The organism is Vibrio sp. L3-7, assembly GCF_963898195.1.
Lineage (GTDB): Bacteria > Pseudomonadota > Gammaproteobacteria > Enterobacterales > Vibrionaceae > Vibrio > Vibrio echinoideorum.
Genome location: NZ_CAWQUW010000025.1, coordinates 1 through 42,829, shown reverse-complemented (window position 1 = coordinate 42,829; position 42,829 = coordinate 1). Strand labels below are relative to the sequence as shown.

At 45.5% G+C, this 42,829-nt stretch carries 38 protein-coding genes and 2 pseudogenes; 12 read left to right on the top strand and 28 right to left on the bottom strand.

The window, feature by feature from the left end:
- Nucleotides 1–427: 427 nt before the first annotated feature.
- The 3 genes and pseudogenes from AACW75_RS16950 to AACW75_RS16940 form a co-directional block, all read left to right on the top strand.
- Nucleotides 428–1,078: a SatD family protein gene (locus AACW75_RS16950; protein ID WP_237297870.1), complete on the top strand. Its 651-nt coding sequence runs from the start codon at nt 428–430 to the stop codon at nt 1,076–1,078.
- Complete coding sequence (locus AACW75_RS16945) at nt 1,071–1,838, top strand: DUF3307 domain-containing protein (protein ID WP_237297869.1); 768 nt, start codon at nt 1,071–1,073, stop codon at nt 1,836–1,838. The genes AACW75_RS16950 and AACW75_RS16945 overlap by 8 nt, the downstream gene beginning before the upstream one ends.
- Before the next feature lie 244 nt (nt 1,839–2,082).
- Nucleotides 2,083–2,925, top strand: a pseudogene (locus AACW75_RS16940) (Rpn family recombination-promoting nuclease/putative transposase); the annotation flags it as partial.
- 90 nt (nt 2,926–3,015) lie between these two features.
- Here AACW75_RS16940 and AACW75_RS16935 read toward each other — a convergent pair.
- Nucleotides 3,016–3,439 (bottom strand): annotated as a pseudogene (locus AACW75_RS16935) (hypothetical protein); the annotation flags it as partial.
- 473 nt (nt 3,440–3,912) lie between these two features.
- Between AACW75_RS16935 and AACW75_RS16930 the strand changes: the two are divergent.
- The 5 genes from AACW75_RS16930 (at nt 3,913) to AACW75_RS16910 (ending at nt 6,522) form a co-directional block, all read left to right on the top strand.
- Complete coding sequence (locus AACW75_RS16930) at nt 3,913–4,269, top strand: hypothetical protein (protein WP_237297868.1); 357 nt, start codon at nt 3,913–3,915, stop codon at nt 4,267–4,269.
- Nucleotides 4,270–4,306: 37 nt separating this feature from the next.
- Nucleotides 4,307–4,693, top strand: a complete 387-nt coding sequence (locus AACW75_RS16925) for a DUF7659 family protein (protein ID WP_237297867.1) — start codon at nt 4,307–4,309, stop codon at nt 4,691–4,693.
- 78 nt (nt 4,694–4,771) lie between these two features.
- Nucleotides 4,772–5,107 (top strand): type I restriction endonuclease subunit M, encoded by a 336-nt coding sequence (locus AACW75_RS16920; protein ID WP_237297866.1) that lies wholly within the window; start codon nt 4,772–4,774, stop codon nt 5,105–5,107.
- A gap of 54 nt (nt 5,108–5,161) precedes the next feature.
- Entirely contained in the window at nt 5,162–5,605 is a 444-nt protein-coding gene (locus AACW75_RS16915) for a lytic transglycosylase domain-containing protein (protein ID WP_237297865.1), read from the top strand.
- A 557-nt stretch (nt 5,606–6,162) separates the two neighbouring features.
- On the top strand, nt 6,163–6,522 hold the full coding sequence (locus AACW75_RS16910; RefSeq protein WP_029224421.1) for a hypothetical protein: 360 nt from the start codon (nt 6,163–6,165) through the stop codon (nt 6,520–6,522).
- Between the two features lie 20 nt (nt 6,523–6,542).
- On the opposite strand, the gene traI is transcribed toward AACW75_RS16910, so the two are convergent.
- On the bottom strand, nt 6,543–12,323 hold the full coding sequence (gene traI, locus AACW75_RS16905; RefSeq protein ID WP_237297864.1) for a conjugative transfer relaxase/helicase TraI: 5,781 nt from the start codon (nt 12,321–12,323) through the stop codon (nt 6,543–6,545).
- Nucleotides 12,324–12,510: 187 nt separating this feature from the next.
- A complete protein-coding gene (gene traD / locus AACW75_RS16900) occupies nt 12,511–14,550 on the bottom strand; it encodes a type IV conjugative transfer system coupling protein TraD (RefSeq protein WP_016800260.1) in 2,040 nt (679 codons plus the stop codon).
- Nucleotides 14,551–15,083: 533 nt separating this feature from the next.
- Here traD and AACW75_RS16895 point away from each other — a divergent pair.
- Together AACW75_RS16895 and AACW75_RS16890 are read left to right on the top strand one after the other, a co-directional pair.
- The gene (locus tag AACW75_RS16895; RefSeq protein WP_237297863.1) at nt 15,084–15,326 is read left to right on the top strand and encodes a hypothetical protein; all 243 of its coding nucleotides are present in this window, start codon (nt 15,084–15,086) and stop codon (nt 15,324–15,326) included.
- Between the two features lie 5 nt (nt 15,327–15,331).
- The gene (locus AACW75_RS16890; RefSeq protein ID WP_017091125.1) at nt 15,332–17,647 is read left to right on the top strand and encodes an AAA family ATPase; all 2,316 of its coding nucleotides are present in this window, start codon (nt 15,332–15,334) and stop codon (nt 17,645–17,647) included.
- Between the two features lie 330 nt (nt 17,648–17,977).
- Here AACW75_RS16890 and AACW75_RS16885 read toward each other — a convergent pair whose 3' ends face one another.
- The 3 genes from AACW75_RS16885 to AACW75_RS16875 all read right to left on the bottom strand — a co-directional run bounded on the left by AACW75_RS16885 (nt 17,978) and on the right by AACW75_RS16875 (nt 21,057).
- Nucleotides 17,978–18,460 (bottom strand): MepB family protein, encoded by a 483-nt coding sequence (locus AACW75_RS16885; RefSeq protein ID WP_017091126.1) that lies wholly within the window; start codon nt 18,458–18,460, stop codon nt 17,978–17,980.
- Between the two features lie 270 nt (nt 18,461–18,730).
- A complete protein-coding gene (locus AACW75_RS16880; protein WP_102546226.1) occupies nt 18,731–19,552 on the bottom strand; it encodes an NAD-dependent epimerase/dehydratase family protein in 822 nt (273 codons plus the stop codon).
- Nucleotides 19,553–20,055: 503 nt separating this feature from the next.
- Nucleotides 20,056–21,057 (bottom strand): GGDEF domain-containing protein, encoded by a 1,002-nt coding sequence (locus tag AACW75_RS16875; RefSeq protein ID WP_017093451.1) that lies wholly within the window; start codon nt 21,055–21,057, stop codon nt 20,056–20,058.
- A gap of 19 nt (nt 21,058–21,076) precedes the next feature.
- On the opposite strand from AACW75_RS16875, the gene AACW75_RS16870 reads away from it, so the two are divergent.
- On the top strand, nt 21,077–22,189 hold the full coding sequence (locus tag AACW75_RS16870; protein ID WP_032554952.1) for a linear amide C-N hydrolase: 1,113 nt from the start codon (nt 21,077–21,079) through the stop codon (nt 22,187–22,189).
- Nucleotides 22,190–22,554: 365 nt separating this feature from the next.
- Here AACW75_RS16870 and AACW75_RS16865 read toward each other — a convergent pair whose 3' ends face one another.
- The 3 genes from AACW75_RS16865 to AACW75_RS16855 all read right to left on the bottom strand — a co-directional run bounded on the left by AACW75_RS16865 (nt 22,555) and on the right by AACW75_RS16855 (nt 24,684).
- Nucleotides 22,555–23,016, bottom strand: a complete 462-nt coding sequence (locus AACW75_RS16865; protein ID WP_016800264.1) for an RES family NAD+ phosphorylase — start codon at nt 23,014–23,016, stop codon at nt 22,555–22,557.
- The gene (gene parS, locus AACW75_RS16860; RefSeq protein WP_016800265.1) at nt 23,013–23,456 is read right to left on the bottom strand and encodes a type II RES/Xre toxin-antitoxin system antitoxin; all 444 of its coding nucleotides are present in this window, start codon (nt 23,454–23,456) and stop codon (nt 23,013–23,015) included. The genes AACW75_RS16865 and parS overlap by 4 nt, the downstream gene beginning before the upstream one ends.
- A 406-nt stretch (nt 23,457–23,862) precedes the next feature.
- Complete coding sequence (locus tag AACW75_RS16855) at nt 23,863–24,684, bottom strand: restriction endonuclease (protein WP_237297861.1); 822 nt, start codon at nt 24,682–24,684, stop codon at nt 23,863–23,865.
- Nucleotides 24,685–25,015: 331 nt separating this feature from the next.
- On the opposite strand from AACW75_RS16855, the gene AACW75_RS16850 reads away from it, so the two are divergent.
- Entirely contained in the window at nt 25,016–25,288 is a 273-nt protein-coding gene (locus AACW75_RS16850; protein ID WP_102429245.1) for a helix-turn-helix domain-containing protein, read from the top strand.
- 166 nt (nt 25,289–25,454) lie between these two features.
- Here AACW75_RS16850 and AACW75_RS16845 read toward each other — a convergent pair whose 3' ends face one another.
- From AACW75_RS16845 to AACW75_RS16755, 19 genes are all read right to left on the bottom strand, one after another.
- Complete coding sequence (locus AACW75_RS16845; RefSeq protein WP_145568546.1) at nt 25,455–25,901, bottom strand: hypothetical protein; 447 nt, start codon at nt 25,899–25,901, stop codon at nt 25,455–25,457.
- 106 nt (nt 25,902–26,007) lie between these two features.
- Nucleotides 26,008–28,692 (bottom strand): conjugal transfer protein TraG N-terminal domain-containing protein, encoded by a 2,685-nt coding sequence (locus tag AACW75_RS16840; protein WP_237297860.1) that lies wholly within the window; start codon nt 28,690–28,692, stop codon nt 26,008–26,010.
- Between the two features lie 12 nt (nt 28,693–28,704).
- The gene (locus AACW75_RS16835; protein WP_017061846.1) at nt 28,705–30,066 is read right to left on the bottom strand and encodes a conjugal transfer protein TraH; all 1,362 of its coding nucleotides are present in this window, start codon (nt 30,064–30,066) and stop codon (nt 28,705–28,707) included.
- On the bottom strand, nt 30,063–30,500 hold the full coding sequence (gene traF, locus AACW75_RS16830) for a conjugal transfer protein TraF (protein ID WP_016799993.1): 438 nt from the start codon (nt 30,498–30,500) through the stop codon (nt 30,063–30,065). Before traF (AACW75_RS16830) ends, AACW75_RS16835 begins: the two co-directional genes overlap by 4 nt.
- Before the next feature lie 15 nt (nt 30,501–30,515).
- The gene (gene traF, locus AACW75_RS16825) at nt 30,516–31,256 is read right to left on the bottom strand and encodes a type-F conjugative transfer system pilin assembly protein TraF (protein ID WP_080582247.1); all 741 of its coding nucleotides are present in this window, start codon (nt 31,254–31,256) and stop codon (nt 30,516–30,518) included.
- Between the two features lie 81 nt (nt 31,257–31,337).
- Nucleotides 31,338–31,541, bottom strand: coding sequence for a hypothetical protein (locus AACW75_RS16820; RefSeq protein ID WP_016799995.1), 204 nt, complete (start codon nt 31,539–31,541; stop codon nt 31,338–31,340).
- Nucleotides 31,542–31,565: 24 nt separating this feature from the next.
- Nucleotides 31,566–33,326, bottom strand: a complete 1,761-nt coding sequence (gene traN / locus AACW75_RS16815; RefSeq protein WP_237297859.1) for a type-F conjugative transfer system mating-pair stabilization protein TraN — start codon at nt 33,324–33,326, stop codon at nt 31,566–31,568.
- Nucleotides 33,323–34,009, bottom strand: a complete 687-nt coding sequence (gene trbC, locus AACW75_RS16810) for a type-F conjugative transfer system pilin assembly protein TrbC (protein WP_016800267.1) — start codon at nt 34,007–34,009, stop codon at nt 33,323–33,325. The genes traN and trbC overlap by 4 nt, the downstream gene beginning before the upstream one ends.
- 12 nt (nt 34,010–34,021) lie before the next feature.
- Entirely contained in the window at nt 34,022–35,023 is a 1,002-nt protein-coding gene (traU, locus tag AACW75_RS16805; protein ID WP_220503519.1) for a conjugal transfer pilus assembly protein TraU, read from the bottom strand.
- Nucleotides 35,024–35,034: 11 nt separating this feature from the next.
- On the bottom strand, nt 35,035–35,757 hold the full coding sequence (gene traW, locus AACW75_RS16800; RefSeq protein ID WP_237297858.1) for a type-F conjugative transfer system protein TraW: 723 nt from the start codon (nt 35,755–35,757) through the stop codon (nt 35,035–35,037).
- Between the two features lie 4 nt (nt 35,758–35,761).
- Nucleotides 35,762–36,109, bottom strand: a complete 348-nt coding sequence (locus tag AACW75_RS16795; protein ID WP_016800271.1) for a TrbI F-type domain-containing protein — start codon at nt 36,107–36,109, stop codon at nt 35,762–35,764.
- Complete coding sequence (gene traC / locus AACW75_RS16790) at nt 36,106–38,649, bottom strand: type IV secretion system protein TraC (protein ID WP_016800272.1); 2,544 nt, start codon at nt 38,647–38,649, stop codon at nt 36,106–36,108. The genes AACW75_RS16795 and traC overlap by 4 nt, the downstream gene beginning before the upstream one ends.
- Before the next feature lie 4 nt (nt 38,650–38,653).
- On the bottom strand, nt 38,654–39,034 hold the full coding sequence (gene traV, locus AACW75_RS16785; protein ID WP_016800273.1) for a type IV conjugative transfer system lipoprotein TraV: 381 nt from the start codon (nt 39,032–39,034) through the stop codon (nt 38,654–38,656).
- A gap of 11 nt (nt 39,035–39,045) precedes the next feature.
- A complete protein-coding gene (locus AACW75_RS16780) occupies nt 39,046–40,458 on the bottom strand; it encodes a TraB/VirB10 family protein (protein WP_017061841.1) in 1,413 nt (470 codons plus the stop codon).
- On the bottom strand, nt 40,455–41,180 hold the full coding sequence (gene traK, locus AACW75_RS16775; RefSeq protein ID WP_016800276.1) for a type-F conjugative transfer system secretin TraK: 726 nt from the start codon (nt 41,178–41,180) through the stop codon (nt 40,455–40,457). Before traK ends, AACW75_RS16780 begins: the two co-directional genes overlap by 4 nt.
- Nucleotides 41,177–41,737, bottom strand: coding sequence for a type IV conjugative transfer system protein TraE (traE, locus tag AACW75_RS16770; RefSeq protein ID WP_016800277.1), 561 nt, complete (start codon nt 41,735–41,737; stop codon nt 41,177–41,179). The genes traK and traE overlap by 4 nt, the downstream gene beginning before the upstream one ends.
- Nucleotides 41,737–42,042 (bottom strand): type IV conjugative transfer system protein TraL, encoded by a 306-nt coding sequence (gene traL / locus AACW75_RS16765; protein WP_016800278.1) that lies wholly within the window; start codon nt 42,040–42,042, stop codon nt 41,737–41,739. The genes traE and traL overlap by 1 nt, the downstream gene beginning before the upstream one ends.
- Nucleotides 42,043–42,083: 41 nt before the next feature.
- Entirely contained in the window at nt 42,084–42,386 is a 303-nt protein-coding gene (locus AACW75_RS16760) for a type IV conjugative transfer system pilin TraA (RefSeq protein WP_016800279.1), read from the bottom strand.
- 174 nt (nt 42,387–42,560) lie between these two features.
- On the bottom strand, nt 42,561–42,829 hold a 269-nt coding region (locus AACW75_RS16755), incomplete at its 5' end, for a hypothetical protein (protein ID WP_237297857.1).

The window sequence follows — 42,829 nt, the reverse complement described above, 5'->3', positions numbered from 1 at the left end:
AGTTACTTGACTTCGTTACATTGTCTGGCTCGCTACTTTATTCAGAGCCATAGGGTCATCTGGTGATACAGATGGTTCACGCTTTCGTGGTGAACAACGCTTCATACGACTTCACGTCGCACGGGCAGATCTGAGCTAGCTGGCACTTTTTGAGAAAAGTGCCACAAGTAAAACTTCAGATCGATGAAGCCTCTGGACAAAAGTGAGTCAGTATCCATTATTGATGGTGCAGATCATATTGGATCACTACCACAGTAGTCGAACGGCACTCGTAAAAGTGATGACAGTCAAACTAAGGTAATGACAAGCTTCATGAATCGTTTAGCCCTAAACGGCTAATTTCCACCTATTAGCCATAAACGGCTAAATTTGCATTATTAGCCATAAACGGCTAAATTGGCATCTACATGAAAGAAGGAGTTTTAATGTGGAGTCTACCTCTAAACCTATCGCAGTGATCAGCGGCGATATTGTCAACTCAACCAAGCTAACATCTGAACAGTTTGAACAACTTCTTAAACGAATCAAAGACATTCAGAGACTGATCACCGCAGGAAATTCATCAAATGCGCACAGTATTGAGCGTGGCGATGAATTTCAGACCGTGGTGCATGATATTGAAAGCGCTCTGAGATACACCATCATTTATCGTATTGGCATTAAAGCGCTTGGCAAAGAGTTTGATAGTCGCATTAGCCTTGCTATTGCCTCTAATGCCGATTTGCGTGAGTCTGTCTCTGAATCGATGGGTGAAGCATTTGTTCTTTCTGGGCGTGGACTAAAAGCCTTAAAAAGCGACAGGTTGTTATTTAACTCTGACCGTTTCGAACTCACTGAGCACTTTGACTTACTCTTTAAGTACCTCGATAGACAACTAACGGAATTAACCTCGCGCCAATGTGAAGTTATGCTTCCGATGCTTCGAACCAATGAAGGTTTGTCTATTAGTGAGTTAGCAGAAAAGCTCGATGTTGCTACTGCCACTGCCAGTAAGTCTCTTAAAGCTTCAGGTTGGCCGCTAATCAGTGAGCTAAATTGGCGATTCATAAACCAAGTGACGGGACTCAAGTATGTTTAATTTTTTTGATGTTCTAATACCGTTCTTGATGATTCACATCATCTGTGATTTTTACCTCCAGCCGAACCAATGGGTAGAAGCAAAGAAAAAATACACTTACCGTTCAACTGAACTGTACTTTCACTCACTATTACACGGTGTCGCGTTGTTAGTTCCTGCTATAGCGTTAGGTATTGACTGGCGCTCAACTACTTGCTTGGTCGTTATCATAGCGGTAAGTCATTTTATTATCGATTTGTGGAAAGTAAGAGCACGAAATGGTGGTAAGTTTTCCTATTTTATTATCGACCAGACTTTGCATGTATCAGTGCTAGTAGCCATTGCCTTTCACATGGCAGATGGTGTAATGATCGATGCCGTACTACAAGATGAGAAGTTCTCAGATGGTGTTATGGTGGTGTTTGCTTACTTACTAATTCTCAAGCCAACTTCGATTGTGATTGGCAGCGTCTTAAGGAAGTTTCCAATATCAGATCAAGATCAAGATACAGATACTACTAGTATTAGTGGTCTTATCGCAGGTGGTGAGTTGATCGGTTACTTAGAGCGAGTGTTAATACTGACCTTTACGCTTGTGGGGAGCTATGCAGCTGTGGGTTTTGTATTGGCGGCTAAGTCAATATTTAGGTTTGGTGAGTTGAATAAATCAGACGACCGAAGCATGACTGAGTATGTGCTGATTGGTTCATTGATATCGGTGGTGATCACAACACTGGTAGGTACCTTAATATCACTTGGTTTGGATGTAAAAATTAAATGACCAAAAAGGTATTCGGCAATTTATTACTAGATAAGCTCGAATTTTACGGGATAACGATCAATTACAGGGAAGAGAGTTGCCCTTCTAATGTAGTGGATTAGCAGATTTGGTCACATAGTTAGAGCTCTAGACATAAGAACAAGTAGGTCAAAATTGGCGGCTGCATTCTGTGATAGCTAGCTGCCGAAACGCAGAATGGGTCAAAAATTAATTAGAGTAAATGAACTAAATTGATGTGTAGAAAGAAACCAACATGGTGCATAATTTTTATCATGGTACTGATTTGACGACCCTAAAGCTCGAATCAGGCAGCTTTATAGAAGAAAACTTACGGCCTTACTATTCGGATGTCCTTTATTCTCTTAAAACGTCTCAGGGGGAAGGGTACGTCTATGCGTTAATCGAGCACCAGAGTCGGCCAGATAAACACATGGCGTTCAGACTGATGCGTTACGCTATCGCTGCCATGCAAAAGCATATTGAAGCGGGTCATGAGCATTTACCCTTGGTGATCCCTTTGCAGTTTTACCATGGCCAAGTCTCGCCCTACCCATATGAGATGAATTGGTTAAAAGGTTTTGCTAACCCTAAGATGGCTAAGGCTCTCTAGACTCAAGATTTTCCATTGGTCGATGTCACTGTTATCTCCGATGATGAGATAATGCAACATCGCCGTATCGCGTTACTTGAACTTGTACAAAAGCACGCGAGGCATCGCGATATCATGGATTTCCTTGAGCCTCTGGTCACATTGCTCTTAACCGATTACACAACAGATAAGCAAGTACAGTCATTGATGAGCTACCTACTCCAAGTGGGTGAAACGAGTAACCTAGAAGCGTTAATTACGTCACTAGTCTCATCAGTACCGAAACACGAGGAAACACTTATGACTATTGCAGAACAATTGCGCCAACAAGGCGAGCAACGTGGCCGCCAAGAAGGTATACAATTAGGTGAGGAAAAAGGTCGCCAAGAAGCACTCAAGGAGATGGCGCGTAAGATGCTGCTTAATGGTCTAGATCAACAAACCATTATGGATGTCACGGGATTGAATACAGACGAACTAGCACAACTTTCTCATTAGCCGCTCAAGCATAAAGGGTTGTGTGGCAAAGTGGTTGTGTTGATAAAATCTGCCTGGAGATAAAGCTACATCGTCTATGGCTAACCGTTGGCTTCTAACTGGCATAGCTAGAGCTATAATTTTTGTTTGTAGTTTTGACATTTACTATCATTTCACCTATTTGAGCGTTGTAGTATTTCAAACTCGCTTTACCGCTCGTTAGCGCCTTTTCCGCTTCATTTATTGATCCACTCTCTTCCCAAAGCATTACCTTCTTTCGAGGTGAGTTTCAGTGAGTGACAACCTTTCTTTTTCAGAGGCTCATGGCACAACAAAACTGACTTCCGCACTCATGGTTTCGGGTGTGTCGAAATGAAAGCTAAGTGCAGTTTTTGCCATGCTCTGCGTTTCTTTGCATCAAGCATTTTCACTTTCCGCTCTCCCTGACCAAAAAGGTGGAGGCCAGTTGAGTTAATGGCTATATGGCGAATAACCCTTTAGATTTATTGCGATATTTGACTTGAACCGCCTTCGACGCATATCCCTGAATATTGACTATGACGGTTCTGTTTCCAACGCCAATCAACCTGTAAAGTACGTATTAAACTTAAATATTGGGCGTTCTCCCTTCGGACGGCTCATTCAGTCGCTTCACTCCTCTCGCGATAACTTATGGCACTGTTATCGAGCAAGCTCGATGTGACATTCAGTTACTGCGAACAATCACCCAGCGCCTCCGCTACTGCGTAGCTGCGCATCGTCGTGCCTCCTTATTACCTTTCACTGGCTTCAATTAAGTTCGAGTAAGGGCTTGTTTTCTTATGTGCCGATTTTCCTTTCGACTCGCATCACTTGATGGCGCTCGCAGGCTGTTCACCATCCTCAATCAGAACCTTCTCTGCAAGGGTAAATAAACGCTTCGCGCCCCTGCAGAGAAGAACCCTGTTTGAGGTCTGGACAGCCAAGCGGCTCCATAAAAGTGATACTCAAACAAAAAGGAAACTCCTCATGGCACAACAAAACTCAACCCCAACTCTCTCTAAATCGAATTTCAGCGACCAGCGTTTCGCCGCTGGGCACGAAAGCTCACCAAAAAATGATATCTCTTTATTGCGTATTCCTCAGCGTACAGAGGAAGAAGAGCACGGCTTTTCTCTTACGCCGTGTAGCGCCATTACCTTAGCTGAACTCAAAATTGCAGGATTTACTTTGCGTGATTCTAAGTTCTACCCATCCACTCAGGCTGAGGTTGAGAAGAGTATCTTGCACCACTTTAAAATAGGGGACTTAACTGACAATTTTATTGTGAAGGATGTATCAACCCCTTCGAGATCCCTCCTTTCGTTTCACCGTTGCCCGTTTTAATTCTTGGGATATTTTTTAATAACGTAAGGAGTAAGTGATGAAATATCTCTCTCACTATATTCAAGCCAAACAAACGCAAGCATTTAATGAGGCGGGGGCGTTCTTTGCTTTTTCTAATAAGCAGCTCGATGGAGAAAAAAAAGAGGGCGTGAAATATGCGTCATTAGGTATGGGTTTAATTTGCCCTGTTGATAATGCGAAGCAATTAATGACCCGTTTAGATTCTATTGCTCAAGAAGGGATCGCCGAAGACATCGAAGAGAATGGTAAAAAAGCGATCATTCGCCGTGAGCTATTCAATCACGAGTGTTTCTATACCAATGACATTTGTGATTGTGTCGAAAAGCTCGAAGGGTATGGCATTTCTTACGATGAAGTGTATGAGGTTTTTAATCACATTCGTAAAACGGAAGACGTTTATTAAACGCTAAAAGTAAAGCGCCTTGATATTTGCTGTATCAAATATCAAGGCAAATTCAATTTAAATACAGGGGTAAATAAAATGAACATTAAAAATGTTACATCAGGTAACGAAGAAACAAAAGAAAAAAATTATGTTTGTACGGCTGTGCCGTTTGATCTTGGCAAAGTCGTTTGTACACAAGGCATTGCTGAACTGCTAAATAACAATATTGGTGTGAATTTACCGATTTACTTACATCGTCACCAAAATGGTGATTGGGGAAATATCTGTGTTGAAGGTAAACTTACCAATGACGAAGCCACCAAGACAGGCGAGCGGGTTTTATCCAGTTACACCATTTGTAATGAACAAGTCTGGATAATTACCGAGCGTGATCGTAGTTGCACTACGATTTTACTCCCTAATGAATATTGATGACGTCAATTCACGCGATATAATGGAGTTCCTTTGGACTCCATTTTTTAGCTTATGAAAAAACTAATCTTATTTTTGTCGGTCTTTCCAAGTGTCGGGTATTCGTTTTGTTTTGATGAAGCAGGACAACATTATAATGTTGATCCAGGTTTGCTGCGATCGATAGCACAAGTTGAAAGCAGTCTTGATCCTAATGCTTATAACGAAAACAAAAATAAAAAAGGTCAAGTAACCAGTCGTGATTTTGGACTCATGCAAATTAACTCTAGTTGGTTTCCTCGACTGGCTGAATTTAATGTCAATGAAACCAATGTCTACGAACCTTGTTTTAATGTTTCATTAGGTGCGTGGGTATTAAGCTCTAACTTTGCCAGCCATGGCTATAACTGGAATAGCGTAGGCGCTTATAATGCAGGATTTCTTAAACGTACCGAAAGCGCCAGAAAAATATACATCAAAAAAGTTCAGAAAGTATATTATCAGTCGCCATTAAAATAACCTTTCTTGCACCATAACGGTGCGGCGCTAGTTGTGTCACGATCTTCTTTTTCCGTTTGACATTCCTTCCCTAATGGTCTCAATCACCCTAGATTCAATCGCCAACGGTTCGGCTTTTGAGCTCGACGTTCCTAAAACACACCCCAAGAAAACAAACTAGATGCAGATTCATTGGAGGTCATTGTTACCGCTTTAGAATCATCCACACCCTACGGCGCATTGAAATCAATGCAAATGGTTGTCTGTAAAAAAATAAAAAGACAAGAAAAACAAAAGCTTTTAAAGATAAAAGTCGTCTAAATTAACGTAAGAAAAATTTTAAAAATCCACACTAATTAGCCGTTTAAATTTCAATGGATAAATATGTTTTTTCAATGATTATTAATTGATCCCTTATAGATAAAGCGATGAGAGCATTTTCAATACTATTTAAATTGGAAATCATTGAATGTTGATTGAGCTCTTTATTGACAAGGTTCAATGGGTGTTTTATAAAATTAATTGATTGAAATTTCATTGGAATAACAATGCTTTTAATTGGGATTGAGGAGGGCAATATGACACGTTCTTATCCGCTACAAAGCTCATTACGTGGAAAGTTAGCGCAAGATTTTAAGACGTTTAGGGATAAGGAAGCGTTAAGTGATGCAGAGGCCACGCGGCAACTTTTGATGTTGGCACTGCGCATTAAACTCAATGACAGTGAGGATGATAGTCCATCGAATCGTGCGTTGATGGAAGAGATTTATCGTGTCGTTCGTGGTTCATCTGCGATCACTGATGTGGTTCATGGACAAACCTTTGATGGTGAAAAATTATTCCGAGAACAAAAAGAATCCAAACCCTTTAGGCAACAGGTGAAGTCTGATATCGATAATAAAGTCGATGAGTTTCTGGCAGGCAAAAAAAAAGGGTAGTCCATTGGACACCCCTTTTTCTACCGCTCTAACTCTCTATCTAGCTTATTATATTGGTCATTGTTGTTGTCACGCTCCTGATTAAAATCAAACGTTTTTTGAGGGGAGGGTTCTTTGCTGTCGAAGTGTTCAAGCTCTTTATCTTTGATTTCTTTTGTGTGTTGATTAATATCAGTGTCCGGCTTGTTGGTTAATGAATCATGGTCTTGAGTGGGGGTGTCGAATTCCTCTTTTTGTTGATGCGTTTGTTGATGGTATTGTTCAATACCCTGTTTAATTTCCTCAAGCATATCGTCAGGTGAAACAAACTGAATATTTCTCCCTGAAAATTTGGCCATGATTTTTTCAACGTTGTTGGGATTTAAATCAGTATTGCCTTGACTCAGTACAATCACAATGTTCTGTCTGAGTTCATCGGTGGAGATATTCTGAATGTCATTCTTATGATTGACATTGATAATGTCGTATTGGCCTTGATGCGCTTGATTAATAATAAAAGCATTCTCGATTGAGGTACTGATGATGGTGGTGTGCAAATCACTGCCTTGATGAAATCGCGTTATTTGTTTGGATTTCGTGCCTAATATCCGTGGGTTGATGTCGAGTGCCGGATCTTTATTTCCTTGCCCGTCTAAATAAGTCACTTCAATCGCTTTTGTTTCTCCTTTTTTATCGTGAATGTTAGTTATCATTGCCGAGTGAAATGTCTGGTCCTCCGAGGAGTACACTGCTTGATGAAAATGAACATGGTCATTCTTAGGGTGTTCAATACCTAATTTATTGAGGTAAGTTTCGGCTAATGTGCCTGTGAGTGGCTGACTGGTTTGTATATATTCTTTCGCTCTCTCTTCAAATTGTGCCATGTGTTTTGGCGTAGTAGTCAGTAATTGTTCATGTTTAGGGTTGGCGGTGAGTTGGTATTTATCAGGATCATTAAGGATGTTGTGGGCTTCTTTCATTGCCTCCTTATAATTTATTTCCTTATGACTCATCATCAAATTGATTAATGAGCCTTTTTCACCGGTGGTATAGTCTTTAAAATACCCTCGATATTCCCCCGTTAATGACACTTTTAGAGCCGATTTACCGATACCAAAGGTTAAATAGTCACGGTCTGATTTAGATGGGTTCGGTTGTCCCAATAGGTTGATGGCTAAGCTTTCGGTGTATTTAGGGAGCGCTTGGTTGATGTGTTCTTTAAATTGGTTGTAGTCAAAATCTCCGTTTCTATTTTGATAACGTACGTCTTCATGAGGCAGAGCTTTGTCATTAAAGTAAGGGGTACTGTGTGGTGCAATGTTCTCGATGGTTTCAATGGCACTGTGTTTATTGACCTCTTTTGATAACCAGCTCTTCATCATCTGTTTTGGGTTATCGGTAAAAAGTTTGACATGAGTGCTCGCTCGGCTCAAATCGATGTAAGCGCGTCTTAAGTTCGTCAGTGCGCCTTTGCCTTTGAGAGTGGTAATGACGTACTGATACGTCGCTCCTTGCGCCATGTCCGCAGTTCTGGTGTAAGCGTAATCCCAATGCCCATCTTTGAGTTGGTTTGGATTGAGGTTTAACGTTTGCCCTTCTTTCGAAAGCGCGGTGATTTCTTCCTTGGTGGCACGGCTGATGGTGTATTCCACATTGGCTTTAATGCCTCGCGCTTTGTCGGTAAAGCGGGTCATGATTTTATCACCGGTTGAAAGCGGTTTTTCTGATTGAGCGAAGAGTGACGTGTATTTGTGGTCTTTGTTGCGTGGCAAAAACGGTTTTGTCTTACCTGTATTCACGTCTTGAAGTGTCACCACTCCGTGCTCCGAATCAATGTGGGTAATGATGTCGTACTCTCCTGGCTTGGTGCTTAAAATGAGCCCTTTCTGATAAGGCATCATGGTGGCTAACTCTTCTTTGCTATCACCTGTAGAGCGCAATCGGGTGGTGATGATGTTCTCTTGGCCTATCTCTTGTGTTTTCATCAGTCCGACACGAATGTGCTCAGTGATGTGGTCACGCTCATTATTCGTGTAAGCAATGATAAGCGTGTTTTCTCGCGTTTCGGGCGTACGGGCAAGGTAGTCCTGTGCTACAGCGTAAGGCAGCTTTTCGGTGGCAATAAGCTGTGCTTTGCTTTGGTCTTTCGCACTCTCATCGAGGGTGGAGATAATATGTTGCGTGCTACCGAGTGTATCAGGGCTTTGCTGAGAGAGTTTATCGAGGGCGCTGTGTGGCTGCTTATCCACAATGTTGTGTACGGCACCAAGCAGTATTTCATTCTTCTGACGAATGATGTCGGTCATAAAAGCCGTATCGATGAGTCCTTGTCTCATGCTCAATTCAAACGGTTTACCGGCATTAAGAGAAAGCAGCTGCTCTTTATCCCCAAGCAAGGTGGCTTTGGAGCCGCTTTGTAATACAAGGTCGGTGAGCTCTTTGGCTTGTTGGTTGCTGACCATGGAGCTTTCATCGAGGAAGAACAGCGTGTTTTTGTAGTCCTCTGGTAAGGTGATGCCACGTCTTAGGTCGGTCAGTAAGCTTTCCAGCGTTTGCGCTTGTATCCCTTTGCTTTCCAGTTCGCTGACGGCGGCGTGAGTTGGCGCCAGACCGATCACTTGCGAAGGTGAGTATGTACTGGCTTGGCCGGTGTGTTGAATCAATTCAATGTTGGATTCGAGCAGGGTGGATTTACCGGTGCCTGCCAAACCTTGCACGGCCACAAAACTGTCTTTAGTCGTTGAGATAAGGGTGATGCCGTCCTTTTGCCCTTGGGTAAGGCGAGGCTGTGCATCGAGATAATCTCTGACTTGTCTGTGGGTGGCAAACGGCTTGTGTTGATTTTTCCCTTGCTCAATGTTCCGCAAAATGTGCTTTTCGGTATCGAGCGCCGCTTGGGTGGTCCAGCGTGTGCCGTCGCTGTATTCGGCAGAGAGGGTGTCACTGCGCTTGGCGAGCTCTGTTTCAATTTGATCTTTGATTATCGGTTGATTGGCCTCTTCAAAAGCGTAACGGATCGCTTCGACGACTAACTCTTTTTGTGTAAACGCCGCTTCTTTTTCAGAAAGATGACTCAGGGCAAAGTTCAACGCTTTCTCTTGCAGTGGTGAATTTTGCTCTTTGTTTAAGAGGGTGAGGGCTTGCTGGATGTCGCTTTTGACGGTGATGGCGGTGGTGTCAGTCAGGTAGCGGTCGTTGACGCTTTGAGTGTGCATCACTCGCTCGATGGCAGAAAGCTTCACTTCGCTTTTCTCAAGCGCGGCCTGGGCTTTATCGGGGTTGTCGGTAAACACATCGATGCGCGCGCTTTTCTCGGTCAGATCATGGAAGAGCGCTTTGGAGAGCGTAAAGGCTTTGCCTGAAATGAGAGTGTGCGGCCTTGGTTCGATATGACTGGCGGAATGCACATAGTCGTATTTTAGTGGTGCGTCTTTCAGGGCTTCTGCGGGGATGGTTTTCGATTCGCCTTGCGTGTCCGTTAACGTCAGGGTTTCTTTAGATAATCCTGTGACCACGTAACGTTCATTGGCGTTCAACCCAGATGGAAAGTGCTTACTGGTGGTTATGAGGCGTTCACCTTGGTTAACTTGCAACGATTCAGGTTTAAAGACCTGCATGTTGATGGCTTTGAATCCGGTGGAAGCGGGATCGAGGGTGTATTCTTGTCCATCGGTTTTGCTGAGTACATGGACTCGATTGTTTGTCTTATCCGATGTGGAAACCACTAACTCTTGAGGTTTTCCGTCTTCCCAATGGCGAAGGGTCATGCCCGGCTTGTAGTGTTGCGCTAACTCCTGTTGGGGTTTAGACAAATAATGAGGTTGCTGAGTCAACAAGGTGATGCCGCTGCGGGCAAGTTGACCCTGGTTCTGTAGAGAGGTCCGGATCGCGTCCGTCAATCGTCGTTGTTCAACGTGAGAAGTCGCCAGCACTTGTGTGTCTTCTTTGTTTGATAAGTAGGTATAAGCTCTGGCGAGGGTGCGCGTATCACTGTCGTGCAAGGCAACCTTACTGTCTATCTGTTTGCTGTCTACCCAAGAGTGCGAGACGACGTTGCCTTTGCGGTAAAGCTCGATGGCGTTATAGGCTTTAAAACCTTGGCGACTGGACGTGTTATTCAGCAAGATGACTTTGCTCCCCGATCCCTTAGCTTTTGCATTTAAAGCGATCAACTCATTCGCGCTCATTTTGTGGGCGCTGTCGACGAGAAGGACATCTTTGTTGGTCATTGGTAGGTCGGAGTGCAACAAACTATGGACAGAGTGACGATGCTCTTCTTGAAACCGGTGTTTTACCCAGGCTGCGACCGTATGACTTTCACGTTGGATGGTTTGGCTATGACGGTGTTTGTCTTTGGCGTTTTGTGACACTAAGTGGACACGTTTACCGACATGGTTGCCGACGTTCAATAGGTTTTGCGCGATTTGCTCACTGTTGCCAAACACATTGACCACATGAAACTGTTTGGTGGACTGGTAAATGTCCGCCACCTTTTGGCAGTTGCCTTGAGTGAGGGTCAGTTTATCTAACGTAGCGTCATTGACGGGAGTACGCATATGGTGCATACGCCCTTTGCTGGCCGCCATTAACGCTTGTTCGGTTTTCAGCATGGTTTGAGTGGTGTATTGACCTTTCATGGAAAGGGGGAGAAGCGCCCCGTCTTTCACCCATTGGTCTGCGGCCATTTTAAGGTCGATTGCATTGGCTTGTACGCCGCCCTTGGTAAACTCGGCCGCGGCTAATTCTATGATCTTTTCCAGTTTTAGTGCCGTGTTGTATTGCTCCAAGTGTTCAACGGCGCGACTAAACGCGTCTTTAGCGATTTGTTCAGGGTGATGCTCTTGTTGAGCGATGCCGAGGGCGTTTTTAACCAAGTCTTTGGGCTGATAGCCTTTGTTGCACACCGTTTGTTGCCAGCGAGTATTGAGCTCGGCCTCACTTTCGTAGGTTTTGGCTTTGCGAGTATCGAGTGCGGCTACATCTTTTGCCGCTTGCGTCCCCCCAAAATCTAAGGCTTGTTGGTCGAGCTGTTGTTTGCGAGTAGAAAACGTATCAAGGAGGATTTGAGGGAGGCCTTTGGCTTCAAATTGGCCGTTACCCAACCCTTGCATTTGATAACCCATTTGTTCGCTCTCTTTGGCAAGCTGACTCTGGTAAAGAGCGGTGTAGTACTTTTGGAAGTGGTAAATGCGCTCGCCTGTTCCATTGATGACGCCGCCTTTTTGTTTGAGAGAAGAGGCGAGTGTACGCAGTTGCCCTTCTTTGTCGCGCGTCATGTTTGCCGTCAAAGCGTGGGAATGGAGTTGTGGGTCGTTTTCACGACTGGTTTTATGGCGCACGACCGCAAAGGCCATGGATTCGGTATTGATGAACTCACGAGCGCCTTCGTCATTGATGTGCGTGGCTTGTGCTACGTCTTTTTCTAATTGCGAGAGCGCGAATTTGACCGCCGTGTTATGCGCATCGATTAAACGTGTGTCACCCCCGACGAGAGCAAGTACACTGACCGATTTTGGCGCAGAAAAGGTTAGGTCAAACCCCGATTTATGATCGTCGCGTTTGCCTTTGATGGTTTCATGGCCTAGGTGTCCAGATAAAACGGACTCTAACGTTTTTTGGTCAACCGGTTTACCGAGTAGGCCTGCTTCTTCGGCTAACTGACCATGCCAAAAGGTGTTTTCATTGGTACTGTTTTCTTTGAGGTAGTAGTTGTCGTTGCTGTCTTTTTCGAGAGAAATGTCAGGGGTCTCTTGGGTGTTTTCTTCGTTTAAGTAATACTTGGCGGCGCCAGAGGCGGATTTAAGAGGGCTAATGGACATCATAAGGTGTTCTCCTTTTTTTGGGGCGCAGCAAAGCCGCCACGTCAGCGGAATGCCGGTGAGTTGGGTGTCGTACGAATGGGTTAGCGGACGGCGTTGATGTGAATGAAAGGGTGGTAAAGGGTTTTTACAGGGGAGGGTAAGATTGTGTTCGGTCTCTAAATGTTCCTTGATGTTTCATTTCGTGTGGTTAATCGTACATCTCGCCCGTTTCTGCTTGTGTCATGGACGCCTCTTCGGTTTCTCGCTGTAGTGCATTTTGTGTGTTTTCAGCGAGCTGTTGGTTTTGGGCAGCGTTATTGGTCGGGTTTTCCTTTTTCGGTGCTTTGGCAAGGGTTTGTTTTTGATGGGTTCTGGTTTGCTGCTGCTCTTCTTCGTTTTCATAGGTACTTTGCTGAATGGCGAGTAATCGGTTTCTTTGGGTTTCATCGAGTTCATGCAAAGCAATTAACTCATGAAAAATCAAGGCTTGGTCGATACTCTCCATTGCTTTCCCGCCTGGTAGGTTGCGTTTGATGAAGGAGGGTTGGAGATTGCTCATGCGGTCGTACTTCAGTTGCAGCTTAGTGATGAGCATGGAGTTAGGGGTGCGTAAGTAACACTCTAAATCATCCAAACCTTGGATTTGGGCAGGAGAAACCACAGGACGCGTTTTGTTTTGGTGACCAAGTGAGACACCGTCACGCAGTGCGTTCGCCCCGTAAGAAATATTTTCTCGTGAGATATCGATTTCTTGCTCACCAAGATCATCCGAGGAAATGGTGGCCATCGCTTTTGAAGGGGCGCGGAAGAAAAAGCGCGTGTTGAGCAAATCAAAAATGACTCTCGCCGCGTTGCGCCCGTAAGTGGTTTCTAATTGAGCGTAAGATTGCAAACCCAGTAAATAACATCCTCCAAATTTACGCACTTCAGAAATAATGTGCGTGAGTTCAGGCAGTTTATGTAACGTAGGCATTTCATCGATGATCACCCAAATTCGGCGGTCGTCATCGGGCTCCATTCCTAGAATGGCGTTGGAGGCAATCGCAAGCCACATCGAGATCAGTGGTCTGAGTGCGGTGTGTTGTCTTGCGTTACTCGATAGGAATAAAAATCCTTGCTGGGATTCATCTTGCACCCAATCTGTGATCGAAAATGGCGCCCGTTTATGGTGGCCTTGTGCGTCTTTTTCATCCAAACCATGTAAGTAACGTAATGACTTAATGTAAGTCGCTAGTACCGATTTGATGGAGATAGCTGTCTTCTCGATACTTTTCGAGACGAGGGAGCTAGCTTCGGTGTCTTTTAAGTGTTCACCTAGCGTGGAAAGCTCCGACGTTAAGATAATGTGCAGCAAATTTTCAATGGTACATTTGTGTTTGTCATCGATCATCATTTGATAGGTGGTTGCTGCGAAAATGGTTCGTGCGGAATCCACCCAAAACGGGTCGCCTTCGCCGTGTTGCGGAATAAGCGCGGCCGCGAGCGATTCAAAGTCAGGGGCTTCTTTGGCATCACTCCAAATATCCCATGCAGCGCAACGCTCATCGAAGGGATTTAAAATCACGTCTTTATGAGGGTCATAGAATTTACTGACAAAATCGCAGCCTTTATCGTAGATGATGGCTTTATCGCCTCGCGCCCGTATCCAGCGCAATAACTTGCGAATCGCAACGGATTTACCTGCGCCTGTGGTGCCGTCAATCATTAAGTGCTTGACCTCAAACCTATCAACAAAAAGCTTGTGACCATCGAGTGCAAAAGGAGAGAGTTTTTTCTTCTTTTTCAGCTCTGCGGTGACGGCTTTAGGCTCAGCCAATTGAAAGCCGCGAATGTGGTTATCTTCGCTTTGCTCTTGCCCTTTTCTCTTAAACCAGTGGTTGATAATCACAAACAGCACGGTGGAAGTGGCCACAGAGACCAGTAGGCCAATGAACAGGGCTTGCAGTAATTCTTGGTAGCACTGTGACAAGATGGGGTTTTGCAGTTGTTGGCCAAGGGTGCTGCTGTAGCGTTGATCTTCCCATTCGACCACTACGTTGCGCTTTAGGCTAAAACCTAATTTGTTGAATAGCCAAAATAGACTGTAGTAGTAGGCACCGGTTAATGTGCTGGCCGAGGTGAGGAGGTAAGTAGTGATAAGCCCGAGCAAGGCCGCGAAGATATTGAGGTACTTGATTGTGGTTACGTTCACTTGCCACCACATGCGAATGTTGTGAAAAGTGATTTGACCACCACGAGTCGTAGACATAGAAAAACTCCTTATGAAGGAAAACAAAAAAAGCGCCCACACTGAGTGAGGCGCTTTTGTTCGGTTTGATGAAATCTGAAATAGGGCTACAAGCTGCAAAAGAGGTGTATTACGAGTGCCAAGGCTAAGATACGACAGAATCGCTTGGTGATCACAATTAAGAATTGAGCCGTTTCAAAAACGTTTTTGGACAGAAATGCGTTAGAGCAAGGAGTCTAAAGTTGGGTCGTAGGATGAGGAAAAATATGGTACTCAAATAAAGTTTACCCTGCACCCCACATATCCATGTTATCAATCAATATCATGAGTTCGGTAACTAGGAAATAGATAAGTAACTGATACCGAGAAGCTCAAGAAAGAGCTTGAGCTATTGACTGATGATATTCAAGACTGCCTAGATTTAGATGATAAACTACCTACAGTTGTGACTTTTTCACAAAGTCCTGATTTTTTACAGGGCTTTGTGTTTTCTCCTATTGAAATAATATACAACGGACACCATATCGTTATTGTCTATTTCACAGGATAATATTATGCATACTAAGAAAACCTCTAAATCAGTTGCTTCAAAAGCAGCTAAGGCCCTTTCTGATCCTAATGCTTCAAAGATTCAAAAGTCACTAGCTGCTAGCGCAATGGCTCAAGCTAGTTCATCAAAGCAAACAGGCAAAGACATGGAGACTAAAGCCTCAAAGGTTCTTCAGTCAGACAAATACAGTGACGATACCAAAGAGTTTGCTGCTTCGGTGCTAGCTCAGTCAAACAAGAAGCGATAGGCAATATGATTAACGGCATTAGTAAAATCAAGAGTCTTCGCTCATTCGGAATTTATGAGAATTACATCAATGATGGTTGTGATGAGTTTGCGAAATTTAATCTTATCTATGGTTGGAACGGTTCAGGTAAATCGACATTATCTCGATTGTTCCGTTGTATTGAAAACAAGAGCTTAGATGGCACCAACTACACCGAGTCAGCATTTGAAATCGAGTACAGCTTGGATGGTCAAGCTCAGAGTGTCCTTACTCAACAAAACCTCTCTCAGAATCAGCTAAACATTCGGACATTCAATAATGATTTCGTTCGTGAAAACATCGATTGGAGTGGCACTGTTAAGAGTATACTGCTTGTTGACCAGCAGAAAATCGAAGAACGAAAGCAATTAGATGAACAGAATAAAACTCTCAAACTAAAAGAATCAGCTTCAGAAAAAGAAACAAAGATAGCTGATGACCTCGATACCGAGATTAACAAATTCCTGTCACGCACAGCGAAGAGTATCAAGACGAGCTTAAAGGTAATTGGGACCGAAGATAGTAAGTACCTTAACTACAACAAAACCTCACTTGAAAATTTGATTAGAACTAGCTCTGCGGAAGTTGTGGATTCTGCGTCAGTTCTTACCGATGAGCAAATCATTCTTCATACCAAGTCAGCTTCTCCTGTCGAAAAAGATAAAATTTCATTTGCAGCAAATACAATCAGGCAAGATTATTTTGAGTCGGGCTTCAATGCGCTAACTAAGTTGCTAAGTAAGTCAGCGGTTAATGAAGTCATTGAGTTTCTTAGAGACAACCCCGATGTTCAAACGTGGGTATCAAGTGGTATGGCGGTTCATGATGAGCATAAATCGGAAGAATGTCACTTTTGTGGAAATAAGATAGATGAATCAAGGCTCACTAGTTTAAATAATCATTTTAGTAATGAATTCAAACTATTGAAGCAGGAGATTACTGAGGCAACAAAGTACTGTTGTGATTTACCTGAGCTTACTTTACCTGGTGTTGAGTCATTTTTTGATGAGTTTCAGACTGAGTACAAAGAAGTAGTAGCTCCTTTGGAGGGTGTTGTAACTGAAATCAATATTATCGTAGAGCAGTGGCGAGAATGTATCGATAAAAAATCAAATAATCCATTTGATATCTCTCAAAAGATTTCGTCTGTGACAGTGGATTTGATAGACCAATATAACAAAGTGATTCTTGATATCGCTGCTTGTGTGAAAAAACACAATGACAAATCAGGAAACTTCCAGGCTGTTACGACCACACATAAAAAAACACTTGAGCTCCATTACGCCGCTGATGAAGTTATCGATTTTGATTACAGTAAAAAAGTAGAAGATACAAAGGCCGCAAATGGTACTGTGCTGAAGTTGAGTGACGAAATTTCTGCAATTAAGAAAGAAATACAGAGACTTGAAGCAGAATTATCGAATGAGTCAATTGCCGTAGATGCTTTCAATGCTGAGCTAGCGAAGTTTATTGGTAGAACTGAGTTAACTTTGAAGTTTGATGCAAAGCAGAAAGGTTACCGAATTTCACGTAATGGATCCGATAGGCACGCTCAAAACCTGAGTGAGGGTGAGAAAACCGCCATAGCATTTGTCTACTTCGCGACGAAACTCGAAGAGCACGATAATGATATTAAGAATACGATTGTCGTGATTGATGACCCAGTTTCTAGCTTTGACTCTAATCACTTGTTCCACTCGTACTCATTCTTGAAAAAACACTGTGAGCAGGCAAAGCAGTTGTTTGTAATGACGCACAATTTTTCCTACTTCAAGTTGGTTCGTGACTGGATGCTGAAGAAAAATAAGATGCGTAAACAACCGCCAGTGATTAAAGCAAGAGCATATACGATTGAAAGTAAATCTGACGGAGTGCGTCAGTCTAAATTGGTTAATGCTGGTGGTTCATTGACTGATTATAATTCCGAGTATCACTACCTGTTCTCTAAACTTTATTATCTCAAAGAGAAACAAGAGCTTAATCTTGATGAAGTGTATTTGTGTGCGAACTTGTCAAGAAAGCTGTTGGAATCTTTCTTGTGCTTTAAGTTTCCTAAAAAGAGAAGTGATTTTAGACAGTTGGTTGATGATGGTGTTAGGCATTACCCAGCAATCAAACCTGAAGATGTTGAAAAGGCATATCGCTTCATTAATAAATATTCTCACAACCAAGAGATCGAGTTAGAGGATAACGCTGATAACTTGCTTGGTGAGTCGCCTGCGATTCTCAATATCATATTAGGTATTGTTAAGACTATCGATGAGGCACATTACACTGAGATGGAAACAGTAGTTACTGCTTGATAGTATCAAAAGGGAGTCTTAACGACTCCTTAACTTATCCGTAATACCTTTCTCGATAAGGCGTGTTGTCACTCTTTCGTGAAAAGGGGGAGTCAGAACCGCAATTTTTACTCTAACAAACTTCAGGTCGAACGGGCACTTTCGTGTTGCAATGCCCCCAGAAACTGTGAATCTCGCTGACTCAACGCTGGACAAAAATGAGCCAGTAAATTTCCTATATTAGCAACTGATCAATAACTTTTTGTATGGAAAAACGGGTTTTAGAAAGCTAGTGTGACGAATAAAATCGCATCACACCAGTAAAAATGTTTGGTCTAGGGGGGAGTAAACCTAACTTAAATTACTGAAAATATTATTGAATTTTTCTAAGTCAACAATCTCATTATCTTCAATCCATAAAAAGAAATTACTCTGCCACCTCTGAGTTTTCTTTGCTGAATCGGAAAAAACTTTAGATTTCAACTCTCCACGGCTTGAAGTCCACGGCGGAAAAACTCTGAAGGCCATTTTTCCTTTAGCTTTGTTTGAGGTTACAACTCCCTTATCAATCAAAGCAGTCAACGGGAAGATATAAATACCTCTCTTCGATATGTCGTAATCACTAACCTCAACAAAAAGATAATCTAAATCATGTTCTTCGTAAGGCATCGTCCTTCTCGGATCGGTACTATTTTCATCAGGTCTCTTCCATATTGATAGAAAATTACCTGGTCTATCTGGTGTAACATTCCCCTTTCTATAAAGTATTTTTTTTCCATCTATTGAGAACTCAAGAGCTTCATACTTACTATTCTGAGGATATCGATCTAACACGACGTGACTGGTTAACTCGCATCCTTTAGAGATGAAGTTATGACGTATAAACACACTTACCTGATTAAGATACTGACACTGAGACAAAATGTTCCCCCTTCAAAAATTCGATCCAACATAGTACACGTTAATGAGCCGTTATCTAGTGAAGAAAGTTACACAAGTAAAGAATCAGCACAAATGAAGGTTCTAGACATAAACGCGTTAGATTAATGACTCTAACGCGTGTATCTAAGATTAGATAAAGTATCTTGAAACCTTAAACGCTTGTTATGTGTAATTTTCTATGTACTTCCTTAAGGACTCTTTCGGTTCAAACAAAGGGCTAACTGGAAGTTTAAGATTCAGTTTTTCTATTTCTACTGCCGAAAAGCCAAAGATATTTTCAAACTCACGCCAATTACTTTTGCTGACTTTTTTTATGATTCGAGAGTCCAGCAACAACTGGGAAAACTCTTCAGGGCTATACCCCTTAGTCTCGGCAATAAAATGTTGTGCTGAGGAAATTCGACCTTGCACCAACGATAAATAAAACCTTGCGATGTCATTGACGTGGATGTATTGGTTATGACCTTGAGATGGTATAGCTACTTGAATCGTTTGGTCAGATAAAGAGTCGACAATTCGCTTTAGCTGACAGTTTTCACCGCCATAAACCAAACTAGGACAATAAACTACATGCCACTTCTTTTTAATAGCACTACCTATTGTAACTGCGTCCAGTTTCACCACATCTAAAGGCTTCAACCTAAACACTTTGAGGTCGTTGTGAGACGCATTACCGAATAGCCAAACGCCCGAAGTGTGAATTTTGGTCGCACCTTCAGCCGCTAGCCTATCCAACTGCGTTAGCAGCTTGGACTCTATAGCAACTATTTCCTCTGGCGAAAATTCTGACCAATGTGGACGAGCACAATTTACAACAATATCAAAGTAACCAGATAAATCTGCGGGCACTTTAGTGAGCTTTCTAGCATCAGGTAGGACACCGCTAGCCCTGCTGTATGTCGAAACTTCAAAACCACTTTCAACAAACATCTTCGTCACGTGGCTACCAATATATCCATTGGCTCCTGCTATAAGTACTTTCATTCTTTCCCTGAACTTTGGATTACACATAACACTTTTTATACGGCTTTTAGCTGCTTTTTATACTCCTATCATGCAGCCTTTTTAATCATTGATCAATTTACAATCAATGGGTTAATGATAGATATTGTGTATTAGATTGCAAAATGACGCATAATTTTTAAAAAGCTTACTTCGACACTCCCTCGGATAACTACAGGTAAGGCAAACGTACAATCACAGATTGTGAGTAAACTTTCGCGCTGAAAAGGAATGGGACACAAACGTGCTAGAAAATGCCACGGGTAAAAATTCAGCCTACGAAGGTTCTGGACATTTCTGCGTTAGAGATGCTAATAATTTAGTTTGAATCGGATAACTTTTGGTATTGAAAAATGCTTGGTGAAGCCCCCAGCAATACTAGGGCCCGGTCAGATCTAGCCAAGCTTTCAACAGGCAATAGGGGCAATGGATAAAAGTGTACTGCAGCCTCAAGAGACAGCAGAGAAGGTCGATGTTCAATTGTGTTATGCAACAACTCTATTCCGCCCTTGTGATTTGGCATCATAAAGATTGGCATCTGCTTGACGCTGGATTTCATCGATATAACTCGACGCATGCGCCTCAACCAAGCCAATACTGACCGTCACAGAGATCGCCCTCCCTAGATAGCGCACAGGCGTCTTATCAATTGCTTGACGAATAGCCTCTGCATTTTTGAGAGCATGCTGTTGAGAGACACCAGCTAACAGAATACAGAACTCCTCTCCCCCTTGGCGAAACACATTCTCCCCTCCCACCACATGGGCTATCGTTTTCACCACAGACTGAAGTACGCAGTCTCCTCCATCGTGACCGTATTCATCATTGATGGCTTTAAAGTGATCGATATCCAATACCAATAGGAAATATGATGTTCCTTGAGCTTTTAGCGCTTGGTAACGATGCTTCAATGCGAGGCGATTATTGGTTCCAGTCAGCGGATCAAGCGTGGCCAACTTACTTAGCTTGTTTTCCGTTGACTCACGGTTGAACTCATACACATGTGCTACCGCCGAAATACTGAAATAACAAAAGGAGAAATTGATCATCATCGTCAACATGTCAAAGTACTGCTCTAGGTAAAATTGATAAGTGATGTTGACGATCTGGATGATAAATAAACATGTGGTTGCGAAAAAGCCCACTCTGTAGCCCAGCAACAAATAGTAAACAATAGGTAAAACCAGCGACCAAAAAAATACACCATTGACTGTTGGCTTGAGGAAGGTGCCAATAATGACGAGCAACGTCAGACACAGTGACATAATGTACTTATGGCCCTTGTATACATTACCCCTATCGATTTGACGGTAAACGTGCCAAGAGTAAAGCGCATATAAGCCTTCCAACGTACCGTATATATAGCTCTGGCTAATAACAAAGTTACCGATAGCCATCAAGCCAGCTAAGCTTCCGATCCCGAAACTCATGCCTTTAAGCACTTTGAGGCGTAGCGTTAAGCTGCCATCGAGCTCGTTTATGTCCATATGTTCGTCCATGGGTTAAATGCCTATAAGTCTCATATATGATAACCTATTTAACTTATTGACAACAAGGATATCAACGCATATGTGCACACGTATATTCAATAACTTAAACAATAAATTTCCAGTGACAGCGCGCAACATGGATTGGTATTGGCCCGTCAATACTTACTTTTACGCCTTCCCTAAAGGCACGGTAAACCGAGGTCTTAGCGCCGACTCAGCGGCAAAAATCCATATTGCTCCGCAGCAGGTACTGCAATGGACATCTAAATACGCTAGTTTGACCACCGTCATGGGTAGCGACAAAAAGGGTTATGCCGCCGTAGACGGATTAAATGAAGCGGGGCTTGCAGTAAACGGCTTATATGATTCTCATGTCAGTTATGGCCCCACTGATGGTAAAGGTAAGTTCCTCAGCGCCAATCGCTGGGTTCAGTTTGTGCTCGACCGCTTTGCTAACGTCCAGCAAGCTATTCAGTATTTTGCCACTCACAACGTTACAATTGTCTCGGAGCTTTTGCCCGACACCTCTAACACACAATCGCATCTTCACCTTGCTCTTTCCGATGCAGATGGCTGTTCAGGCGTAATCGAAGTGCGCAACGGTCGATTTGAACTCTATGAGAGCCCTCAGGATAGCGTTGTCACCAATCAACCGGACTACAAAACTCAACGAATGCTGACTGCCTATTGGCAGTATATTTGGGGCCAAAGACCGAGCGCTCCAGTTGAACACCCAGTATTTTCTGCGCCTGGCGGTAATAGCGCCACACAACGCTTTGAGCGCGCCAGTTATTACTTTACCTTTGCTCAACCGGCAAAAAAACGACGCGAAGCGGTGTATCAAGCTAAATCATTGGTGGCCGCTTGCTCTGTGCCTGTACACTTTAACCCCTATTGCGCCGACAAAGCGTCTTACACGATCTGGACAAACCTTGCCGATCACCGCAAGAAAATTTACTGCCTGTCTAGCACTGTGACCATGAACACACTGTCACTGCACTTTTCTCCCGAACTCACTACGTGTCAACGCTTGCTGCTGCAAAAAGAAAAAACAACCAAATCAGCTTGCCCTATCGAGGCTGGCGACGTTACTGACCACCTCGTGAGATGCCCCAATCCATTCAGCTAGTTTTCCTTTGCATCGCCTCAAAGATAAAATCTGTGAGGGCGTCCACGGAGGAAAAGGGCAACTTCCAACACCATGTCTATGACTTTGATTTACCTGCTCACTATTATGAGTTGTTGTGTGGTTCGATGGCTTATTTTGGGGCATTTTTGATTCTGACTGATTTGTGCAACAGCCTGTTGCACAAATTATTCTTATAAAGGTTTGCAGCTATCTAAACACATTTTGGGGCAGAAAGTGGTTTAACTTATCTTCGCCGTCTAACTTGATGTAGCCAAAAACAGATCAAACTATATTGGAAATGAACAGACTTTATTGGAACTGACAAACTTTAATGTCCTCGGACATTTACAGTGGGAATCGCTGATTTATAGAAGCCGGGTATCGAAAGAAATTTCGTGTTTTTTGGCCGTTTTGATGAGTTTTGGATAACCTGGATGTTTTGTGTTGAGCACATAGTTTTGTTCGCGAGGCACAATCACCGATGGGATCGCCAGCGCCAAGCTTGAATAGCTCGATAACCATTGATCACCTATTTCGGCTGTCTGAAGCGGGGCTGGCTCTTCATTCCAGTTGTCCGGTAAGTCGTCATTTTCAAGGACCAAAGCATCGGCTTCATCCAGTTCCAACGTAAACAAGACATAATTTTCAAGTACTTTGGTATTTTTGAGATGAACCAAGATTTCTAAAATGGCAAGTGACTCTGACGCCGCAACATAAACCGCAGACCGTCCAATAGAATTCCAACGCCCTCCGTACAGTCTGGAGCCTTCGCCATCGAAAGCTGACTCTTCCCACTTTTCCTTTACGATTCGGTACAAAGTGATCAAGAAAATACCCCATGCTCTAATCGTCCAATTAGGTTTAGCACACCCTCTGATTCAGCAGTTGTGGCAACCATATCGATAGGGCGGCGATTACCCAAACCAACCACAGGGGATTTGATCCATTCACACGCGGCCAAAATATCACCTTCAAACAAGTTGATGGTTTGGTTGAATATCTCAGCAAAACGGTACAAACGATCACTTTCGTCTTTGTTAAAACGTCCCGCTTTCGATCTGCGGTTTAGTGTGGCTGGTGGAATTGTAACAGCGGTAGCCAACTCTTTCTTTTCCAATTTAGAGTGCTTGGCTAGTTTGTCAAAAACATCAAAATCCAGACCTTTATGAACAGACTCATAAAGGGTTACCCCTCGCGATGGAATACCTACTTGCTGCCAAAAGCTAGCTGGCTGTTTAACAGGCTTGAATGCTTGCATTTGTGACATAACAATAACTCCTTATCAGATGGTAGTGTCATTATGTATCAGATGATTGCGGTAGGCAAGTTTACAAGTACATAGCTTGGAAAATTGGAGAGCGACAAGTAAGTTAGAGCATTCTCTGCTTTATTTTACCAGAGAAAGAAACGCCGCAATTTCAACTGTCGGAAGACAATAGAGATTGAGAACATGAGTCGCGACGACATGCTGACTCAGAACTGGACAAGGTTCATCTAGAGAGGGTTTAAAAGAGGTAATTGCTCCAATATCTTGCCAGACCTAGCCTTGTCTTCCAGAGATACCGCAATAAATCAGTTGTTGGCCATGCCAAATAGCATAGATGCCAGCAGCAACTTTCGGGCCATCAAAGATTACTTGCTACAACAAGCGTATTTTGCGAATAGATTAAAACTCAGCAGTCGCAAGTATAACGACACTTTGGATACGTAGAGCAACCATAAAAAGACATACCAGATTTAGCTCCTCGCTTAGCAACACGCATTACAAGCTTAGATTGGCAACTAGGGCAAATCATAGATTCGACGCCTGCCCTGTGTGTTTGGGGCGATATTGATGGTTTATTTTGAAAGCTGCGGCCATCTTCAATCATATGTACTAGTTCGCTGCCGTTGACTAGCCACAGGCGCTTATCTAGAGAAAAAGTGACAGCCTCAGAAGTAAAGTCTCCTGAAGTTACGATAATCATCTTACTGGCATTGTTCGCGATCATGACACCGTACATTTCCCTTAGAATTTGCACACCCACTTTGCGAGTTTTCCAATGCTTACATTGTACAAGGCTTAATTCACTATTTTTTGTAAGCCAAATATCAACACCGCCATCAGATTTTTGAGCGAAAGACTGTTTGACCGCATACCCTTGAGACTTAAAGTATTCTCCTATGTAACTTTCAAATTCGATCCAAGTCAGGTGATTTAGTGGGGAAGTATTCCTCTGAATTTTAATCTGAGTGTTCGTCTTGAGATAGCTTCTTTTCCTCTGATATTGCTTGAAAAACGCTATCGGTGCGGGGAGAAGAAATAAGAACGTAAAATATGGAGCCATCAAGGGCAAGTTTGGAGCAATAGCTTCAAAGATGAAATTATTGCTATCCACGGCCAAGCTAGGCAATAGATATGAAAGCCCAAAATAAATACAAGCAGAGAGCACTACGCTTAACCACCATGGAGCGTCCATTAAGTGCCATATGATTCCATCGTTTTTTCGTGCCATTTGAAGATTACCCGATAAGCGTTTAGATGCATTAAAACACAAGCGATAGATGATGGGTATAGTTTGTAAGGTGATATTTATCAGGATGATAGCTATTGATGAGCTAGGGCAGGGAAGGCAACGCTTGAAGTCGGATTCCTTGTTCGGAATCCGAACACTTCTAACTCATAATTGTCGAGTAGACGACATACTCAAGTCAAGATGACTGTGCCCACCAAGCGACTACAAACCAAAGCCTGCATGACATCAAATTTGGGAGTGAGCGGATTTTAAGGCACTTTCATGATAAATTTGCCAACATGATAAAATCGATTATCAACCTCCAATTTATATGAATGACCAACTAACCCCAATCAACAAAGACCATTTGAAAAAACTTATCCGAGCAGAACTGGAGCTAACATGGTTTGATAATAAATCAGCTAGCCCGGATATGTCTTGGGTTACTCCTACGGTGCTAAAAACATTGTTTACTGAGTTGATAACTCATACGCGTGGTAATCAATCAAAGGCTACTAGGATGTTAGGGATCAACAGGGGGAGTTTCAGCAAAAAATTAAACCAGATTACAAGTAATGAACTTGGATTGGTTGAAAGCCTATAGGTATATATCAAGCCTATTAGGACACAGCAGAGGGCGGAGCCATCATTACCTTGAAAAACTCGGCAAGTCAGTAGCTTGGTCTAAATTTATCCCCGTGAAACATCACGGGGATTTACAGCGAACAGCATTATAGAATGGATAACTTTTGGTAGGGTAAACCAATAGCTTAAAATTGCTTTTGAACCGGGCAAGGGTATTGCTCTTTGAGCCCCATTGCTAAGTAATAACCGATAGACCCGTTAATGCCTGGTTTACCGTATTTTTTAATATTATGTTCAATTTGGTTATTAATCAGCTCCATTAACTCTTCGGTTTTCCATTCCCATAATGTTTCGCGATTGGCGGGATCTTTCATGGGCAAGCAATAATCGATACGTTGATTGCGAGCGTCTAAGCGCGTGGTATACAGATTTATAGTATCCGCAGCAACACGAACCCCAATCAATAAATCTCGATACTCAGGCCTATCCGGATGTTGATAATGTTCAACGTAGTAACGCATATCTGCAGGGTTCTTGACACTGATGAGTTGGTCAATTTTTGGAATTTGACTATTGGCTAAGCTCGAAAAAGAGCAACATGTGGTTAAGCCTAATACGATCCATTTATTCATTACTAATCCTCCATTTTATACTGTGTATAATACTAGGTTGTTTTGATATCTCACTTGAGTCGCTCAATAATTAACCATTATTTATAGATTAAGAACGGGTTTGATCCTACTGCTTCTGTGTTGGCTGCAAGGTTGAGGGGGGCTCAACACGGTTACTGGTACTCTCAAATTGCTCACGTGTATCCTCCACGATTTGTGAGTGGTTGTCGGGGTTGAAATACCGCTCTGTACCGCCGCGTTTCTGATGCTGCTCCAGCACCGTTTGACCAGTATTACCTAGAGCCTTGCCTTTAAATTGTTCCCCCACCATCGTTTGCCACTCGGCTTGGGTCGGCTCAGGGTTAAAGGCTTGTTCGTGCTCTTCTTGAGTGGGTACGCTGGCGAGCACAAAATCTTTAAACGTGTCGGTTGTTTTAAATTCTTCCCAGGCATTCGCGCGGGATTGACGAGCATCGTCGTCCTGACCCGTGAGTATGTACCTTGATTCGTCTTTCGTACGCCCGTTTTCAACAAACGCTTGGAATGGTTTTTCCAGTTTCTCAGTCAGGCTGGCCATATGACGTTGCTCTTGGCTGTTGACTTGACTGAGTGTATCGACCTCTTGTTGAGATTGTGTCGTGGACGTTATCAACCCTTGCGTCTCACTAAAGTTCGCCGTAAAGCCAGTGGCGTAAGTGCCCATCTCCGTATTACGTTCGTCGGCCGTGAGGCGGTTGCTCGCATCGATGGTTTGGTTGGCACCAGAGCGGTAGGATTCGATAGCGGCTTGCATTTGGCTTTGTTGTTCGTTGCTCATGCTGCTGAGCGTTTCGCGGTCTTCCTGTGTCCATTTTTGTCCCGTGGACGCGTTCACACTCCCATTAAACCCTACGGCGTCACCGAGAGCGCCGCTTGACAGTCCAGCGTTCACGTCATAACCGCCGTACGCAGAGTGTAAGAAGGCATTCGCTTTCTCATGGCTCCATCCGGTTGCCGCACTGACTTGCTCAGTGGCGGAGCTGACCTGCTCTAAGCCTTTTGAAGCGGCAGCAGTTGCACCGTGTCCATGAGTTAAACCGTAACCTTGGGTTGAAGAATAACTCTCTTTCCAATCGGCCATCAATTGAGAGCCACTTTGTGTGCTTTGTGACAAGGCCGTTTGTTGTGTCGAGAGGTTGGATTGAGCGCTAGTGTGCAAGTCTTGCACCGCTTCACTGTATTGACTAGAGCTGGCGACATTCCACTGGAAATTCGACGCGGTAGGGCTAGTGTCATACACCGTTCTATCACCGTATTGCGTTGAAAGCATACCGTCTTCGCTTTGAGTGGTACTGCCGTGTTGTTTCAGCAATGTCGACGTATCAAACTTATTGCCATTGACGTTATTAAACGTGTGGGTCTGCATTTGCGTATTACCGTGGCTGATGTCACCGCTTGAGGCCGCGGCTGACGTACGGGCATTGGTTTGGTTTATCATCCCCGCCAGTTGGTAGTTTAAGCTGCTCATCATGGCCGCTGCGCCCTTGGTTAACGCCAAAGCAATCGCGGGGGTGGACATCATCAAGTACCCGGTAATGGAGGCGTAACGCGTGTTGACGTAATCAATGCCGCTCATGTTCGAGAGGGTAATGCCGCGTAACCCTTGTGTCGCGCCCTGGGTCGCCCCTTCTAAGAACCACATCATGATCGCGTTGAGGATGGTGAATATCATCGGCCAAGTGGCCAGATAGAAAAAACTGCCAACGTAGTTTTTAAGGACAGGCAGCGCCATGTGTGGCAGCAAGGCAATGATGGCAATGATCGCCCCAAAGCAGACAAACAAAATCACTCCTATCGAGTGCATCATTGGAATGAACTCTTTGGCTTGCAGCCCAATGTTGGCCCACATGGTGGTGGTTTGCATTTGGTTGGCGGTGTAGGCGTAGTTGGCCGCGATACCTCGGTGCGTGTTTTCGATGTTCCATCGCGTCATGTTGATGACCATGTTCTGTTTTAAAATATCGACCGCGTTGTTACTGACCCCAATTAAATCTTGGTGACTATTCTCGATGGCGTTTCTTAAGAACGTTGACTGGATGTTGCTCTCTCGTCCCAAGATATACGCGCCCAGTTTATTCATGGTTTGATTGGCCTCTTCATCAAATTGTTGAGTGAGTTCAGGAAACGCGTCGCGGCAGGTTCTGTATTGACCCTGGGGGTTATAGAGCCCACGAATGGGGGACATCGATTTTGTGGCGAGAAAACCCAGCAAATCCGGTGCTTGCAGGATGTTTTGCATGGTGTATTTTTTGTTAATTCGAATGTCTCCGACGATGCAGTTGTGATAAAAGTCTTTCCAATAGCGTTGCAGATCAATGGTTTCGGCGTTGGCGCTACGAAGCAACGTGTATAAATTCGAACCAAACACCATGCCTGAGGAGCTGTAGCTTTCATCCTCTGTACTGCTAAAGACGATTTCAATGCCTTCGGTTAAGCCGTGCATGAACGTGGTGGCCGCCCAACCGGGTATTGCGACGATGTAAGGCACGTTATTCACGTAATAAATGCGCATAGGATTTTGCGCGTCATTGATATGGACGGTGGCTTTCATGCTGATAAGAAAAGTGGGGATAGCCAAGTAAATGAACATAAAACGCATCACATGTTTCGCGTCTCGAGACACAAAAAATAGGGTGGCACTGATGATAAAGGCCAGTTGTAAGGCGATTTCGATTAACGAGCCAAAGGTGTTGGTGGTAAAAAAAGTGGCGACGGCGTTCAAGGCTCGTTGTAATTGAGGGCCTGCGCCATAGAGATAAAAGTCTAAGGTCATTGGGGATCTCCTTTAATGGCCAAAGGTGAGGTTCGATAGGGTAGCGTCACTTGCCGATTGGCTAAGGAGCTTTCGTTTGCGTTTTAAGCGCTCAGTGAGGGCTAAGTACGCGTTCAATTTTGTTTTGTGACGGTCTCGAATGGTTTGTAAGTAATCCCTTGCACTGTTGATGCCTTCGAGAGTGCGATTGACGTCGGTTGGGTTAACCGAAGCGAGGTTGGTCATGGATTGATTGACGATCATCAGCATGTTGTTGAGATAGGCATGCAAGAGATCGGCGGCAATATTTTGAGCGTATAAATGGCTTTCTGGTTGTAGGTTGAGGTGCGCATCATCAATGAGCATTGCTAAGATAGGAATGTCACTGAGTTCAACAAAGCTCTTCTCTGAGTCGGTGATAGGTTGGTCAGATTGTAAGTGGGCATAGAGCGTATCGACGGTGTGGCGCACTTTGGCGTTAAAGGCTTGGCTTTCATTTAGGCTGATGGCGCTTAGGCTCATCGAAAGGCAGGTCTCGGTGTTGTCGCATCGATACACCTCCAAATCCCCTCCGGTCAAAAGGGCGTTAATGGCGGTGTCGTTACCCACTAACATGGCCGGAATGTAGCTTGGCGTCCCCTGCGCGTCGTAAATGACGGTGCCAGTGAGGCTTACGATAAACTCGGCGACCTCTTGATTGTCTTGAAGGTAAGCGCTTTTCATGAGCGCATCCCACACCACATTTAAGTTCACTTTCACTGCGTGCGCCGTGGCGTCATCGGTGTTGCTAGCCAGTGTGCTCTGGTTGGTACGGACGTTGCGACATTCGTGTTGCGCTTCTAACCAATCAGCGAAAGCGTTGCTTTGCGTGCCTAGGGTGGCGCAGGCATGTCGCTTGGCTTCCCCATCGGTAAAGGCCGCTAAACCAGAGACCGCCGATTGCGCTACTTGGCAAGAGTTCATCGAGGTGGTGAGGAACTGATCAGCAATGGCTTGCAGTTTGTCCCGATTCTCTTTGATGCTCGGCGCCCAAGTTTGCAGCGCTAAATCCACCGCGAAGGGCACGGCGTTGGCAATGACGGCTTTACCAAAAGCCACCAGTTGGTCAGAGTTAATATGAGAAAAGCCGCCCATAAAGGCGTCAATGCCACCGCACCCTGCGCTGACAGAAGGCAAGGTGATGGCGGCCAGTTGAATGTTTTTGATGTTGGTGCGAGCAAACAAACTGCCCGCATTATAGTAGGTGGCGGATTGACCCTGATAGGCACTTGGGTTCGTGATGTTGCTGTTAAAACTGCTGTCATCCCAAAAGCTGTTCATGGCGTCGCCCAAGCCGCCGGCATGAAGTGAACATGAAAGACTCATTAAGAGAGCCAGGAGGGTAGGTCGCGTCATTGTAAACTCTCCATGATGGCCACATCGGCGCGCAAGGCTTGGTAGCTCTTAAGCAGCTCAGTGTATGGAACATTGCCTTCACTCAAACGCACGTACTTACCATTGCTGACGTTGATTAAGAACGTGGCGGGCGTAATGGCGTTTTTGAGATCCCCAAAAAACGCAGCGGTGATGTCAGAGTTGGTCGGTATAGGCGTCGCGTAACCGGGGATGGGTTGTCCGTCAAAGGAGAAATCGTACACAGGTAGTTGAGTCGTTTGCTCTAGCCGCTTCATGGTTGGGGCAAAGTGGTGACACTCAGCGCACTGACTAAAATGGAAGAACACCAAGGCGTATTGGCCTGTCATCGCATGAGGGGGTTGCGCTTGAGTGAGGGAGGTTGAGGCGAGCGTCATCAGCGTACTCAACAATAACGTGCGGATAAAAGCGTTCATCGGGGCGTCCTTAAGTTAAAAGTCGCTGTCTTGGTAATTGGTCGCGACGTTGTGAAAGCGAGAGAGCAAGTCTTTTTGTGAAATGAAGCCGTAGGCGAGGGGCTTGAGTGCTTTGGTGTGGATATTGGCCAGCATTAAAGCCGGTGTGTAGCGCACCTGTACACGCCCTGTCTTATCAATACGGTTTTCATTAATCGTCTCAAAGGTCTGACCGTCTTTGCTGATCCCGACCAGTTCGATGTGGTACCGGTGGGCAAAGTCTTGGATTGAGGGTGCTAGGGTTTGAGATAAGGCGTCTTGCCCTTCGTAGATGAAGTAGAGGCCCCAACCTTCTTGTACCAATTGACGCACAGTGGCTTCGTTTTTGAGTTGGATACCTTGATAGTACGTCGCTCTTGCGGCTTGCTCTGTGGGGCGGTCTTTGGTGTACGAGTATTCGGGGTGTTCGTTGATGAGCTTTTTGAAGGTCATGCCCGTTTGCGTGGTCTTGCCATCGATGAATTTTTTCAGCTTCATCAATTTTAGATTTTTCTCTTCATCGGTTGGGTTAATGGTGGCATCGTTTAACGCTTCATCAAACGCGCGGTGGAACCATTGCATCTGCTCGGTGGCGCTCATCACGGTAGAGACGCTGTTGGGGGGGAGGCTCTCCTCCTCTTTGGGAGGGACTTTGGGCGCTTTGGTCTCGTTATACCAGCGCCACCCCTTGGGGGGCTCATCGGCGATACTGTGAAAGGCCAATAAAGCCAACAACATTAACGGTAGGGGTTTGATTGTTAATCGGTTAATTGAGTTGTTCACCGTTTTTGTGGATAAGTCCTTCATGGTGTGACCTCATTATTGCCAGAAACTCAGCATCTTGTGGGTGCGCGTGTGAAATAACGTCCAAAGTGCTTCATCAATGCCACGCTGTTGTTGGTGCCTCATCATTTCTTGCTTGAGCTGATGGAGTTTTCGTTTGAACAGAAGATGCCGAATAAGGGTGATGGCAAACCCGGTTGTCGACAGGGTGGCCACAAGTAAAGGGAGTAGGGGATCCATATCATGTCCTCATCATTGATTAAGTTAATGGCGATAAGCGCTGTGTAATCGCTCTTGGATTTCTGTGGCCGAAGGCAGGTTGGTGTTGCCGTGCATGTCGTCGTAGAAGTCCGAAAAGTCGAGGCGTTCAAAATCTATGTCTTGAAGCTGCTCGGGGGTAAGGGCGCCGCAAATGGGGTGTTTGGCGGTTCCCAGACTGATGCCAAGTTGACCTTTCGAGCCTTGCTCTTGGATGATGCGCGCCAATTTGCTATCAAAGACGCAGTAGGTCTTCTTTTCCCGGATACACGCGCCTAAGACCTTTTCTGCGCAATAACGGCCAAGGGCTATCGTAATGCCTTGCTCTTTGGCTTGACCGAGCGCTTTCTCTTCATCATTGCATTGGGCTATGCCAATACTCGTGCCCCAACCGCCGTCTTTACAGCAGTCGGCAAAACCAAAAGCGGCGTCTGTGCACTTCATGCCTTTGCCTGTAAATATCTTCGGTGGGTTACCCATACCGTCAGCGGCTTCTGCGAGCGCGGCTAAGGCTGAGGTGCTTTCATTAAAGCGGTTTGAAGTGGTCGCCATGGCTTCAAAGCAATCGCCATCCAGACAAAAGCTCTCTTCTCCACAGATTAATTGGGTGGCACTGCAGCGCCGCTGTGGGCAGGATTTATTGACTTTCTCCTCAATGCACACACCGTTTTGCTGGAGGCTGCAATGGGTTGACGTCGTGGTGCAATCGGCGGGCAGGACGTTGCACGTATTGGGTCGAGTGCATTGGTGCTCAACCCGATACTTCCAGCAATCAAGCGTGGTCGGTATGCCATTAATGATGCGGGTGGCTCGACCTTCAATGCATTGCTGGCGAGTGATCTTGCATGAGTTCATCAGGTTGCATTCTGTTCGCCAAGTAATGTTGTTCTTGATGCAGTTCCCTCCGGATAAGGAGAATCCGTTTGAGCAGCTCAAGGTGACTTTTTTCGTTTGTGTGGTGGGGCGACAAATCTGGTAGCGTTTATACCAGGATTCGTTACTTTTCCAGACAATGTGGTCGGTCTGTTTTAAATCGCCAAGCGTGTAGCCTTGGTTGGGAGAGACAACCTTCCCATCCCAGAAATACGTGGTATCTGACCCTGTAAACCCTCTTGTTCCCCCCGTTTGCCTCACGTAATTGTGATTATCGTGTCGGCATTGTGAGAGAGGGCGTTGGCAATTATCCCCTTGCTTTGTCCAGCCGGATGGGCAGCGGTAGATCACTTCACTAAGGCTCACGGAGGCGACGGGGACTTTGTCACACGGGACCGGGTTGTGAGTTGGTCGGTAGCATTGCTTTGCGATGTTATCAATGACGCATTGCGTGGCGTTGTCACAATCCACGTACTGATTAGACTGACCATGACTGATTTCATAGGCGTTCTCAATGCCAAGGGTGGCGAATCGATACGTGTCATCATTGGGGTTAATGGTGGCACTATTATTGTCAAACCCCTCTTGTATCGCTTGAGCTTGTTCGTTGCTGTCAAACTCCGACGTGGATTGGTTTGTGATTTGTGCATCAGTCATCCCGGCTTCATCAGGCTGTCGGATTTTGCTTTCACACCCTGGATTATTGTCGCTGCAGAAGTCTGACAGGTTAAGCGTCATTTCTGAGTCATTGTAAGCCTCGTTCGGGGTGTTTTTCGCCCACTCCACGTTGTCGTAGAATGTGTTTTCTTGAGGGGCGGCAAGGGTATGAAGGGAGAGTAAGAGAGCAGCGCTGAAAGAGAGAAAAACAAAAAGTAGTGAAAAGGGCGAATTCAAGGGGAACTCCTATTGAGCACTTGTTTGGCGATGTGTCCTACATCGCCTTGGCTTAAAATCGTTAATGCGTTAGGAAGGGAGAGGTTGCCGTGAACCATGTCGTAATCACTTTGCGGGCAAGACGCTTCATTGCACGCTTCTCCAATGGCCACAAACACGGGGACGTGGGTGATGTTAAATTGACGAAACCACTGTGGACTGATGGCAAAACCGCTATCAATGGCCATTTCTTCGTCGTCCGCTTCTAACAAACTCAGTATTCGAGAGGCTGTCGGTACCATGCCTTCTGGCAGTACCCCACGTATCACGAGAGGAACCTGATATTGCTGACTTTGTTTGAGTAGCTGTCTAAGCGCGTTATCTGGCATGGAAAGCGACACAAACACCATCACACCTTGCGCCTTTTTGTTTGGATTTTCCTGAGGCACCCCAAGAACACTCGCCAGTGGCGAGTCTTGCAACACGTTATCGAGGTGTTGATTCATCGACAACGCTTCTTGCTTATGTTGCTGACCTCGTTCAAGAAAGGTGGTCAGTTCACTGTGATTGGTTGGCGCTGCAATGGTCTGCTCTTGCTTGGCAAGCGCTTTGAGCTCTTCTTGAGAGTAACCCTTCTCGGCTGTTGAGAGAGGGCTAACCAGCAGAATAAGTAACAGCCATGAGGCTCTTGGGCTAAATGACATCGTCTCATTTCCTTATAAAAATACGCAATTACGTTTTCGCCAGTTCACAAAACCAAAGTTACCGCCGGTGGTTGGGTTGTCTTTACCTTGCTCCCAAAGTGACGAGGTGGTGCCATAGGGATAACAATGAGCGGCATCACCAATCGGTGCCGACAATTGATAGCGATAGCGACTTTTCGGCAAGATAGGCTCTGGCCATTGGTAACAGATTGCGCCATCTTCGCCCCGGGTTTCCCACACAATGCCTTGCCTGTGCATTTTAAAATTAAAACGCTCTAACATCAGTGTGCCAACTTGAGGGCCGGTATGAGAGTAAGCGCTATTACCGGTTAATGGGTAGACGCTGCCTTGTGAGCCTAAACACCAAAAAAGCGCATCAAAAGGCAAAACGCGCCCGGTGGTGGTCGCCATGGCTTCGGTGATGCAAGAGAGCTGCGTGATGGGGTGGCCAAACAAAATGGCTTCGGGGTTAAGAATGAACGACATCTCATCATCATCCCAAAACGGGTCAAGCTCGGTGAGGTAGGCCACATCGAAATTATCCGTGGCCATGCAGGCGGCCGACTGCATCAGTTGTAGCCAGTAAATCACCGGATATTTGTACCAATGCACGTGATAAAAAGCATTGCCGCTGGTTTTGCTGCTTGAGTCGTGCTGCGAGCCTCCTATTTGTTGGCTATTGTCATTACTCAACTGCATCCCCATGTTGACCATGCAATAAGGGACTCGCGTCACGTCCACCAAGGAATACGGCTCCCAATACCCAATGTTTAAGCCAATTTGCATAAAAATGGGCGGGGGTTTAGGACAATAGGAGATCGGCATGCTTGGGTTGGCGGTGTCAGGGTATGTCGAGCTAATGAGAGGCACACTGCCCAGTGTCATAGGAAATAGGCAGTCCCAACAAATATCAGACAATGGATTTAAGAAATGCCCCGTACAAGCGGCGGATTGAGCTTGGGTTTGCCAAGGAAATAGGAACAAACCAAGCAGTAATAACCCATGGGATCTCAAGGTCTTTCTCCTTATTTTGTGTTCGTCGCACTCTTGTTTATGGTGGTGAACGGCGTCACATCGATCTCTGTGATCTTCCACCGCGCTCCGTCTTGTTCAATCAGAGCGGGAATGTGTGAGAGTTGAAATTGACGGCTGTAGTGACCTTGTTGGTCAAAATAAATTCGGGCGTCAAACTCCGTGGCGACGTTTTCTGGACTGCCGTTGGTGAGGGTCCATTTTATCGGCTTATCTGCGCGGTATTGTTTAGCCCAAGCGCGCTGGCTTGGGTCGTCACCATCAAGAAAGACAATCACATACGAGTAATCGAATGATTGTTTGGGAATGTCGACTGGCCAAGTGTCGGTATCAAAAGGGTTGATGACGAGGCCTTTAGCATAAAGGAGGTTACCTTGTGCATCTTTGATATCGGTGGCCAGCTTTAATGATGGGTCGATGTAAAAGGTGTTGGGCGCGGTGGTGGCGGTCAACCCTTTAACGGGAGGGGGTCTTCGCACGTTATTTTCTACGTTCTCCACAAACTGCTGTTGCATCTTTGCGGTTTCTTCCGTGGCTTCTAAGTGTGTCAATCTGCTGTTAATCCATTGCAACATGTCTACCTCTGCAATAGGGAAAAGTTCGCCTTGACGCCCAAATTGTTGACTAAGAGCGGTGGGGGCGATGGCAAGTAAAGTGAGACCGAGCACCTTTGAGAGTGCTGTTGGTTTGATGAATGAATGCCCGTGAACAATCATAAGATCATGACTCCTTTTTAAGCGCCTCAATAACGTAATGTTGGATCTCGGTGGTTCTATCCGGTGCGCCGCTGATGAGCGCGCCTGGCACGATAATCACGAGATGGTGCGCTTGCGCGTATTCTTTCAAGAGCCGCCTGAGTTCCGTATCAAAGGTCGCCAATTGCGCGCTGTGCTCCTGATCGCTGAGGTTGGCTTCAATGAGTTGGTCTTGATATTGCGCTAACGTTTGTTCGATATCGAAGACCACGATTTGAGGGGCGGTGTTGAGCTTGACGGCCATCAGCGTGAACATCATCAACACTATGGCAAACAGGGCACCGACAAGACGTGTGTGACGGATGGATTTCATTTGGCCTCCTTACCATAGATGAGGGTGTTGAAGATCTCAATTTCTGGTCCGTAAAAATGCTCTGCGGTTTGATTGACCGCATCCATGAGTGGGACGCCTTGGTTCATCAAGGTTTCACAGTACTCAAACTCATGCGGCTCTGTCGAAAGGCACGCACGAGTAAAAGGATCGGCAAACAAGCGATGAAAGGTCGTTACATCACCGGTTTTTAGCATGACAGAGCTGTAACCGGCGATGGAGGACTTTTCAAAACTCTTGATGACAAATTGCTCATAGGGTGAAAAGTGTGAAGGATTGTCTTTGATGAATTTCGCCAATCCACTGCCTTGACGCAGAGTGATGTGAATGTCGGAGTTATTGAACGCAGCGAGCGCTTCAGGTGTGCTGTAAAAATCCTCAATCCCTTGCGTCACGGTGCAAAACGAACCCCCAAATTTTCGGGCGGTGCGATAACCGGTATTGATGAATTCTTGTGCCTGTGCATTAGAGCCAGCCATCAGAGACCACGCCTCTTCAATGATGCACATCTTCGGCGTTGAACGAGAGCCTGAAAGGTACATCTGCTGAGTGATGCTCGACATCAGCGCAAAAATCACCGGTCGCATGATGTCCGAGGGAAATCCGTCGAGTTCAATGGTGGTAAAGTGGACATTGGGATCCAGCATGGACGGTTTATTGAAGGTGTCACCGTAGATCCCCTCTGAGCGGTATTTATTCAGTTGCATGGCGATATCAGAAAGGCGGCGATCACCGCCTTGTTTTTCGGCCGCCGCAAACAGCGCTTCTTGCACATGGTCAACCAACGTCTCGCTTTTGTGTGCCTGCCAAGCCGCAATGATGCAATCACCGAGGACCGATTTTTCAAAATCTCCCATTTCGTGTGTGGGGCAGGCCATGGTCGCAAAGAGTCCGGTGATGGTGTGCAGCGTTTCCTTGAGAGGGTTGACCTGTTCGCCTTTTTCATCGGTATAGTCATCCCCCATGGCAATGCGTTCCAGGTGAGTGAATGGATTGAGGTAAATCTTCTCAGCTGTCATGTAGCGGCCGCCAAGCATCAAGGTGAGCTTTTTAAAGCTCTTTCCTTTATCTAACGCCCAGATTTTACCGTTCATGGCAAAGAGGGTTTCGGCGAGCTTTTGCACAAAGAAGGATTTTCCTGCCCCGGAGCCTCCGGTCAGGGCGATGTTGTAGTTATCTGAGCCACAATTAAACGGATTAAACCAAAAGGCTTGTTGGCGCATGGTGGGAAGCATCATGCCGCCACTGAAATTCTTTACGTCCATCACAAGAGGCAAGAGGTTGGCCACATTGCCGGTTTTTACGGTTTGAATGCGTCCAGCACGGTCGCAATCGGCCCAAAACCCATCGGTCATCATGAACGGTAAGGTCGTCATGAGCGCTTGGCTTTGCAGCATCGAGACGGTTTGTAAATCAATCCCGCCAGAGCGAAAGGCGTTAATGGCAGTAGTGCGATGCAGTCGCTCGGATTTTTTGTTGGTAAATAACGTCAGCGTCAGGTGCATGTATGCCATGCTGTTGATGCCATCCGACATTTCATCTCGAATTTGCTCGCGTTCGCTCTGCTCTTTCTTCGCTTGAGGGAAGAAAAATGCCATCGGGGACTTGAGTGTTTTTTCCAGCTCTCCAATGCGTCCGCCATTTTTGGTCGCAAAACTGCCCGATTCTTGATGGCGAAAATTGAGGGTCATGAGGTGTGGACATTGCACATTTTTGGCCACGCTCTTTAAGGACGCAAAACAATCGGGCAAGGCGTAAAGGCGGAAAGTTCGAGGTGTACTGCGTAAACCCAATGAAATGATCCGCGAGGTCACCGTTTGATGTTGGCGGTTACTAAAGCGAACGTCGGTGTAATGTCGGCGAGTTAAAAACTCGGTATCAGGAGAGAGGACTTGTTTGTAGATCAACGCTTCTGGTGCGTAGTCAGATCCGCGAGGGGCGGTTTGTGTGGGGTCAAAATTGAGAATGCCTTCGACGTAGTTGATTAAGCCTTCGGGGGTAAGCGGCGTGAGCTCCAGTCCAATTTGGGATAAAGTCGTGGTGAGCGCCTCTTTGCAATCCAACACACTATCAACATCGTCCGTACTGGAGACAAACAACCACGCGCTGTAATCTTTGATGTCAAAGTAATGCTTCTGACGATGAAAAAAGCCGTGGTGAGCCGCAAAGTTGGCGTAATCGGCTTCTTGTTTTGCTAATTCACTGCAAATACCCGCACGAGCGGATTTCAAGGCGGTATTTTGCTCAATCAAATGACTCACGTGGTTGTGGCCCATCATGGAAAAATGGTAATCCCATTTATGGCCAGGCGGTAAATCCATGATGAGACGGTTAAATGCCTCCACCATGTCGTCATTCGCCCCCGTTAAGACGCTCAATTTGAATCCAAATCCTACGCCCTTTTTGTTATGAAAGAGGCTGTGCTGCGCATCAAAAGTGCGGTAAGGCAGTTCAGAATGAAGGTGGTTATATTCACGTTTGGCTTCTTGATAAAAACCCTTTAAATCTTTTGAGACGCCCATGGCGTTAATCCTTCTTGATAGCCTGAACAGGGCGACCTGTCCAGGTAGACTCGTCTAACACAATGTAAATATCCATTGTGTCGAGGTAAGTGGTGGTGTCATCCGAAGTAAAGGGAAAAATCACCACCTTCCTAACCGTGTCTTGGGTTCGAATAGGATGGCCTTCACGGGTGCGTCTTGGCAGTAAGGCAAAAGGGTGGGAAGCCAGGACGTTAGCCTCGGCGACTTGTTGTGTTGTTGGGTGTGTCGAGATGTTGCGAATGTCATCCATGCTGGCGCAGCCGGGTATACCGCCGATTTTTTGGCAACTAAATTCATCTTGAAAGCCCGCAGAGCAACCTGCTAGTAGGCTAATAAGCAGCGCTGTGAAAAGTTTGATAGTCATAAAAGCCGACCTTAATTTAATTGTTGGTTAACTTCTGCCGCGAGAGGGTTGAGTGTGATGGTTTCTAAAAGGGTGTCTGGTTTTGCTTGCTCTTGCTCTTTTGTCTGATGATCAACATAGCGTTTGATCGCTTCCTCATCATCCAGAGGGAACCCTTTCGTAAAGACGATATTCACGATGCCCCCTGGATTGATTTCGATGAAGGGGTGATATAACTCGGCTAAGGCAATGTAGTAATCCGAAAGCTTACTCCCCACGTCCGAGGTGGCATTGCCCAATAAACTTAATCCCACATCCTTGCTGTTGAGGCTCGACGTTGAGCCAAGCGCTGAGGTTGAGGTGGTGCTGGCCAAGCCCGCCCCGGTCTCACCCAGTCCTGTTAAGATGCCTGAGATCCCCGCCATTTGGACGATTTTGCCGTTACGTAAAATCGAGGTGCCACGGATGCCATTGCGCCCAAAGTTAAAGACGGTGCCTTGAACGGGGATATCTAAAATTCGACCGTCCCGAATGCAGCTGAGGGTGTGAGTGCGCGCCACGCCGCGATTGGAAGAAAGGTCACCGTACACGCTCCCAATGATGGTGCAGTCTTTGAGGTGGCTCTTTTCTCCATTGGGCAACACGCCTTCATGCACGGTTTGAAACACGATGGGGGCGGTATCACTTTGGCCGAACGCCCCGGCATTGGCATCGGCGCCACCGGTGATTTTGGCGGTCACAAAGGTGCCCGACGGGACGTAATTGTCGACGGTTCGTTGGTACGCTGACTCTGAGGAGGCTGTCCAAAAAAAATCAAACGAGTCAAACGCTTGCCCTTGGTCATCAAACGAGGCCTTATCGGCTTTGCTGTATTGAAAGCTCTCTTTTTGCAGATCATTGGTGGCGTAAGAGGGTAAAGGTTTGGGAGGAAGTGGGCGCGAGCCAAACGGCGCAGGCTCTCCCATGACGGTGAGGTGACCGGCTTCCTTTGAGGATAGCGATTGGGTTGATGGCAAGGCGATGGTGCGCTGCGCTTCTTGATGTTGGCGTAATTCCTCGCGTAAGATCTCGTTCTCTTTCTTCATTTGCGAAATCGTATTTTCGTTGCTCGTCATCAAACGATCGACGTCTCGATTGAGGTTTTCCATCTTTTCTTTGACGTCTTCAATGTCTTGACCTTGTAAGGTCAAGGCTGAGCGGTTGTCTTTGTCGGTAAAATCATCAGTAATGATTTCCCCAAAATTGGGGGCTGACTCAACGACTTCTTTCGCAGTATCTAGCGAGGTTCGAGGTTGTTTAAAGGCTTTAAACGCAAAAAAAACTGCGACTAAGAGCGCAACGGCTAACAGGCTGAGTATTTGGTTACGCTGCTTACTTTGGTCATTGGCGAGCACTCCATCCTCTAAGTCTGACTCTCTAAAAAGCCACTGTTTCAATCGTTTCATTCGCGACCTCCTGTGATGATGTACAGATGTGTAGATTCACCTGGGGGTAAGGTATAACGGTCAAGTGAGGCGCTCCGACTGGCGTAACTGTAAAATTGCGCTTCGGTCAGAGTGACGGTGTCATTGGATTGGTTTTTAACTTGATAAATAAGCCCTGAGAAGGGGCGGCCTACAAAAAGGGTCTGCGGAATAATGGCCAGTGGCGACGTGTCTTTGGGGAGGGTTTCGGGGTCAATCGGATGGACACGAAACCCTGGGATAGGCGTCTTTGAACGCTGCCAATGTATCATTTGTTTGGTGAGTTGCCCCAAGGCCAAAGGGTATTCGAGATCTTTTTCAAAGACACTTTTCTCTGCAGTAGAGCGAAGCGGAATAAACTCATTCACCACCGCAGGGACGGCTTTAGGGTTGATAAAAAGCGAGAAATTTTGACCTTTCTCTGTGGTGACGTGCGCGGTAAAAGGCAAGGCGATGTTGAGTTTGACGGTAATAGAGCCCGATTGGTCTCGTTGATTGGCTTTAGCGAGACAAAACCCTCTAGGGCAATGAAGGTTTAATATCTTGTCGTCTTTCACTACTAAACGGTTGGTGTTGACCGAGGATAAGGGCAACACAATGGTATCATTTTGCTCAAAATAGTAGGTCTTTGCGTCAATCGTATGGGCGTGGCTCATGATGGGTAACAACAAACCAAAAAAAGCATAAATCAAGCGTATTTTCATAACGGTATCTCTTGGGCGATGGTGTGAAGTTCAATCAAGCCACTTGAGTAATCGGCTTGGAGTAGATACGTCACGGGCTCAGGGTCAAGTGTGCGCCCCGCGATGGTTTTGTTGAGCGTGCCTTTGACCCGTATTTTCATTTCATTCAGGTTGATAGACAGCGTGTCAACTTCAAAAAAACTGGTGACGTCGTTCTCGATGATAAATTCGGCTTCTCGCATCAACTTGTCTTGTAAGCCACTCCAGTATTTAGGCGGCACGTAGGTAATGAGTAAGTTGAATTGACGTTTAACGTTAGAGGGCGTGACATTAAATTTTAGGTGTATCCACCAATCGGCCATCATAGAAAGATACGCTTCATCAACCGCATCGCTTGAGATCGTAAACGCTCGGTCGATATGAGGTGGCACGAAGGTGCGCTTTTCCGCTTGGTTTTGGCTTAATAAAGCAAAACTCAACCCAGCGGTTCCTAAGGCGGTGATCAACACCACCGCGGTGAGGACGTAATTGATAAAGCGAGCCGCTTTAAGCGCCTCGCCGTTATGTTCATTGAGCATCAGTAAATCCAATATTTTTTTGTGGCGGGGGGCGTGCGTTTAAAAATGGTTTTATTCGCTGTGTCATCCCCATACCAGTGGATGAAGTGAATGATGAATTTGGGGCCGTGTCGGACTTTTAAGCTGCGAATGGTGAGGAAAAAGCCGATACACACGGCGACCGCGACCAACCGATTGATGTTGAACAACATCAAAAACAACAAGATAGAAGGGAGTATTTCATCGATTGGAAATCCGACTATTTTGACGTCGGTTTGTAAGTAGTTTGGAAAAGCGAAGAGGGTTTGTTTGTCTTGATGATCCATAGTGAAATAGGGCGAATAGTTTCGCGCTCTCCTTATGTGGTTTATAAGCCTACAAACCCTTTACCAACTTCCCAGAACACCACGCCAACGAAAAAGCCGATGATGCCACCCACCCAGTTCTTTTGCATGATGCCCACGATGATGCCGCCAATCAGGCCTGCCACCAGAATGTAGAACTCGCCAGAAGACCCCGTCCCTACCGTGTTGGTCACGGTATCTTTACCACTGGCAAAAAGGTCATCGGCGTAAGCGGGTGACGCACAGGCAAAGTAGACGGCCAGTAGCGTACAAAAGTGACGCCAATACGTAAGAGGAAGGTTGAAGCGTGAGGTTTTATCTTTCATGTGGTTACCTTTAAATGTAAATAAAAGAGGCACGACATCGCACCGCTTTTATCAAAAGGGGTGTCGTGCATCTGGTGGGTTGAAAAATGGACGTTGTTAGTTCCCCATATTTTGGGGAATGCTTTGGGCCGCATGAGTGAAGGTGTTGCCGTTGAGCCCCATGGTTCTTCTCGATTACATTAAAGGCAACAAGGAAGCGTTTACAGACTTCAAACCGCGATTGCGACAGACGTGTTGTTTCCAATTTTGAGGGGTCATGATCGTGTTCTTGAGTTTACGATAATGTTTTTTGCGAGCATTTTTTGATGGTGGTGGTGTGAGTTGACGGACTGATTGGGTGTGTTTTTGAACCGAAACGAAATGAACGCCCTTCCAATAGAAAGGAAAGGGGAGGCGGTCAGTAAAAGGCAACAAAGCAGCAAATGCCATGTATTCACGCCCGA

Coding starts and splice junctions, on each gene's coding strand:
- AACW75_RS16915 (WP_237297865.1), top strand. CDS start 5,162: ATGAAAAAACTAATCTTATTTTTGTCGGTCTTTCCAAGTGTCGGGTAT.
- traF (WP_080582247.1), bottom strand. CDS start 31,256: ATGTTGTTGGCTTTATTGGCCTTTCACAGTATCGCCGATGAGCCCCCC.
- traE (WP_016800277.1), bottom strand. CDS start 41,737: ATGCTCAATGAACATAACGGCGAGGCGCTTAAAGCGGCTCGCTTTATC.
- AACW75_RS16875 (WP_017093451.1), bottom strand. CDS start 21,057: ATGGACATAAACGAGCTCGATGGCAGCTTAACGCTACGCCTCAAAGTG.
- traW (WP_237297858.1), bottom strand. CDS start 35,757: ATGATTGTTCACGGGCATTCATTCATCAAACCAACAGCACTCTCAAAG.
- AACW75_RS16820 (WP_016799995.1), bottom strand. CDS start 31,541: ATGGATCCCCTACTCCCTTTACTTGTGGCCACCCTGTCGACAACCGGG.
- AACW75_RS16895 (WP_237297863.1), top strand. CDS start 15,084: ATGCATACTAAGAAAACCTCTAAATCAGTTGCTTCAAAAGCAGCTAAG.
- AACW75_RS16795 (WP_016800271.1), bottom strand. CDS start 36,109: ATGAAATCCATCCGTCACACACGTCTTGTCGGTGCCCTGTTTGCCATA.
- AACW75_RS16760 (WP_016800279.1), bottom strand. CDS start 42,386: ATGAAAGATAAAACCTCACGCTTCAACCTTCCTCTTACGTATTGGCGT.
- traL (WP_016800278.1), bottom strand. CDS start 42,042: ATGGATCATCAAGACAAACAAACCCTCTTCGCTTTTCCAAACTACTTA.
- AACW75_RS16880 (WP_102546226.1), bottom strand. CDS start 19,552: ATGAAAGTACTTATAGCAGGAGCCAATGGATATATTGGTAGCCACGTG.
- AACW75_RS16780 (WP_017061841.1), bottom strand. CDS start 40,458: ATGAAACGATTGAAACAGTGGCTTTTTAGAGAGTCAGACTTAGAGGAT.
- traV (WP_016800273.1), bottom strand. CDS start 39,034: ATGACTATCAAACTTTTCACAGCGCTGCTTATTAGCCTACTAGCAGGT.
- AACW75_RS16890 (WP_017091125.1), top strand. CDS start 15,332: ATGATTAACGGCATTAGTAAAATCAAGAGTCTTCGCTCATTCGGAATT.
- traI (WP_237297864.1), bottom strand. CDS start 12,323: ATGATGTCCATTAGCCCTCTTAAATCCGCCTCTGGCGCCGCCAAGTAT.
- AACW75_RS16850 (WP_102429245.1), top strand. CDS start 25,016: ATGAATGACCAACTAACCCCAATCAACAAAGACCATTTGAAAAAACTT.
- trbC (WP_016800267.1), bottom strand. CDS start 34,009: ATGTCATTTAGCCCAAGAGCCTCATGGCTGTTACTTATTCTGCTGGTT.
- AACW75_RS16835 (WP_017061846.1), bottom strand. CDS start 30,066: ATGACGCGACCTACCCTCCTGGCTCTCTTAATGAGTCTTTCATGTTCA.
- traD (WP_016800260.1), bottom strand. CDS start 14,550: ATGTCTACGACTCGTGGTGGTCAAATCACTTTTCACAACATTCGCATG.
- AACW75_RS16930 (WP_237297868.1), top strand. CDS start 3,913: ATGGCACAACAAAACTCAACCCCAACTCTCTCTAAATCGAATTTCAGC.
- AACW75_RS16910 (WP_029224421.1), top strand. CDS start 6,163: ATGACACGTTCTTATCCGCTACAAAGCTCATTACGTGGAAAGTTAGCG.
- AACW75_RS16870 (WP_032554952.1), top strand. CDS start 21,077: ATGCCTATAAGTCTCATATATGATAACCTATTTAACTTATTGACAACA.
- AACW75_RS16920 (WP_237297866.1), top strand. CDS start 4,772: ATGAACATTAAAAATGTTACATCAGGTAACGAAGAAACAAAAGAAAAA.
- AACW75_RS16840 (WP_237297860.1), bottom strand. CDS start 28,692: ATGACCTTAGACTTTTATCTCTATGGCGCAGGCCCTCAATTACAACGA.
- traF (WP_016799993.1), bottom strand. CDS start 30,500: ATGAACGCTTTTATCCGCACGTTATTGTTGAGTACGCTGATGACGCTC.
- AACW75_RS16925 (WP_237297867.1), top strand. CDS start 4,307: ATGAAATATCTCTCTCACTATATTCAAGCCAAACAAACGCAAGCATTT.
- AACW75_RS16845 (WP_145568546.1), bottom strand. CDS start 25,901: ATGAATAAATGGATCGTATTAGGCTTAACCACATGTTGCTCTTTTTCG.
- traK (WP_016800276.1), bottom strand. CDS start 41,180: ATGAAAATACGCTTGATTTATGCTTTTTTTGGTTTGTTGTTACCCATC.
- parS (WP_016800265.1), bottom strand. CDS start 23,456: ATGTCACAAATGCAAGCATTCAAGCCTGTTAAACAGCCAGCTAGCTTT.
- AACW75_RS16945 (WP_237297869.1), top strand. CDS start 1,071: ATGTTTAATTTTTTTGATGTTCTAATACCGTTCTTGATGATTCACATC.
- AACW75_RS16855 (WP_237297861.1), bottom strand. CDS start 24,684: ATGGCACGAAAAAACGATGGAATCATATGGCACTTAATGGACGCTCCA.
- traC (WP_016800272.1), bottom strand. CDS start 38,649: ATGGGCGTCTCAAAAGATTTAAAGGGTTTTTATCAAGAAGCCAAACGT.